The organism is Flavobacterium davisii (genome assembly GCF_042182265.1).
Taxonomy (GTDB): domain Bacteria; phylum Bacteroidota; class Bacteroidia; order Flavobacteriales; family Flavobacteriaceae; genus Flavobacterium; species Flavobacterium davisii.
Map to the genome: position 1 here is coordinate 2,764,556 of NZ_CP097869.1, position 57,671 is coordinate 2,822,226.

Annotated in this window: 54 protein-coding genes (2 of these 54 running past the window's edge); 22 read left to right on the forward strand and 32 right to left on the reverse strand. The window is 28.8% G+C overall.

All coding sequences use genetic code 11. The features are described from left to right. On the reverse strand, nt 1-679 hold the 5' portion of the coding sequence (locus NAB20_RS11795; RefSeq protein ID WP_105196959.1) for a 1,4-dihydroxy-2-naphthoyl-CoA synthase. 161 nt of this gene lie to the left of the window's left edge; only the first 679 of its 840 coding nucleotides appear in the window; its start codon is at nt 677-679; its stop codon lies beyond the left edge, outside the window. Nucleotides 680-1,021: 342 nt separating this feature from the next. Between NAB20_RS11795 and NAB20_RS11800 the strand changes: the two genes are divergently transcribed. The 3 genes from NAB20_RS11800 (at nt 1,022) to pepT (ending at nt 3,951) form a co-directional block, all read left to right on the forward strand. Further along, nucleotides 1,022-1,558, forward strand: coding sequence for a hypothetical protein (locus NAB20_RS11800; protein ID WP_088394226.1), 537 nt, complete (start codon nt 1,022-1,024; stop codon nt 1,556-1,558). Between the two features lie 90 nt (nt 1,559-1,648). Then, complete coding sequence (locus tag NAB20_RS11805; RefSeq protein WP_088394224.1) at nt 1,649-2,707, forward strand: nucleoid-associated protein; 1,059 nt, start codon at nt 1,649-1,651, stop codon at nt 2,705-2,707. 2 nt (nt 2,708-2,709) lie between these two features. Beyond that, entirely contained in the window at nt 2,710-3,951 is a 1,242-nt protein-coding gene (pepT, locus tag NAB20_RS11810; RefSeq protein ID WP_088394222.1) for a peptidase T, read from the forward strand. Between the two features lie 72 nt (nt 3,952-4,023). Here the strand turns inward: pepT and NAB20_RS11815 are convergent, their stop codons facing one another. Together NAB20_RS11815 and NAB20_RS11820 are read right to left on the reverse strand one after the other, a co-directional pair. Next, nucleotides 4,024-4,455 (reverse strand): TlpA disulfide reductase family protein, encoded by a 432-nt coding sequence (locus NAB20_RS11815; protein ID WP_105196958.1) that lies wholly within the window; start codon nt 4,453-4,455, stop codon nt 4,024-4,026. Next, nucleotides 4,434-5,168: a DUF4369 domain-containing protein gene (locus NAB20_RS11820; protein ID WP_105196957.1), complete on the reverse strand. Its 735-nt coding sequence runs from the start codon at nt 5,166-5,168 to the stop codon at nt 4,434-4,436. The genes NAB20_RS11815 and NAB20_RS11820 overlap by 22 nt, the downstream gene beginning before the upstream one ends. A gap of 114 nt (nt 5,169-5,282) precedes the next feature. Between NAB20_RS11820 and NAB20_RS11825 the strand changes: the two genes are divergently transcribed. The 3 genes from NAB20_RS11825 (at nt 5,283) to NAB20_RS11835 (ending at nt 6,827) form a co-directional block, all read left to right on the forward strand. Next, nucleotides 5,283-5,831, forward strand: coding sequence for a hypothetical protein (locus NAB20_RS11825; protein ID WP_127823019.1), 549 nt, complete (start codon nt 5,283-5,285; stop codon nt 5,829-5,831). After that, on the forward strand, nt 5,828-5,965 hold the full coding sequence (locus tag NAB20_RS11830) for a hypothetical protein (protein WP_164849072.1): 138 nt from the start codon (nt 5,828-5,830) through the stop codon (nt 5,963-5,965). The genes NAB20_RS11825 and NAB20_RS11830 overlap by 4 nt, the downstream gene beginning before the upstream one ends. Before the next feature lie 481 nt (nt 5,966-6,446). Continuing rightward, nucleotides 6,447-6,827, forward strand: coding sequence for a hypothetical protein (locus tag NAB20_RS11835; protein WP_127823018.1), 381 nt, complete (start codon nt 6,447-6,449; stop codon nt 6,825-6,827). Nucleotides 6,828-6,960: 133 nt separating this feature from the next. Here the strand turns inward: NAB20_RS11835 and NAB20_RS11840 are convergent, their stop codons facing one another. The 7 genes from NAB20_RS11840 to rsfS all read right to left on the reverse strand — a co-directional run bounded on the left by NAB20_RS11840 (nt 6,961) and on the right by rsfS (nt 12,563). Further along, nucleotides 6,961-7,824: a superoxide dismutase gene (locus NAB20_RS11840; RefSeq protein ID WP_375605175.1), complete on the reverse strand. Its 864-nt coding sequence runs from the start codon at nt 7,822-7,824 to the stop codon at nt 6,961-6,963. Further along, nucleotides 7,817-8,092, reverse strand: a complete 276-nt coding sequence (locus NAB20_RS11845) for an acyl-CoA-binding protein (protein ID WP_088393851.1) — start codon at nt 8,090-8,092, stop codon at nt 7,817-7,819. The genes NAB20_RS11840 and NAB20_RS11845 overlap by 8 nt, the downstream gene beginning before the upstream one ends. A 1-nt stretch (nt 8,093) precedes the next feature. After that, nucleotides 8,094-8,747 carry a phosphatidylserine decarboxylase family protein gene (locus tag NAB20_RS11850; protein WP_105196850.1) on the reverse strand — a complete coding sequence of 218 codons (654 nt, stop codon included), beginning with the start codon at nt 8,745-8,747 and terminating at the stop codon, nt 8,094-8,096. Beyond that, nucleotides 8,737-9,540: a phosphatidate cytidylyltransferase gene (locus tag NAB20_RS11855; protein ID WP_105196851.1), complete on the reverse strand. Its 804-nt coding sequence runs from the start codon at nt 9,538-9,540 to the stop codon at nt 8,737-8,739. The genes NAB20_RS11850 and NAB20_RS11855 overlap by 11 nt, the downstream gene beginning before the upstream one ends. A 1-nt stretch (nt 9,541) precedes the next feature. Then, nucleotides 9,542-10,147 (reverse strand): LUD domain-containing protein, encoded by a 606-nt coding sequence (locus tag NAB20_RS11860; protein ID WP_088393845.1) that lies wholly within the window; start codon nt 10,145-10,147, stop codon nt 9,542-9,544. Nucleotides 10,148-10,254: 107 nt separating this feature from the next. After that, nucleotides 10,255-12,177 carry an ATP-dependent zinc metalloprotease FtsH gene (ftsH, locus tag NAB20_RS11865; protein ID WP_105196852.1) on the reverse strand — a complete coding sequence of 641 codons (1,923 nt, stop codon included), beginning with the start codon at nt 12,175-12,177 and terminating at the stop codon, nt 10,255-10,257. 14 nt (nt 12,178-12,191) lie between these two features. Then, entirely contained in the window at nt 12,192-12,563 is a 372-nt protein-coding gene (rsfS, locus tag NAB20_RS11870) for a ribosome silencing factor (protein ID WP_014164525.1), read from the reverse strand. 100 nt (nt 12,564-12,663) lie between these two features. Between rsfS and NAB20_RS11875 the strand changes: the two genes are divergently transcribed. Then, nucleotides 12,664-13,392 carry a biotin--[acetyl-CoA-carboxylase] ligase gene (locus NAB20_RS11875; protein ID WP_105196853.1) on the forward strand — a complete coding sequence of 243 codons (729 nt, stop codon included), beginning with the start codon at nt 12,664-12,666 and terminating at the stop codon, nt 13,390-13,392. 335 nt (nt 13,393-13,727) lie between these two features. Here NAB20_RS11875 and NAB20_RS11880 read toward each other — a convergent pair whose 3' ends face one another. The 7 genes from NAB20_RS11880 to NAB20_RS11910 all read right to left on the reverse strand — a co-directional run bounded on the left by NAB20_RS11880 (nt 13,728) and on the right by NAB20_RS11910 (nt 24,477). Beyond that, nucleotides 13,728-14,117 (reverse strand): acyl-CoA thioesterase, encoded by a 390-nt coding sequence (locus tag NAB20_RS11880; RefSeq protein WP_105196854.1) that lies wholly within the window; start codon nt 14,115-14,117, stop codon nt 13,728-13,730. Between the two features lie 69 nt (nt 14,118-14,186). Continuing rightward, nucleotides 14,187-16,160: a DUF262 domain-containing protein gene (locus NAB20_RS11885; RefSeq protein WP_375605176.1), complete on the reverse strand. Its 1,974-nt coding sequence runs from the start codon at nt 16,158-16,160 to the stop codon at nt 14,187-14,189. After that, entirely contained in the window at nt 16,150-17,487 is a 1,338-nt protein-coding gene (locus tag NAB20_RS11890) for a DUF262 domain-containing protein (RefSeq protein WP_375605177.1), read from the reverse strand. Before NAB20_RS11890 ends, NAB20_RS11885 begins: the two co-directional genes overlap by 11 nt. 463 nt (nt 17,488-17,950) lie before the next feature. Next, a complete protein-coding gene (lpdA, locus tag NAB20_RS11895; protein WP_088393767.1) occupies nt 17,951-19,339 on the reverse strand; it encodes a dihydrolipoyl dehydrogenase in 1,389 nt (462 codons plus the stop codon). Nucleotides 19,340-19,671: 332 nt separating this feature from the next. Further along, nucleotides 19,672-22,059 carry an endonuclease gene (locus tag NAB20_RS11900; RefSeq protein WP_375605178.1) on the reverse strand — a complete coding sequence of 796 codons (2,388 nt, stop codon included), beginning with the start codon at nt 22,057-22,059 and terminating at the stop codon, nt 19,672-19,674. A gap of 63 nt (nt 22,060-22,122) precedes the next feature. After that, nucleotides 22,123-23,238 (reverse strand): endonuclease, encoded by a 1,116-nt coding sequence (locus NAB20_RS11905; protein WP_375605179.1) that lies wholly within the window; start codon nt 23,236-23,238, stop codon nt 22,123-22,125. Between the two features lie 18 nt (nt 23,239-23,256). After that, complete coding sequence (locus NAB20_RS11910; RefSeq protein WP_375605180.1) at nt 23,257-24,477, reverse strand: RsmB/NOP family class I SAM-dependent RNA methyltransferase; 1,221 nt, start codon at nt 24,475-24,477, stop codon at nt 23,257-23,259. A 420-nt stretch (nt 24,478-24,897) separates the two neighbouring features. Between NAB20_RS11910 and NAB20_RS11915 the strand changes: the two genes are divergently transcribed. The 5 genes from NAB20_RS11915 to kdsA all read left to right on the forward strand — a co-directional run bounded on the left by NAB20_RS11915 (nt 24,898) and on the right by kdsA (nt 30,490). Then, nucleotides 24,898-25,521 (forward strand): TetR/AcrR family transcriptional regulator, encoded by a 624-nt coding sequence (locus NAB20_RS11915; protein WP_105196860.1) that lies wholly within the window; start codon nt 24,898-24,900, stop codon nt 25,519-25,521. Next, entirely contained in the window at nt 25,518-26,837 is a 1,320-nt protein-coding gene (locus NAB20_RS11920) for a TolC family protein (RefSeq protein WP_105196861.1), read from the forward strand. Before NAB20_RS11915 ends, NAB20_RS11920 begins: the two co-directional genes overlap by 4 nt. Before the next feature lie 9 nt (nt 26,838-26,846). After that, on the forward strand, nt 26,847-27,932 hold the full coding sequence (locus tag NAB20_RS11925) for an HlyD family secretion protein (protein WP_105196862.1): 1,086 nt from the start codon (nt 26,847-26,849) through the stop codon (nt 27,930-27,932). Nucleotides 27,933-27,943: 11 nt separating this feature from the next. Continuing rightward, nucleotides 27,944-29,527, forward strand: coding sequence for a DHA2 family efflux MFS transporter permease subunit (locus tag NAB20_RS11930; protein WP_375605181.1), 1,584 nt, complete (start codon nt 27,944-27,946; stop codon nt 29,525-29,527). Nucleotides 29,528-29,671: 144 nt separating this feature from the next. Beyond that, nucleotides 29,672-30,490: a 3-deoxy-8-phosphooctulonate synthase gene (gene kdsA, locus NAB20_RS11935; protein ID WP_088393799.1), complete on the forward strand. Its 819-nt coding sequence runs from the start codon at nt 29,672-29,674 to the stop codon at nt 30,488-30,490. A gap of 438 nt (nt 30,491-30,928) precedes the next feature. Here kdsA and rluF read toward each other — a convergent pair whose 3' ends face one another. The 4 genes from rluF to NAB20_RS11955 all read right to left on the reverse strand — a co-directional run bounded on the left by rluF (nt 30,929) and on the right by NAB20_RS11955 (nt 34,590). Further along, the gene (gene rluF / locus NAB20_RS11940) at nt 30,929-31,684 is read right to left on the reverse strand and encodes a 23S rRNA pseudouridine(2604) synthase RluF (RefSeq protein ID WP_088395048.1); all 756 of its coding nucleotides are present in this window, start codon (nt 31,682-31,684) and stop codon (nt 30,929-30,931) included. 134 nt (nt 31,685-31,818) lie between these two features. Then, a complete protein-coding gene (locus NAB20_RS11945) occupies nt 31,819-32,568 on the reverse strand; it encodes an alpha/beta fold hydrolase (RefSeq protein ID WP_240668933.1) in 750 nt (249 codons plus the stop codon). Between the two features lie 125 nt (nt 32,569-32,693). Then, on the reverse strand, nt 32,694-33,470 hold the full coding sequence (locus NAB20_RS11950) for a zinc ribbon domain-containing protein (RefSeq protein WP_088394549.1): 777 nt from the start codon (nt 33,468-33,470) through the stop codon (nt 32,694-32,696). Nucleotides 33,471-33,474: 4 nt separating this feature from the next. Continuing rightward, the gene (locus NAB20_RS11955) at nt 33,475-34,590 is read right to left on the reverse strand and encodes a Nif3-like dinuclear metal center hexameric protein (RefSeq protein ID WP_105196864.1); all 1,116 of its coding nucleotides are present in this window, start codon (nt 34,588-34,590) and stop codon (nt 33,475-33,477) included. Between the two features lie 319 nt (nt 34,591-34,909). On the opposite strand from NAB20_RS11955, the gene lpxK reads away from it, so the two are divergent. Together lpxK and NAB20_RS11965 are read left to right on the forward strand one after the other, a co-directional pair. Continuing rightward, complete coding sequence (gene lpxK, locus NAB20_RS11960) at nt 34,910-35,941, forward strand: tetraacyldisaccharide 4'-kinase (protein WP_375605182.1); 1,032 nt, start codon at nt 34,910-34,912, stop codon at nt 35,939-35,941. Then, entirely contained in the window at nt 35,913-36,725 is an 813-nt protein-coding gene (locus NAB20_RS11965) for a purine-nucleoside phosphorylase (RefSeq protein WP_105196866.1), read from the forward strand. The genes lpxK and NAB20_RS11965 overlap by 29 nt, the downstream gene beginning before the upstream one ends. Before the next feature lie 600 nt (nt 36,726-37,325). Here NAB20_RS11965 and NAB20_RS11970 read toward each other — a convergent pair. The 7 genes from NAB20_RS11970 to NAB20_RS12000 all read right to left on the reverse strand — a co-directional run bounded on the left by NAB20_RS11970 (nt 37,326) and on the right by NAB20_RS12000 (nt 44,624). After that, nucleotides 37,326-38,045, reverse strand: coding sequence for a hypothetical protein (locus tag NAB20_RS11970; RefSeq protein ID WP_127823011.1), 720 nt, complete (start codon nt 38,043-38,045; stop codon nt 37,326-37,328). A gap of 8 nt (nt 38,046-38,053) precedes the next feature. Further along, nucleotides 38,054-39,373, reverse strand: a complete 1,320-nt coding sequence (locus NAB20_RS11975) for an aldehyde dehydrogenase (RefSeq protein ID WP_127823010.1) — start codon at nt 39,371-39,373, stop codon at nt 38,054-38,056. Between the two features lie 10 nt (nt 39,374-39,383). Next, nucleotides 39,384-40,076, reverse strand: a complete 693-nt coding sequence (locus NAB20_RS11980) for an RluA family pseudouridine synthase (protein WP_375605183.1) — start codon at nt 40,074-40,076, stop codon at nt 39,384-39,386. Between the two features lie 79 nt (nt 40,077-40,155). Then, on the reverse strand, nt 40,156-40,974 hold the full coding sequence (panB, locus tag NAB20_RS11985; protein WP_088393601.1) for a 3-methyl-2-oxobutanoate hydroxymethyltransferase: 819 nt from the start codon (nt 40,972-40,974) through the stop codon (nt 40,156-40,158). 136 nt (nt 40,975-41,110) lie between these two features. Next, nucleotides 41,111-41,488 carry a large conductance mechanosensitive channel protein MscL gene (gene mscL / locus NAB20_RS11990; protein WP_105196868.1) on the reverse strand — a complete coding sequence of 126 codons (378 nt, stop codon included), beginning with the start codon at nt 41,486-41,488 and terminating at the stop codon, nt 41,111-41,113. Between the two features lie 65 nt (nt 41,489-41,553). Next, nucleotides 41,554-43,998, reverse strand: coding sequence for a bifunctional UDP-N-acetylmuramoyl-tripeptide:D-alanyl-D-alanine ligase/alanine racemase (locus NAB20_RS11995; RefSeq protein WP_105196869.1), 2,445 nt, complete (start codon nt 43,996-43,998; stop codon nt 41,554-41,556). Next, nucleotides 43,998-44,624, reverse strand: a complete 627-nt coding sequence (locus NAB20_RS12000; protein ID WP_105196870.1) for a thymidine kinase — start codon at nt 44,622-44,624, stop codon at nt 43,998-44,000. The genes NAB20_RS11995 and NAB20_RS12000 overlap by 1 nt, the downstream gene beginning before the upstream one ends. Before the next feature lie 144 nt (nt 44,625-44,768). Here NAB20_RS12000 and NAB20_RS12005 point away from each other — a divergent pair, with 144 nt between their 5' ends. The 8 genes from NAB20_RS12005 to NAB20_RS12040 all read left to right on the forward strand — a co-directional run bounded on the left by NAB20_RS12005 (nt 44,769) and on the right by NAB20_RS12040 (nt 53,017). Continuing rightward, nucleotides 44,769-45,650 (forward strand): hypothetical protein, encoded by an 882-nt coding sequence (locus tag NAB20_RS12005; protein ID WP_088393593.1) that lies wholly within the window; start codon nt 44,769-44,771, stop codon nt 45,648-45,650. A gap of 249 nt (nt 45,651-45,899) precedes the next feature. Continuing rightward, nucleotides 45,900-46,574, forward strand: coding sequence for a 16S rRNA (cytidine(1402)-2'-O)-methyltransferase (gene rsmI / locus NAB20_RS12010; RefSeq protein WP_088393592.1), 675 nt, complete (start codon nt 45,900-45,902; stop codon nt 46,572-46,574). Between the two features lie 266 nt (nt 46,575-46,840). Next, the gene (locus NAB20_RS12015) at nt 46,841-47,293 is read left to right on the forward strand and encodes a DUF2750 domain-containing protein (protein WP_105196871.1); all 453 of its coding nucleotides are present in this window, start codon (nt 46,841-46,843) and stop codon (nt 47,291-47,293) included. Nucleotides 47,294-47,432: 139 nt separating this feature from the next. Continuing rightward, on the forward strand, nt 47,433-48,137 hold the full coding sequence (locus NAB20_RS12020) for a hypothetical protein (protein WP_105196872.1): 705 nt from the start codon (nt 47,433-47,435) through the stop codon (nt 48,135-48,137). Between the two features lie 69 nt (nt 48,138-48,206). Further along, the gene (locus NAB20_RS12025) at nt 48,207-48,965 is read left to right on the forward strand and encodes a DUF4184 family protein (protein ID WP_375605184.1); all 759 of its coding nucleotides are present in this window, start codon (nt 48,207-48,209) and stop codon (nt 48,963-48,965) included. Nucleotides 48,966-49,098: 133 nt separating this feature from the next. After that, the gene (locus tag NAB20_RS12030; protein ID WP_375605185.1) at nt 49,099-49,740 is read left to right on the forward strand and encodes a hypothetical protein; all 642 of its coding nucleotides are present in this window, start codon (nt 49,099-49,101) and stop codon (nt 49,738-49,740) included. Between the two features lie 264 nt (nt 49,741-50,004). Further along, the gene (locus tag NAB20_RS12035; protein WP_375605186.1) at nt 50,005-51,330 is read left to right on the forward strand and encodes an IS110 family transposase; all 1,326 of its coding nucleotides are present in this window, start codon (nt 50,005-50,007) and stop codon (nt 51,328-51,330) included. 643 nt (nt 51,331-51,973) lie between these two features. Next, nucleotides 51,974-53,017 (forward strand): S66 peptidase family protein, encoded by a 1,044-nt coding sequence (locus NAB20_RS12040; RefSeq protein ID WP_105197089.1) that lies wholly within the window; start codon nt 51,974-51,976, stop codon nt 53,015-53,017. Nucleotides 53,018-53,265: 248 nt separating this feature from the next. On the opposite strand, the gene NAB20_RS12045 is transcribed toward NAB20_RS12040, so the two are convergent. The 4 genes in view from NAB20_RS12045 to recJ are tightly spaced (at most 10 nt apart) and all read right to left on the reverse strand, a layout consistent with a single transcriptional unit that may run on beyond the window. Next, on the reverse strand, nt 53,266-54,507 hold the full coding sequence (locus NAB20_RS12045; RefSeq protein WP_375605789.1) for an MFS transporter: 1,242 nt from the start codon (nt 54,505-54,507) through the stop codon (nt 53,266-53,268). A 10-nt stretch (nt 54,508-54,517) separates the two neighbouring features. Next, complete coding sequence (locus NAB20_RS12050; RefSeq protein ID WP_088394908.1) at nt 54,518-55,198, reverse strand: ATP-binding cassette domain-containing protein; 681 nt, start codon at nt 55,196-55,198, stop codon at nt 54,518-54,520. Beyond that, on the reverse strand, nt 55,191-56,123 hold the full coding sequence (locus NAB20_RS12055) for a hypothetical protein (protein WP_127823005.1): 933 nt from the start codon (nt 56,121-56,123) through the stop codon (nt 55,191-55,193). The genes NAB20_RS12050 and NAB20_RS12055 overlap by 8 nt, the downstream gene beginning before the upstream one ends. After that, a protein-coding gene (gene recJ, locus NAB20_RS12060) for a single-stranded-DNA-specific exonuclease RecJ (RefSeq protein ID WP_105196879.1) crosses the window boundary here: on the reverse strand, nt 56,120-57,671 show its 3' portion. Its footprint extends 137 nt past the window's final position; only the last 1,552 of its 1,689 coding nucleotides appear in the window; the start codon falls outside the window, past its right edge — the gene reads right to left on this strand; the stop codon is at nt 56,120-56,122. The genes NAB20_RS12055 and recJ overlap by 4 nt, the downstream gene beginning before the upstream one ends.

The following is a 57,671-nucleotide window of genomic DNA, read 5'->3' on the forward strand; positions in this document are numbered from 1 at the left end:
ACATTTTAATGGAAATAGGTGATTTTTCTAATATTTCTTGAGCCCATTGATAAGCTGTTTCTTCTAACTCTTCATGAGGAATTACGGCATTTACCATCCCCATTTCATACGCTTCTTGAGCAGAATAATTTCTTCCTAAAAAGAAAATTTCACGAGCTTTCTTTTGTCCTACCATTTTAGCTAAATAAGCGGAACCGTATCCACCATCAAAACTAGTTACATCAGCATCTGTTTGTTTGAAAATAGCATGTTCCTTACTCGCTAATGTCAAGTCACAAACTACATGCAATGAATGCCCTCCTCCTACAGCCCAACCAGGAACTACAGCAATTACAGCTTTGGGCATAAAACGAATTAAACGTTGTACCTCTAAAATATTTAAACGATGGTATCCATCTTCACCAACATAACCTTGATGTCCTCTTGCCCGTTGATCTCCTCCACTACAAAAAGACCAAATGCCGTCCTTAGAAGAAGGTCCTTCTGCCGATAATAATACTACACCTATTGAAGTATCTTCATGAGCGTCTTTAAAAGCTACTAATAATTCTGAAGTCGTTTTGGGTCTAAAAGCATTACGAACATCTGGACGATTAAAAGCAATTCTAGCCACACCATTACATTTTTTATACGTAATATCTTCAAACTCTAGGGCTTTTTGCCATTCTATTGTACTCATAACAAAATTGCTATTTTATTAATTATTTTTTTAGATTGTGTTCTACAAAAATACTTTAATTTTATGGTATACGGTAATTCTATTTTTATAAATTCAGTTTTTATTCTAAAATTAAAAACTGAACAACCTCAGTAAAATAAAATAAAAAACTCATAATCAAATATTTAAAAAAAACACTTCAACCAATATTTAATTAATATTTTAAATAGACAAATGCTTTATCAAAATTGAATTTTATTAATAATTAAGAAAAAATTAAAAAAATATTATTAACAAAAGCTCATTCTAAATTCCGTTTTCTAAAATTATAATTACCTTTGACCCTAGCAAATAATTCGTTTTATGATTTACAAATTCAGAGTTATCCTTGATGCTGAAGAGGATGTATTTAGAGATATAGCTATTGAAGAAAATGATAGTTTAGAAGATTTACATAATACTATTGTAAATGCTTTTGGTTTTGATGGTATGGAAATGGCCGCTTTTTATACTTGTGATGATCAATGGAATCAAGATCAAGAAATTCCTTTATTTGACACAAGTGATAATCCTGGAGAAGGGTTAACAATGGCTGATCATATACTATCATCTACTTTTGATAAAAATAATACAAAAATTATCTATGTATATGATTTTTTAAATATGTGGACTTTTTTTGTAGAATTAGCTGCAATTGAAGAACCAGAACAAGGAATAGCTTACCCTGATTTATTGTTTTCACATGGTATATTACCACTAACAGCACCAGATAAAGAATTTGATGCTGAACAAAATGATTTTTACAGCGATTTTGAAGATGATTATGATGATGAAGATTTTGATATGTTTGAAGGTGATGATTCATTTAGTGATTTTGGCTTTGAAGAAAACTGGAATTAATTTTTAAAAACTCAAAAAACACTACAAAATAAAAACCAAGAATACTAGATAATAGAAATTCTATAAATCTTTATTCTTATATTATAAAATATGATTAATCTTTTTAATACCCAAATAGAAAACCTATCCATACATCGCGTAGGAAATAAAAGTAGAAATGAGGCTATCTTTTTGTCTGAACAACCTTATGGTTTAAACGATGAAATTATGCCCTTACTAAAAGAATTTTTCTTTAAACCCTTTAGAGATAAGGAAGAAAATTATTACCAATTTGCACATGATGTAGATTTGGAATATAATGAAATGTATAATTTAGCAACCGAAATTTTTACAAATCCAGCTAATATTCATGATCTTTCAAAAAAAATAACCAAACATCTTTTTGAACAATCCAACCATCCCCATATAAAGAATGGAGAAGTATATATCACTTATTTAACAAACGTTTCAATTGATAATAAACCAGTAGATGCGATAGGTGTATTTAAAAGCGAGATAAAATCAGATTTCCTTCAGTTTGAAGAAAAAGGAAGCAATCTTGAAATGATTTTACAACAAGGAATTAACTTACAAAAATTAGACAAAGGATGTTTAATTTTTAATTACAAAAAAGAAGAAGGATACAAAATACTAACTGTAGATAGTAATCGTTATGATGCCCGTTATTGGTTAGAACACTTCCTAAGTGTTGACGCATTTCAAGATGAAAATTTTATGACAAAAAAATATTTAAAGTTTTGTCAAGATTTTGCAAAAGAAGTAGTTTTACCTGCCGAAGATAAAAAAGAAGAAGTTCTTTTTATGAACCGAGCTGTAAATCATTTTGCTAAAAATGATAATTTTGAAGAATCAACCTTTCTAAATGATGTATTAGATAATCCTGATTTAATATCTGAATTTAAAAACTATAAAGTTGATAAAGGCGAAAAATATAGTGTAGAAGATTTAACTAATTTTCCAATTGCGAATCAAGCTGTAACGGATGTTCGTCGAAAAATGAAAAATGTAATTGAATTAGACACAAATATTCAAATAAAATTGGATTTTGTCAATCCCGAAAGTGCTGAAAAATTTGTAGAAAAAGGATGGGACGAAGAAAAACAAATGTATTACTATTTAGTATATTTTAATAAAGAACAAAAATCTTAATTATGCAACATATAATAGATCGCTTTATAAGCTACGTAACAATAGATACAGAAGCAGACCCTAACTCTAATACTACTCCAAGTTCTGCTAAACAATGGGATCTTGCTAACAAACTAGTAGAAGAACTAAAATCTATAGGAATGCAAGATGTAAGTATAGACGATAAGGCTTATATTCAAGCAACCTTACCTTCAAATATAGAAGAAAAAGTGCCAACCATTGGTTTTGTTTCTCATTTTGATACCACTCCAGATTTTACAGGAGCTAACATAAAACCACAAATCATAACGAACTATGATGGAGGAGATATAATTCTAAATAAAGAAAAAAATATTATTCTATCTCCTAATTATTTTGAAGATTTGTTATTATACAAAGGACAAACCCTCATAACTACTGACGGAACAACCTTATTAGGAGCTGATGATAAAGCTGGCATAACAGAAATTATGACAGCAATGGAGTATTTGATTCAAAATCCAGAAATCAAACACGGTACTATTAAAGTTGGGTTCACCCCTGATGAGGAAATAGGCCGTGGTGCAGATTTTTTTGATGTAGAAAAATTTGGGTGTGACTGGGCTTATACAATGGATGGTAGCCAAATAGGAGAATTAGAATATGAAAATTTTAATGCCGCAGGAGTTAAACTCATATTTAAAGGAAAAAGTGTACATCCTGGTTATGCAAAAGGCAAAATGATTAATTCAATGCTTTTAGCTACTAAATACATTAATAAGTTACCTAAAAAGGAAGTACCTGAAAAAACAAAAGATTATCAAGGTTTTTTTCATGTTGTAGATATCAAAGGAAGTATAGAAGAAACAACAGTTCAATTAATTATTCGTGATCACAATCGCAAAAAATTTGAAAAGCGTAAAAAATTAGCACAAAAAATAGCTGATAAGATCAACTCTAAATATAAAAAACAATTTGGAGATAATATTGTAGAAATAGAAATAAAAGATCAATATTATAATATGTGTGAAAAGGTTAAACCTATGATACATATAGTAAAAACAGCAGAAAAAGCAATGAAAAATTTAGGTATTACCCCTATCATTAAACCAATACGTGGTGGTACTGACGGATCTAGATTATCATACATGGGATTACCTTGTCCTAATATTTTTGCAGGTGGACATAATTTTCATGGAAAATATGAATATGTTCCTGTAGAAAGCATGCAAAAAGCAATTGAAGTTATTGTAGAAATTGCTCAACTAGTAGCTAAACAAAAATAAATTGTGCCTTTACAATAATAAAATAAAAAAGGGATGATAATCATCCCTTTTTTATTAATTTAAAACTAACTGTTATTTAAGTAATATTTTTTGAATTTCATTCTCTAAATCTTTACCAAAAAGATTAGTTTCTATAATATTTCCTCTTTCATCCACCAAAACTGTTGAAGGAATACTTTCTATAGTATAAGCTTTAGCAATTGGGTCTTCCCATTTCATCAAATTAGAAACATGATACCAAGTTAATTGATCTTTTTTTATTGCTTCTTTCCATTTAGTTAAATCTTCATCTAAAGATACACTTATAATATTTAATCCTTTTGGATGCCATTTTTTATAAAGAGCTACTACATTTGGGTTTTCTTGTCTACAAGGACCACACCAAGATGCCCAAAAATCAATGAGTGTTACCTTTCCTAAAACCTGTTTTAAACTCAGCGTTCTACCTTCAGGTGTTTTAGCAGTAAAATTAGGTGCTTTTTTTACTTCATTTTTTTTTTTGATCCTTCCATTGCTTTTTCAAAATCAGCTAACTGTTTTTTTATTTTTTTACCTGCTGCTGTTTCTTTTAGATCATTTTCTAAAGCATCAAACGATTTTTTAATCTTAACTACATCCGCATTTGGCGTATTAAAAAGTGTAGGTATCAATAATAAAGAAATAAATGATTTTGGATTTTCATTAATATACTTATCTCCGGAAGAAATAAACTCATCCTGAAATTTAGAAAATTCTGTATTTAATTTTTTCATAGTAACAGAATCATTTGTTTTTTGAGCGTCTTGCATTTTTGCCATATTTTCTTTTTGAAAATTCATCATACGCTTAGAAATTCCCATCATTTGAGCATTATACTTAACTAATTCCTCATTATTATAAGTACCTCCCACCTTTGCTAAAGGTATACTATCCTTGTTAATTTTTGCCGTAATGTTTCCTTTCTCTAAAATAAAAATAAAACCACCTTCTTGATTTTCAACAGAAATCATGTGAACTTGTGGTTCTTTAGCTTCTCCTTTAAAAACAAATTGCCCTTTTTCTATTTTTGCAGTATCAATAGATATCGGCATACCTGTATTTTCATCTTGCTTTTGTAAAAATACTTTCGTTCCATCTTTTAATCCATTGATTTCACCTTCAAATTTAAATCCATTACCAATTATACCATTACATGCAATAGATAAGGTTACTAAACTAATTCCTAAAATTTTTTTCATCTGTATGTATTTGTTAATAATATAAAGAACTATAAAAATAGTTTTATTACTTTTGAAGCACAAAAATAGCCTTTTTGTAGTTATATAAGTCATTTTTAAGTTTTATTTAAAGTTTTGAAGAAAACAAAATCTAAATATTATCCTCGAATAAATTCATTAAAAAAAACTTTTTGTTTGTTTGAAGAGGTTTCCTCTGCTTTTATTTCTGATTTAACACCTGATTTTGTAAGTAAATCAGGTAGTAAATATTATTATACCGAAAAAGGAATTTACAGATTATCAAATCATTGGGGACGATTTGCAAATTCAAAATGGCGATTAATAGATCATAAATTAAATTCTACTAAATATAAACTAGGTTTTGCTACTTGGGATAGTTTTTTTCCTGATAATGAAATTGAAAAATTATATTATCTTCATTGGGATCGTATCCGTAATGAAATTCATTATCTACACAAACAAACAAAAGATTATAACGGTTCTGCTATTTTAAGAACAAGTAAGGAAACTCAAAAAAAATTAAAAAATGCTCGTAATATCTTAAATTTAACCAATTGGGCAAAATATTTTGACGAAGATATTTCTTCTTTGAGAGAGAAAATAATAAATGATCTAATTTATACGGAATTAACTTTAGAGCAAATAAAAAAAAAATATTTATGAGTCGTAAAAACGAAAAAAATATTAAAAAATTTAATACTAAACTCAAAAAAGCTAAAATTAAAAATCAAGCAAAAAAAATAGAACGGAAAAATAAATTAAAAGAAATTACTAGTTTTTTTTATGCTAAAAATTAATAGATATACTATTTTTTTTAAGCTTCTAAATTAAAATTTTAAGCCTTTTCTTACATAATTTTATTTTTTTTACTAAATTTGAGAATGAGAACTAGTTAATTCATTTTATAATTCTTAAATTCTCTTGTCTTTTGTAAATGACATAATAAATGCTAAAAATAAAATTATGGAAAATTTGACTCAAAAAAAGACAATAGAGTTAATAAGTATTCTTTACTTTTCTACTGCATTGTTATTTTTAATAGATGAAATTTTTAAAATAAACAACTTATTCCATTATTTTGGATTATTACGGTTAATTCTACTACAAATACTATATATATATAGTTCATCTAAACGAAATTATCTTTTTATCACCATTTTGCTTTTTGTTATCATAAGCAATTTCTTTTTTCAAAGTAAGATTAAATCTTTTTTAGTTTATGGAATGGTTGCTTATTTAATAAATAGATTTCTAAGTCTTGTTTTAGTTTATAAAAGCATGACAAAAAAAAGAATAATTCCTTTTTTAATTGGTTCTTTTCCTTTTTTATTTTTCTATTTATATATTATATTCTTAATTGATGAATTTTATGTTTTTAACTTTTTAGTTATTTTGTTTAATGCTATTCTAATGTCCTTATTGGGAGGTATTGCCTTGTCTAATTACTATTTAGAAAATAATGATATTAGTAATAAAAATTATCTTTTACTTATAAGCATTATTATGTTTATGATGCAAAACTTAATATTTATCCTTCAAAAATATTATACTTTAGAAAAAATATTTGAACCTATTGGCATAGCACTAAATACATTATCCCTTTATATCTTTTATAGATTTATTATATTAAGTGAAAAAGAGTCGAATATTAATAAATAATTTTTATTTTAATATTTGACTCTTTTTATTCTTAAACCTAATTAAGAATTTAATCACTTCAATTATATAAATAGTATTTAATATTTTAACTTATAATTATCTAATCTTACTTAGGAAATCAGAAACTTGTCTTTTATTCTTTATCTTTTTTATTATTTTCTAAAGGTACTAAATCAGACTCAGAATCTTCTACAATTGTAGTTGAAACAGGGCTCGTTGGAGTGTAATTAGATTTTGGAAAAGCATTATATCTTTCTTCTATTTTAGACCAATTAATTATACTAAAAAAGGTATTAGCATATTCTTTTTTCTTATTTTGAAATTTTAAATAATATGCGTGTTCCCACATATCCAAGCACAACAATGGAACCCCTTTGAAACCTAATCCTTTCATTTGAGGAGCATCATTATTAGAAGTTGTAATAATTCGTAATTTGCCGTATTTATCAGAAAGTAACCAAGTCCAACCAGAACCATTTATTTTTATAGAAGCTTCAGAAAAGTTTTGTATAAATAAATCGAAAGAGCCAAAATCTCTATTAATAGCATCTAATAGCTCTCCAGTGGGTTGTCCTCCTGCTTTTGGAGCAATAGATTCAAAATAAAAATTATGATTATACACCGCACCTACATAATTACGGATATCAGTATCAGAATAGTTTAAATTTTTAAATATATTTAAATAATCTAATACTTCATATTTTGTTCCTATAACTGCTTTGTTTAAAGCATTAACGTAAGGTAATAAATACTTTGAGTAATGTAATTCTAAAGTATTGGCATCTACATAGGGCTCTAAAGCTTTGTAATCAAAAGGTAAATTATATAGCTGAAAAGCTCCTTCTATAGCTTTTAGGTCGGAAGGTTTTGTATCTTTTTTTTCAACAGCTATTATAGGAGTAGCTGGAACATCCACTACTTCTACTAAAGTATCTTTTTTACAACTTAAAAGAGATAATCCGATCCAACTTATGATAAAAAATTTTTTTTTACTCATTTATTGTAACTATTTCGTTTACTAAATCAATATAGTTTTTTTTAGCTTCTTCAATAGATAAATTACTTACTTGCATCCAAGCGTTTAGCTTAAAAGCATCTCTTACATCCAGACTGTTATAATCCATATTGGATATAGAACCATAACTAGCTTGTTTATAATAAGCATATAAACGTAACATAATATCCTGAGGAAGGGAATCCTGCTTCATTTTAGAAACTTTTATAAAAGCTTCTCTGAATTTAATATCTAATTCTTGATCAAACATTTTAAGCTTCGGCAATAACTGTGTGATTTCCAATTGCTTTTTCTTGTAGTTTCACATTAATTTTGGTACCTAATGGTAGGTATAAATCTACACGTGAACCAAATTTTATAAATCCTGCATCTGTTCCTTGGATAGCTAGATCTCCTTCTTTTGCATAATTTACAATTCTTTTTGCTAAAGCTCCTGCAATTTGACGGTATAAAATTTCTCCAAAGATTTTGTTTTCAACCACTACGGAAGTACGTTCATTTTCTGTACTGGCTTTTGGATGCCAAGCTACTAAATATTTACCTGGATGATATTTGCTATACTTAACAATTCCTGAAACAGCATAACGGGTTACATGGACATTTATTGGAGACATAAAGATAGAAACCATTAAACGCTTATCTTTAAAGTATTCTTCTTCATATACTTCTTCTATTACTACGACTTTACCATCAACAGGAGCTAATATAGTATGTTCATTAGCCTGTATTTTTCTATTAGGATTTCTGAAAAATTGTAAAATCATTACATAGAGAAACAAAATTAATATTTGCACACTTAAGCGTAACCATGCAATATCAATTAAAAACTTATCAGCTAAAAATAAGCCAATAATCATTATTATCGAAGCTACTGAAATAATTTTAATTCCTTCCTTATGAAACATATCCTACAATTTTTAATAATAAATAAATAAATGGGGCTGTAAAAATAACACTATCTAATCGGTCTAATATACCTCCATGACCTGGCATAATGCTACCACTATCTTTAACTCCTGCTGAACGTTTAAATTTTGATTCTACTAAATCTCCAATTGTACCAAAAAAACTTGTAAAAAGAGCAATTAGAATCCAATATCCAATTGGAAACAAATTTACATAATATCGGCTTATTAAAAAACTAGCTAGTATAGTAAATATGGTACCACCTAAAAAGCCTTCTATTGTTTTTTTAGGCGAAATTTTTTCAAACAATTTTCTTTTCCCGAACTTTTTCCCTACCAAATAAGCAAAGGTATCATTTATCCATATCAAAATAAAGATTCCTATTATAATATGAGGGTAATGGTTTTCTTCTATTTGACCTAATTTGGTAATTAATATGAATGGAATAATAATATAACCTATCAGTACTATCCAACTTAAAGAATTTATATTTTTAATTTTATTGTCAAACAACCAATTAAAAAGAAGAATTAATACTATTAAGCTAATAATTGTTAACATCCAATTGTTAAAATGATAATTATTAAAATAAGTAAAATTTAAGTACGAAATAGTAGCTAATGAAAAAGCTAGTATTTTATTTATTCTAACTAAATTCGTAAATTCATTTACTGCTTGTAATAAAAAAAGTCCAAAAAGAATTAAAAAGGATTCTTTTGAATATAGACTAGCAGACACTAACAGAGCAACATATATAGCACCTGATAATGCACGGACTACTGTTTCGTTCATGCTATAAATCTTCTAATAAAAGTAAATATAAATTTTTTGGAGAACTTCCGTAACGAAGAAAATCTTCTTCTTTCACTTTTTCAAAATACTTAATGGTTGTAATATTAGTGGGATAATTGGTTGTATAACGTTTTTTTATTTCACGTAGTCCATCACTTTTACCAGGAACCATCTGACTAGTAGCTGCAATAACTATTATATTGTCTGGTAATTCATTTATTTTATTTTGTTTTATTTGAGTAGAAGAAAACATAATAGAACCATCTTCTGCTATAAGTCCTTCACAAGTTGCTAATAAAAATTTTGGACTTGTGACATCCGAATAGCTTATATTATTGGAATCTAACATTCCAAATAATTTAGACTCTAAACAAATGGCTTCTGATTCGAACCAATCATTTTCTTCTAAAATATTTTCAAATTGTTCATTTAATTCTGCTAAATTTTCACAGTATAAGAATTTACCTCCATTTTTTTTAAAATTTAAAGTAAACAACTCATCTACTGGTAAATTAACATTTACTTCTTGAAAAGGGTTATATTCACTTTCATTAGCTTCTTGAGAAGCATCATTACTTGACCCAAAAATTTTCCTAAAAATACTCATATATTACTTACAAATAGAAGTAGTTTGGTTTAATAGGCAAAGTTAAAAAAAACTCAATCGAATTTTAACATAAGATTGAGTTTTTTAAAGATTTTATTAACTAAGTTTTAAACAATTTCTTCTAACAAAGGTTTGTCATACGGACGTTTACCAAAAATTTCCTCTAAATCATCCTTAAAGATTACCTCTTTTTCTATTAAAATGTCTGCTAAACGTTCTAATTTTTCTTTGTTTTCTTCTAAAATGGATATAGCACGTTGATATTGTTTTTCTATTATAGTTGATATTTCCTTATCTATTGTTAAGGCTGTTTCTTCTGAATAAGGTTTAGAAAAATTATAGTCTGACTGACCAGAAGAATCATAATAGGTTACATTGCCCAATCTTTCATTGAGTCCGTATATCGTAACCATAGCACGAGCTTGTTTGGTTACTTTTTCTAAGTCACTTAAAGCTCCTGTAGAAATCATGTCAAAAACTACTTTTTCAGCTGCACGTCCTCCCATTGTTGCGCACATTTCATCTAACATTTGATGTGGTCTAACAATTTGTCTTTCTTCTGGCAGATACCAAGCTGCTCCTAAACTTTGTCCTCTTGGTACAATAGTAACTTTTACTAGTGGTGCGGCATGCTCTAACATCCAACTTACTGTGGCGTGACCAGCCTCATGAATGGCTATTGCTCTTTTTTCTTCTGCTGTTATGATTTTATTTTTCTTTTCTAAACCGCCAATAATTCGATCTACAGCATCTAAAAAGTCTTGTTTATCTACTGCTGATTTATTATTTCTAGCAGCTATCAAAGCAGCTTCATTACATACATTAGCTATATCGGCTCCTGAAAATCCTGGTGTCTGTTTTGACAAAAAGTCAGTATCTAAATCTTCTACTTTTTTCAAAGGTTTTAAATGTACGTCAAAGATTTCTTTACGTTCGCGAATATCTGGTAAATCAACGTAAATTTGTCTATCAAAGCGTCCAGCACGCATTAGTGCTTTATCTAATACATCTGCACGGTTAGTAGCTGCTAATACGATTACACTAGTATCTGTTCCAAAACCATCCATTTCAGTTAACAACTGATTTAGTGTATTTTCGCGTTCATCATTAGATCCTGAAAAATTACTTTTCCCCCTAGCTCTACCTACTGCATCTATTTCATCAATAAAAATGATAGCAGGTGATTTTTCTTTAGCTTGTTTAAATAAATCACGAACCCTAGAAGCTCCAACTCCTACAAACATTTCTACGAAATCAGATCCTGAAAGAGAAAAGAATGGAACTTTAGCTTCTCCTGCAACAGCTTTTGCTAATAATGTTTTACCTGTACCTGGAGGCCCTACTAATAAAGCTCCTTTAGGAATCTTTCCTCCTAAATCAGTATATTTTTTAGGATTTTTTAAGAACTCTACAATTTCTTGTATTTCTTCTTTAGCTCCTTCTAATCCAGCTACATCTTTAAAGGTTACTTTTACGTCTGTTTTTTCATCAAAAAGTTTAGCTTTTGAGCGTCCAATATTAAAAATTTGACCGCCACCTCCTGAACCGCCACCTGACATACGACGCATCATAAAGACCCAAAAACCAATCAAAATAAAAATAGGAAGTAATTGAATCATAAAATCAGTCCAACCACCTGATGTTTTGTATTCGTATTGCGAAATTTTATTAGCTAACTTAGCTTCTTTTAAATCTTTAGAAAAACTTCCATCTTCACCACTTATTTCAAAAGAGTAATGAGGACCTAAATTCTTACTACCTAATAGATCTTCTTTAGGTAATTTCTTATGAGCTTCTTTAGATAAAGCATTTTCTTTTAGATAAACTGTAACAAAACGATCGTTGTCGACCTCTACTTTATCCACATCGCCTGCCTCTAAAAACTCATAAAATTTAGAAACATTTGTTTTACTAGGTTCAACCCAACGAGATTGACCTGATAAATACATCGCTATAAATACAGCTCCTATCAAGCCATATATCCACCAAGGATTAAATTTAAAATTATTTTGTTTATTTTCTTTTGACATAGATACTCTAACAATTAATATTTATTTTCGATTGATGTAATTTTAGCATCTCCCCAAAGACTTTCTATGTTGTAATATTCTCTAATATGTTTTTGGAAAACATGAACTACTATATGTACGTAGTCCATCAATACCCATTCTCCATTATCAGTTCCTTCAACATGCCAAGGTTTTTCTTTGAGCTCTTTTGAAACAGCTTTTTGAACAGAATTAACAATTGCATTAACTTGTGTATTTGAGGTACCATTACAAATAACAAAATAATCACAAACTGTATTTTCTAATTCTCTAAGATCTAAAATATCTATATCATTTCCTTTTACGTCTTCAATACCTTTAATGATATTTGCTAATAAAATATCATTTCCTACTTCTTTGTTCGCCATTTATTTTGAATAATTATTTTTCGCAAAGTTATTGTTTTTTGTCTTTATTTTGAAAGATAAAAAATAGATACTTAAATTTTACTATTTCAAATTACAGTACATGAAACTAATCAAACTCAATGCCATAGATTCTACTAATGATTTTTTAAAAAAACTTTCACAAGATCAAGTACTTGAAAATTTTACTGTAGTGACTGCTAAAAGTCAATGGAAAGGCAGAGGTCAGATGGGAAGTAACTGGAACACAGAAGACAATAAAAACCTAATAACCAGTATATTAATAAAAAATACAATCAAAAAAGACATTACTATTTTTGACCTTAATATAACTATTGCAGTAACGATAAAAGAAGCTCTGGAAGACTACCATATTCCTGACTTATATATAAAATGGCCAAACGACATTATGTCAGGTAATAAAAAAATTTCGGGTATATTGATCGAAAATAATTTTAAAGGAAATCAAGAAATAGAATCTATTGTTGGTATTGGACTTAATATAAATCAAGAAAACTTTCAAAATCTTCCTCAAGCATCTTCATTAAAATGTATTACAAGTAAAGAATATGATATAGAAGCAATATTGTTTACTATACTAACAAGGTTAAAAATTAATTTAGAAAAGCTTAAAAATGATAAAATAGATTTATGGAATAGTTATCATAATTATTTATTTAAAATTAATAAGCCTGTAGCATTTGAGGATCACAATCATCATAAGTTTATGGGAATTATAAAAAAAGTTAATCAAGATGGTTTAATTGAAATTGCGTTGGAAGATGATAGTACAAAAGTATTCGGAATCAAGGAAATAAGAATGCTTTATTAATTTTTAGGAATGTGACTAAATAATTCTTTCATTTAACTTTCTTTAGTTTTTTTACTTTAACCCGGATTACGCATTAGGCTTCGTTGTGAAATAAAGTGGAATAGATTTCTAATGCGTAATCTGGGTTTAACAATCTAACCCAAATTCCGCATTAGACTTGAACGAAGTGAATTAGAGAAGCCAACCTTCTCGTACGGAATTTGAGTTTAAATAAAAAATCTAAATCGGGGACCAAACAAATTTACTATTATGAATTACCAATTTACTCGTATTTTGAGAGAATAAACGAAATATTATTTTTTATTTTGAATTGTTTTTATTGATTTAAAAGGAAATTAAATACTTTTTTCATCTAAAGCTAAATCTGATTGTGTTTTACCATGATTAGCTGGTTGTCCAAAACTATCTAAATTAACCATTGTAATAGAATCTACTGTTATAATAGTAGCTTTTGTCATTATATTTTTAACCTCACATTTCATTGTAATAGATGTCTTCCCGAATTTAATGACATCGAGTCCTATTTCTATAATGTCACCTTGTCGAGCTGAACTCATAAAATTTATTTCAGACATAAATTTTGTAACAATCTTATTATTTTTTAGAATAACTATTGAATAAAGAGCGGCTTCATCATCTATCCATGATAACAACTTTCCTCCAAAAAGAGTTCCGTTTGCGTTTAAATCTTCTGGTCTAACCCACTTATGCGTTTTGTATCTCATGATCAATTTTATTCGAGGTAATTTTAGCTATTAATAAAAGTAATTAAAATTTTATTCTGTTTGTAAGTATTATTTTTTAAGGATTTGAATCATTTCTTGACCATGTTCTTTTATTTCATTAAGGCCATTCAATCCATTTATATCCCAATATTCATATTCCATCATAATACGTTGTTTTATACTGTCAATCGTTTTACTTCCTTTATAATAATCTTTCTTTGCAGTTGGCATAAAATTGCTTAAACGTGAATTTTTGCTACCGCTAATTAAACATAAATTCCCGAAATTATCTAACCATTCTATATCTTGTTCTTTTATTTTTAAATTTTTATCAATAGGATTTTGAGGGTAATAATGTTCTACTGAACTTCTAAAGGTATACTCAAAATCTTTTATACGATTGTCTATTAATATTTTTTCTCTTTTTACTTTAAAATATTCACGATTATCTGTTCTATAATTTTGCCATAATAAATAATCCAAATAATTAAATATAAAGTTTTCTACGGTTGTTCCTTGATGAAGTTTATTTATATCAATAGCCGTTTCTATATTTTTTTGTTTTCCTTCATTTATATAAATTATTTCAAAATAATCTTTGGGATTGATTGCTAAGAATCGATCATTCAAAAATGCTTTAGCAAGATTTTCAAGATATGATTTATAGTCATTTGCTAAATTAGTTCCAGAATATTCTAAAGTAAATTTCAAAGAGGCGTTTAACCAATGTTTGTAAACTAAAGTTGGATTTGAAACATGAAACATAGATAATAGCATTAGAATTTCTCTATTAATGCCTTCTATCATTTCCACATTATCTACATCAAAAGTATTTACATAGCCTACTTTATTTCCATCATACCATTTTAATCGTTTTAAACTCCAATGATCTGATCCTTTTGTAAATTCTCTTTTTATAATGTACTTGTCAAAATATAATTTACCTTTTAACAAATTATAACCAAATTCTTTTACAAATTCTTTTTTATCATTATTCTTTAAAAAAGGATCGAACAATTCCAATAATTGTTTGTCATCTAATGGAACATTGGATTTTGTTTGTATTCTTAAAATGTGAAGTAGAAAATTTGAAAAATTAATGATTGTATTAAATCGTTCTGGGTTTTCATCTGTAGTACTTGAATTATCTGAGGTAAAATTTATATTTTTTGCAAGAAGTTGGCTTATTGTAAAAGCTTCTTCTGTAATTTGATTATTGTTTGGAATTTTTAATTTAGAATAAACATTTTCTGGGTTAATTAAATTGTTCCAATCATTCTCACCAAATAGTTCATGTCTTTGTGTAACTGAAAAACCATATTGTACGTATTTTTCCATGTTTGAAGTTGCTTCCCAAATTAAATTGAAAGCATATTTCAAATGATCTTCTTCTAAGATTTCAAGCATTTTTGCTTTTAAAATTTCGTGTTTCTCTAATTGTTCTCCACGACTATTCATTATTTCAAAATAGTGATTTAAATTTGTATCGTCAGGAACTAAAACACGTAAGATTGTAACTTTTTCAAAAAAATAGTTGCAAAAACACTCAATAGTTAAATTGTTTTCAGCCAAAATTCTTGCCAATGATTTTTTTGCATCATAATACCCTTGTTGAAGTGTAGCATTACATTCTTTATTATCTAAACTTTCTTTATTAAAAAGATATAGAAGTGTATTGGAAGCTATTTTACGGCTATCAAAAGATAAATTGAGTTTTTTATACCAAGATAAATCAATTGTTGGATATTCTTTTTTGATTACATTTAGCAATAAGGTTAATGTGGTTAAGCGCTGTTGTCCATCAATAGTTTCATAGATTACGTTGCCTTCTAGTTTTCTTTCATAAGTGATTAAAGAACCTATATAATATTGAGATATATCGGTCGTATCTTTATTTTTAATAACATAGTCTACTATATCTTGTATTAATTGTGTTATTTGAGGTTCACTCCATTCATAATTTCTTTGATAAATTGGAATTACATAATCCTCAGAACTAAATAATTCTTGAATGCTATAATATTTAGGTTGTTTATGATTCATAATATTTTAATTTCTTGAATCGTTCTACAATTTCTTCTGTTTTACTCGATCTATTTTCTTTTAAAATTTCGAATCGTAAATTTAAAATATCATGGGGCTTTATAGTTTCTTTAATTTTTTTGAATAATTGTATTTGAGAATGCCCTAGATTAAGGGCATAATTATCAACAGAATCCAGTCCAACTGCTTGTAATTTTAGGCGTAAAGAATAAGCCCAAATAAAAATTTTATCTATTACTTTTGATAGTTCTTTATCACCAAATTTATCTAGATAATAAATTAATCCACAGTAAAATAAGTTACGAATATATTTATCTCCTGTACGAAAACTACCTTCATAAGTTTTGATAATTTTTAATAAAGGATATTTTTCCTTGATTGCTTCTGATTTTAGGTTATCTATCATAATTTGATAATGTTCAATCATTTCAAAAAATCGTTTTCCATTTATAATGGTTCCATCTATCTGAAAAGGGTAAGTCATTTTTTGTTTATCAATATTCCTGTGGTATGAGCGATTGTATTCTTCGATATAAAAGTGTGTAATTCGAAGCATTTCTAGAAAAGGATAATTTTCTTCTATATCCGAACTTACACCTTTGAAAACATCCACTTCATTTTTTGAAAAATATCGTGATGAATGTCCCCTACTCCAATTTCTAATCCTAAATAAGTATTCTGAAAATAATTGTGAAAGTTTTGTGGTATCTAAACTTTCCCACTTTTCAACTGTTTTTTTACGTTCCTCTTCTGTTGAAAAATTATTCATTTCTCGGAGATGAAATGCTTTTAATAAATCGTGAGGTTCTAGATCTTTTCCTCTTGCATTTTGGGAATCAAAAAACTGAAATGCTTCTGAAATGTTGGTTAAAACTACTTCTACCAATGTACATTTATCTAAAAAGAATTCTATTAATTTTTCATCAAATTCTGCAATTCTTCTTTCAATTTGTTTGTAGTTATTTTGAATATTTGTTTTTGAAATATTATTTGTAAAAGATAAATTTAGAAGTTTTGGATTAAAATTTTTCAATATTTTATCTTCGTCTATTGTTTTTTTGTGTTTTTGGGTTATTGCGTATGCAATTAATATTAATGTTATTGTTCTTTGTTGTCCATCGACAATGTCAAAAATAGCATCATGATTATGAATAACAAGTGTTCCTAAACGATATTCTGATTTTTCTTTATGAATTAAAAGATCATCAATTAATTGATTAACATTTTTTATAGTCCATTTATAAGGTCGTTGATAACTTGGTATTTGTACGCGATCATTTGTAAGTAGATCTCTTACTTTTATTATTTTAGGCTTGTTTTCTTCCATTTAGTATTATAATCAACTCGTTTGTTTACTTCCTTTTATTCATTTAAAAAATGTGTAAGCTACACCTATCTTAACTCTATCTTAAACTGGTTTTAGATATTAAAAAGGCGATTATCATTATAAAGATAGTGAAAGAAATGATTCTAAAAAACGAGTTAATGAATTAGAATAGATGAAATTTAAAACTAGTATAAAGTAGAATAGAAGTTGTATTTAGCTTATGATTGGGTATACGTTATTTAGAAATATAATATATACAGAAAAAGAAGAAACATCCTAAATTAGAATAGGGGTATAAAAAAGAGGCATTCAAAAAATAGTTTGATTTTATTAAGCTTTATTCTAGTTATCAAAGGGTGATACTTTAAAAAGTTTAATCAAAGAAAGGAATACTCAATTCTTAAATGAAACTTTTTTAGTAGTAGACTTAGCTTTATTTTTTGATTGCCTCTTTTATTATGTTTTATAAATGGATAACTTCTCCGTAAGCATCCGCAACGGCTTCCATTACGGCTTCACTCATAGTAGGGTGTGGATGTACAGCTTTTAGTATTTCATGTCCTGTAGTTTCTAATTTGCGGGCTACAACAGCTTCTGCTATCATATCAGTTACTCCAGCACCAATCATGTGACAACCTAACCATTCTCCATATTTAGCATCAAAAATAACTTTTACAAAACCATCTTTGGTACCTGCTGCCGATGCTTTTCCTGAAGCTGAAAAAGGGAACTTGCCTACTTTTATTTCATATCCTTTTTCTTTAGCTGCTTTTTCTGTTAAACCAACTGATGCAATTTCAGGAGTTGCATAGGTACAACCTGGAATATTTCCATAATCTAAAGGATCTACATGTAAACCAGCAATTTTTTCAACACAAATAATTCCTTCTGCTGAAGCAACGTGTGCTAAAGCTTGACCTGGAGTTATATCTCCTATTGCATAATATCCTGGAATATTGGTTTGGTAATAAGCATTAACTAAAACTTTATCGCGGTCAGTAGCAATTCCTACATCTTCTAATCCTATTCCTTCAATATTTGTTTTAATTCCTACTGCAGAAAGTACAATATCTGCTTCTAATATTTCTTCTCCTTTAGCTGTCTTAACAGTTGCTTTAACTCCTGCTCCTGTTGTATCTACTTTTTCAACTGAAGCATTGGTCATGATATTAATTCCTGCTTTTTTTAAAGATCGTTCAAATTGTTTTGATATATCTTCATCTTCAACTGGAACAATATTAGGCATAAACTCTACAATTGTTACTTCCGTTCCCATTGCATTATAAAAATGTGCGAATTCAACTCCTATAGCACCTGATCCTACTACAATCATTTTTTTAGGTTGTTCAGATAATGTCATCGCTTGACGATATCCTATTACCTTTTTACCATCTTGTGGTAAATTAGGCAACTCACGTGAACGAGCCCCTGTAGCTATAATAATATGATCGGCTGTATAATCCGTTACTTTACCTTCTTTATCTGTAACTTCAACTTTTTTTCCTGGTTTAACCTTTCCAAAACCGTCAATTACATCTATTTTATTTTTTTTCATTAAGAATTGAACTCCTTTACTCATTCCTTCAGCAACACCTCTTGAGCGAGTAATAACAGCATCAAAATCTTTATCTACATTATCTGCTTTTAGACCGTAGTCAGAAGCATGCTTTAGGTAATCAAAAACTTGAGCAGACTTTAACAAGGCTTTTGTTGGTATACATCCCCAATTTAAACAAATACCTCCCAAGTTTTCTTTTTCAATAACAGCTACTTTAAAGCCTAATTGAGATGCACGAATAGCAGTAACGTAACCACCCGGTCCACTACCTAAAACTATAATATCGTATTTCATTTTATTTTGATTTTTCAAGTTTTTCAGAGCACGAAAATAAATATAATTTATGGTATAATAAAAAAATACATCAATTATGTTTTTATGTTTAACTCAAATTACACTTTAGAAATTTATTACAGATAAAAACAACTTGGAATCTGAAAATACTCCTTTTATTATCTTCAATGTTGTAAAACTAAGTTTGCTATAAAAAATCTGAAATAAGGAGGCTTGATTCTAAAATTAATAGATTGTTTAACTTTTAGGTGATTTACTTTTTACAAATATTAATCTATAAAAAATGCTCCTAAATGTTAATTTTAGGAGCATTTTTATTTTATACAATATAATTATTCTACTACAACTCGTTTGGTAGTAGAATTTTCATTTTGATTAATTTTTACTAAATAAATACCTTTAGGTAAATCATTAATAAAAATTGATTCAGAAGTAACTTCTGTTATTTCGTAAATTTTTTGACCTAAAGTTGTATAAATTTCAACTGTATATTTTTGAGCTAAATCTTCAAAAGTTATTTGGAAATTTCCTTTTGTTGGATTAGGAAATAAATTTAAATGTATGTCTTTTTTATTTTCATTAGATTTTACCACTCTATTACCTAAACCTGAGCAGTTATCAACACTATATATATCCCAATCGTTTGTTTTGTTAAAAGTGGTACTTGGTACAATTGCTGTAGCCTTTCTTCTCATTGTTTCATCTATAGAAAAATCAGCTGTACCTCCATTAAATTTACCTATAATATCTACTAAAACGCCATTTTTAAACAAACCTATAGCATCATTTCCATTATAAGCCATCTCGCCAGCAGAAGTAGATAAATTTGCTAATGCAGTAGAATAACATGTAGAAGAAATTAAACTATTAACAATAACAAATTTTCCATTATTATCTAATGTCCCTGATAATGTTAAACCAGTACTCCACGAACCTGAACCATTTGTTTGTTTTTTTATAGCGTAAGATGATAAACTAACAGGAGATCCTGTTATATTTGTAATTTCTAAAGCTTTGTTATTAGAAGTCCCTTCTAAATATTCTGAAAAATATAGATTAGTAATAGCTGTTGTACTAGCCGTAGTAGTAACATTTAGTACATTACTTGATCCTGAAGTATTTCCAGCAGCATCTTTTGCTCTTACTGTAAATGAATAATTGGTTGAAGCAGATAGACCTGTTATTGTAGCTGTCGTTCCTATTACTGAAGTTTTTAGTAAAGTTCCTTGATATATATCGTATCCTATTACTCCTACATTATCTGTTGATGCTGCCCATGATAAAACACATCCTGTAGTTGTAATATTTGAAACAGTTAAATTGTTAGGAACTGTAGGAGCAATTATATCGGTTCCAGCAGTTGTTGTAACATTTAACGCATTACTTGAATCTGAAGTATTTCCAGCAGCATCTTTTGCTCTTACTGTAAATGAATAATTGGTTGAAGCAGATAAACCTGTTATTGTAGCTGTCGTTCCTATTACTGAAGTTTTTAGTAAAGTTCCTTGATATATATCGTATCCTATTACTCCTACATTATCTGTTGATGCTGCCCATGATAAAACACATCCTGTAGTTGTAACATTTGAAACGGTTAAATTATTAGGAACTGTAGGAGCAATTATATCGGTTCCAGCAGTTGTTGTAACATTTAACGCATTACTTGAATCTGAAGTATTTCCAGCAGCATCTTTTGCTTTTACTGTAAAAGAATAAGTCGTAGAGGCTGTTAATCCTGTTATATTGGCACTAGTCCCCGCAACCGTTATTTTTAAAGCTCCATTTAAATATATATTGTAACTGGTTACTCCAACATTATCTGTAGACGCAGTCCACGATAACGTACAACTTGTTGTTGATATTCCTGAAGAGATTAGATTAGATGGTATAGAAGGAGCTGTAGTATCCGCAATAGAACCTCCCCAAATAAGGTTCACATAATTAGGATTATCAATAAATGGGTTTCTATTACCTTGACGAGCATAGATCGCATTATTTCTAGCTATTTCTCTAGGACTTACAGGATCTTGCGCATGCCATTTTAATAGCATATCTAAAAAAGGTTTTCCAAAAACTTGATTAGATGTTCCGTTAAACATTTCATAAGAGGTATAATTAGCAACTGTATTTTCATAACGAGTAGCAAAATAAAAATACATACGAGCAATATCTCCTTTGAATTCATTAATTGGTTCAAAAACGGTACCAGTATAACCTGAAACAGCACTTGATCCTAATTTTCCTCCATTTCTTGATGTCCAACTTGCAACAGCTACCATTCCATGAGGATAATTAGAACGCATTCCATTTACTTTTCCATCAGTAGGAGGAATAAAATGAGCATCTGATACCATAGGTGCTGCATTATTAAAAACAGATTGAGGAATCATGTGTTCACGATTATAGCATCCCCCTTCTACCGAATAAGTTCCACACTGATTTGTACCGTATTGGTACACATAAGGGTCTGTTCCTGTAGGGTTTTCAGAATAAACATCAATAATAGAGTTATCATTTTCATATTCTTTATCTCTATCAGAAGTCTGATAAGTAGTCCAAAGTCCCGAATAACCATTATCCGTATGTCCTTTAATAATGTTATACAATTGTGTTTTCAAAGTATAACCAGAGCCTGTAGCGGAACTGTAATAACCAGAGGGCGCTTGTGCATGCCCTACTAATGCACAAAAAAGTGCAAACAAAGTAGTTTTTGATTTCATTTGGTTGTTTTAAATTGTTTTTGGTATATAATTAAAATAAAAAAGTGGCATATAGCCACTTTTTTATTCTACGATAATTTTTTTCGTTGTAAATTGATTTCCAGCAGTTAATTTTATTAGATATAATCCTTTTGATAAACCAATTAAATTATAACTTTCGTCTGTTCTTACTGGTTTTTTACTCTTTTGTATTAACTGTCCATTTATAGTATATACCTCAATTTCATCTAACTCTATTGCAGAATTAATTTTTATCCATTCTCCATTTGATGGATTAGGGGATAAACTGATATTTGTTTGTAATTGAAATTCTAAATTAGATAAAGCTTGGCATTGTGCAGACCATATTTGACAAACATATTCAGGATGATCTATAAAAGGATTTCTATTATGTTGTACGGCGCAAACTGCATTATTTCTATCAATTTCTTTTTGACTAACTGGATCTTGAAGATGCCAATTTATCATTAAATCCAGATACCATTTTTCATAAACTTGATCATTAGATCCATCTAAAACAGTATTTCCATCAACTGTAATATTTTGCCAATTTGAAATTTTATCTTCATAACGCGTAGCCATATAAAAATAATTTCTTGCTATATCTCCTTTATATTGATCTGCGGGTTCAAAAACAATAAGATTAACAGGAGCGTTGGGGGCTATACAAATTCCTATTTTGGAATTATTATTTGTTATATAGGTAGGGGTATTGCCCACTATTCCATAAGGCATACTTCCTCTCATTCCATTATCTTTTTTATCAGTAGGCATAACATGAAATGCGTCCGTATACATTGGCATTCCTGATGAACCTCCAAACCAACTTTTAGGAAAAGTATGTTCTCTATTATATCTTTCGCATTCTACTTTTCCTCCTTTTCCGTCGTCTTGACTACCGCCTGTTAAAAGAGGAGTACCGAAAACAAAATTACAGTTTGAATATATATCCCAAACTCTTCCATCAGAATTTACATCCGAAGTATAGTATAGGTTCCATAAACCAGGCGTATAACTAATTACCGTATGATCCTTTATAATATTAAAAAGTTGTGTTTTTAAAACATAATTCATTCCTGTTGCGGAAGAATAATATGCTCTTAAATCACTCGGACAATTTTGTCCGACTGCCCAAAAGGAACTTAAAATGAAAACAAAAAAAAGATAGTTCTTTTTCATATAGAGTAATTTATAAACCTAGATTACATTTTTTTTTTCTAACAGTGCCATATAAAAGCCATCAAAACCCGTTTGATGTGCTAATATTTTATAATCGCGAATAAACATGAAATTTTTACCATTTTCTGTTGCTAAAAACTTTTGAATTTGTTCTTGATTTTCAGATGGTAATATAGAACAAGTGGCATAAACCAACTTTCCTCCTGGTTTAAGAATTTTAGAATAATTTTCTAAAACTTCTGCTTGTACCTTACGGATATTATCTATAAATTCTGGTTGCAGTTTCCACTTGCTATCTGGATTACGTTTTAAAACTCCCAAACCACTACAAGGCGCATCAATTAATACGCGATCAGCTGTTCCATAAAGTTTTTTAATTGTTTTAGAGCTTTCGATAACACGAGTTTCAACATTATGAACTCCGTTACGACGAGCTCTTAACTTCAACTGATTTAATTTACTTTCGTATAAATCTAAAGCAATCAATTGTCCTTTATTTTGCATAATAGATGCTAAATGAAGTGTCTTGCCTCCTGCTCCTGCACAAGTGTCTACTACTCGCATACCTGGTCGGACATCTAACAATGGAGCTACTAATTGTGATGAAGCATCTTGTACTTCAAACAAACCTTCTTTAAAAGCTTGAGTTAAAAAGACATTTGCGCGTTCCTTTAAAATTAAAGCATCTACCTGGTCTTTTAAAAAATCTGTCTCTATATTCAAATCCATTAAAATAGCACGTAGTTTTTCTTTAGTAGTTTTTAAAGTATTTACTCGTAAAATTACCTTAGCTTGTTCATTCTGTGCTTTAATTTCTTTACTCCAAACATCTTCTCCTAACTCTTTTAAACAAAGAGCATCCATCCAATCAGGAATAGATTCTTTTATAGCTCTTGTTTTAGAGAATTCATTAAAACGTCCTTTAATTTTACGCTCTGGAGTACCTTGTAATTGCGTCCAATCAGGTATAGGATAACCTCTTAATACAGCCCATGCTGCAAACATACGCCATAAATTTTCACGATTATAAGGTTCTTTAACATCTCCTATTTCAGCATATAAACGTTTCCATCTCACAATTTCATAGATTGTTTCTGCTACAAACTTTCTATCTGCACTCCCCCACCTTTTATCTTTTTTTAGTGCTCTTGCTACTACTTTATCCGCATATTCTCCTTCATTAAAAATGGCATTTAAAGAGTCTATAGTAGTGTAAACAAGGTTTCTATGTAATCGCATATCATTAATTTTGAGGGCGCAAATATAAGATAAAGTTATAAGCTTATAAACACTCTAACGTATTTTATTTTTAGAAAATAAAAAATTATACTACTTTCTATAATCTTCTAATTAAACATTAATCAAAAGAGGAACGAATAAAGGAATCTAATTTATTACAAACACAACGACTTTCAATCTAAAAAATAATCATTTCACCTTATTCATTAAAAAAAATCCATGTATTTATTTATCAGCCTCTTCATTAAAAGTTTAAATATATAATTTGATATAATTCAATTTTTGAGTTATATGATAAAACAATTAAAAGTCTGTTTATGTGTTCATCAAGAAAACATAAATGTTAAAAAAAAGTTAAAATATGATTAAACATTCGATTAAATCAATCAATCATTTAGTTTTGCAAAAAATTTTACAACCATGGGAACACATCCATTTAATGATAAACAAGTTGCTATACTAGAAGTTGTTGAAAAACTCTTTGCTGAAAAAGGTTTTGATGGAACATCTGTAAGAGATATAGCCAAAGCAGCGAACATTAATGTTGCAATGATCTCTTATTACTTTGGCTCAAAAGAAAAATTATTAGAAGGAATTGTACTTTATCGTTCAGCTGGACTAAATTTTCAGATGGAAAATATTCGAAATAGTGAAACAGATCCATTTGAAAAATTAGACAATTTAGTTGAATTTTATGTTGCATTAATACATCATAATAAGTCTATCTACCAAATTATAAATGTTGAATTTAGCAATCAAAAAAGAAAGATTGATTTTGAATTGATTAATCAAGCTAAAGAAGGCAATTATATTGAGTTAAATAGAGTGATAAAAGAAGGACAAGAAAAAGGATTATTTAAAGAAAATGTAAATACTTTTTTAGTAGCACCTACTATATTAGGTACTTATTTTCATTTTTATAATAGTCGTTCTTTTTATGAAAAACTAATAGGTATAAAAGATGAAAACCAATGGGAAAGTTATATAAATATTGAACTTACTCAACATATAAAACAAGTCATTAAATCACTAGTAAAAAAATGAATGCGAATAAATTTCTCCCCCTATTAATACTGGTAAATTATAGTTGGTATGCACAAGAAAGAACCAATTTAAATTTAAAAGAAGCTTTAATACTTTTAGAAAAAAATAATAATGAAATTTTGTTAGCTCAAACAAAAGTCGATACTAAAAAATTAGAATGGCAACAGGCAAAAGATCATCAATATCCTGATATTAAAATAGGTGGACAATATTTTTATATTACAGAACCTACTGTTGATCTAAAACTAAAGTTACCATTTCATTCTTCAGTAAACCCTGCAAATATTAATCAATTTATGATAGGTCAAGCCAATGCGAATTTGCCTTTATTTGCTGGTGGAAAAATACGAAATAGTATTCAAGCAACAGAAAATTTATATTTAGCTGAAAAAGCAAAATCATCTAATACAAAAGAAGATGTTTCTTTAAAAGTAATTGAATACTATGCTCAACTATACAGAGCATTAAAATCTGTAGAATTAATAAGTGATAACATTAAAAGTACCGAGCAACGTGTAAAAGATTTTATCAATATGGAAAAAAACGGCATTATTGCTCGAAATGATTTATTAAAGTCTCAATTACAATTAGCTAAAATAAAATTAAGTTTACAAGAAGCAAATAAGAACGTAAATATTACAAACTACGCATTAACTACGTTATTAAATTTACCCGAAGGCTATAAAATAGGAATTGACGAACATCAATTTGATGGACAATCCCCTATTTCGAAAACGATTGAAGAAAAAGATGCTTTAGAAAATAGAAAAGATTTAGAAATTTTGGGCTATCTACAAAAAGCCAATGAAAACAATATAAGAGTCGCGCAGAGTAATTATTATCCTAAAATAGGCTTATCTGCTGGATATATAGCTATGAGTTTACAAAATGTCATAAATGTTACAAATGCAATAAACATAGGTGGCGGAATTTCATACGATTTGAGTTCTCTTTATAAAACTTCAAAAGAAGTAAAAACAGCTAGAAATAAAGCAGAAGAATTAAAAATTACCCAAAATTTATTAAAAGACGGTATTAAAATCCAAACGCAACAAAGTATAGAAAACTTTAATCTTGCTCAAAACCAAAATAAAGTATATCAGCAAGCTATAGAGCAAGCAACAGAAAATTACAGAATAGTTAAAGACAAACATGATAATGGTTTAGCAACAGTAACAGAACTCATTGATGCTGATGTTGAACAACTAAATGCAAAAATAAATTATGCTAATTCTAGAGCAAATGTCCTTTTAAAATATTATGAAATGTTAGCTACATCTGGTCAACTCATTACATCATTCAATTTAACAAAATAATTTCGTCTTATGGAAACTGAAAAAAAAGCAATCAATAAAAAATTCGCAATCATACTAGGGGCATTAGTAATTGGTGGTGGAAGCTATGGTATTAGTAAATATTTACATGCTCAAACACACGAAGAGACAGACGATGCACAAGTAGAGAAAAAAATAACACCAATTATCCCTAAAGTTTCTGGTTATATTTCAAAAGTATATGTTAAAGACAATGATTTTGTCAAAAAAGGCGACACATTATTTGTAATTGATAATCGAGATTATTTGGTCAAAGTAGAAGAAGCGAAAGCTTTAATGATTGCAGCAGAAAATACATTTGAAGTGGCCAAAGCTGATGTTGGTAGTGCTAACGCAAGTGTTGCCGCTTCAGATGCTAATGTAGCATCAGCATTAGGAACAATTGAAACGGCTAAAATTCGTTTAGAACGCGCAACTAATGACTATGAACGATATAATAATCTTTATAAAAATCATTCTATTACAAAACAACAATATGAACAAGCTTTAGCTACTAAACTAGAAGCTGAAAATCAAGTTAGAATTTTAACTAATCAACAAAGAGCTAGTAGTTATCAAAAAAATGTAGTAGCCTCTAAAGCAATTGTTTCTGATAAACAAACAAAAGTAGCATCTGCCAATATTAGTAGAGCGAAAGCTTCTTTAAATGCTGCTGAATTAAATTTAGAATACACCGTAGTAACAGCAACTATAGATGGCCAGGTTTCTAAAGTAAATATTCAAGCTGGACAGTTAGTTAATCAAGGACAATCTCTTTTCTATCTAGTTAATACCACAGAAACATCAGTAATAGCTAATTTTAAAGAAACCCAATTAGGAAAAATGAAAATAGGTCAAAAAGTCGTTATTAAAATAGATGCTTTTGGCGATCTTGAGTTAAAAGGGAAAATAACCTCTTTTTCGCCTGCTACAGGTTCTCAATTTTCTATACTTCCTCCTGACAATGCAACTGGAAATTTCGTAAAAACAGTACAAAGAATTCCTGTAAAAATTGAATTCACAAATGATAACGAAAAAGAAAAAATTGAATTACTACGTTCTGGGATGAATGCACATGTAGATGTATACTTAAAATAATTCAAAAAAAAATGACACAAGATACTACAAATGATCTAGTAGAATATGGCTATAGAAGGATTATGGTAACGATTGTTGCTATACTCTGTTCACTACTAGAAATAGTAGATACCACCATTGTTAATGTAGCTCTTAATGAAATGAAAGGAAGCTTAGGAGCTACTCTAAGCGATGTTTCATGGGTAATTACGGCTTATGCAATAGCCAATGTAATTATTATTCCTATGACTAATTGGCTTTCACAACAATTTGGGAGAAAAAATTATTTTACGACTTCAATTATTATTTTCACAGTTACTTCTTTTTTATGTGGAAATTCAACCAATATTTGGGAACTCGTATTTTTTAGATTTATACAAGGTTTAGGTGGAGGTGCTTTATTAGTAACAGCACAAACCATTATAACGGAAAGCTATCCTATTAAAAAAAGAGGTATGGCACAAGCTATTTATGGACTAGGTGTCATTTTAGGTCCTACTTTCGGTCCTCCTTTAGGAGGGTATATAGTTGATCATTTTTCTTGGCCTTTCATCTTTTACATTAATATTCCTTTAGGGATTATTGCAACAGTGTTAGCCATAATGTATGTAAAGAGTCCAAAATTTAGTATCAAATTAAAGGCAAATCAAGTAGACTGGTTAGGAATTATCTATTTATCTCTTTTTGTAGGCTCTCTTCAATATGTTTTAGAACATGGACAACAAGATGACTGGTTTAATAGTAATACGATTATCAATTTATGTATTATTTCCTTATTTGGTTTCATCTTTTTTATTCATAGAGAATTAACTTATGAGTTTCCAATTGTAAACTTAAAAGTTTTAAAATATAACTCATTACAAATAGGCATTCTTTTTTCTACTATTTTAGGATTTGGAGTGTATACCACAATTTTTGTTATACCCGTATATACACAGTCTATTTTAAGATGGAACGCGACTCAATCAGGGTTATTATTAATTCCTAGTTCTTTAATGACTGCTTTTGCTATGCCTTTTGTTGGAAAATTATTGCAAAAAGAAGTATCTATTAAATATTTATTAATTGTTGGATTTACTTGTTTCTCTATTTTTGCCTTTTGGTCATACACTATATTAACACCCAATACTGGTGAAGAACATTTTTGGTGGCCTTTAATTTTAAGAGGATTAGGATTAGGATTACTTTTTGTTCCTGTAACTAGCTACTCCTTAAGCGAATTAACAGGTAAAGATATAGGTGATGGGGCTGCTTTTACAGGTATGTTAAGACAATTAGGAGGTTCTTTTGGTATAGCAATAGTCACAACTTTCATTTCTAGATGGGGACAAAAACATCGAGCTAATTTAGTAAACCACTTAGATAAAACAAGTTTTCAGACTCAAAACCAAATAACCATGATACAAAAGAGTTTTATTGCAAAAGGCTATTCTTATAATGATGCTCTTAATAAAGCACACCAAATCCTAGAATTAAAAGTAATAAAACAATCTAATATATTAGCCTTTATGGATATATTCATGTATTTGGGCATTTTATTTTTAATTTGTATTCCTATTGTAATAGCTATAAAAACTAGAAAATCTAATATTAGTGCTGCTGATGTCATGCATTAAATTAGTTATGATTATGATAAGGAAAATATCGAGTCATACATGATTAAAAATACATCAAACAATAAATATAATTTATAAAATGATTTTTGCTGAAGTACCGTTTCACTCGTATATATAAATTATATTTGCAAAAATTAATTAAAAATGAACTTAGAAAATATTCCTAATATCAAGCATTTAAACAGTAATAATTTTTTTGTTCTTGCTGGACCTTGTGCCATAGAAGGTGAAGAAATGGCTATGAAAATAGCTGAACGTTTAATAAAAATTACAGATGACCTTAAAATTCCTTATGTTTTTAAAGGTTCATTTAAAAAAGCTAATCGCTCACGTGTAGATAGTTTTACAGGGATTGGTGATGAAAAAGCATTAAAAATTTTACAAAAAGTAAGTCGTGAATTTAATGTTCCAACCATTACAGATATTCATACAAACGAAGATGCAGCGATGGCTGCTGAATTTGTAGATATTTTACAAATTCCTGCTTTTTTAGTTCGTCAAACAGATTTAGTTGTAGCTGCTGCACAAACAAAAAAAACAGTAAACTTAAAGAAAGGACAATTCATGAGTCCTGAAAGTATGAAACATGCCGTTCAAAAAGTCTTAGATTCTGATAACGAAAATGTAATGGTTACGGATAGAGGTACTATGTTTGGATATCAGGATATGATTGTAGATTTTAGAGGGATACCTACTATGCGTCAAATGGCCACTACAGTATTAGATATTACGCACTCATTACAACAACCCAATCAACTACTAGGAGTAACAGGTGGTAGACCTGATATGATTGAAACTATTGCAAAAGCAGGTATAGCTGTAGGTGTTGATGGTATATTTATAGAAACCCATTTTGATCCTGCTAATGCAAAAAGTGATGGTGCTAATATGTTACATTTAGATTACTTTGAAAGTTTAATGAAAAAATTAGTAGCAATTAGACAAACCATTAATCAGTTTTGATACTTCTATAAGAGGGAAACTAAATTTTGGTAATTTTAAAGCAATTTTAATACAACTTAGTTCTTTCGTTTTAAATAAATTTTAAAAGCTAGCTATTCAAAATAAAATATATCCATAAAATCCAAGATTCAAAACCTTCTTACTTCTAAATTTACCCCATTTATTCAATAAAAGTTTCAATAAATGGGGTTATTTTATAGCTTTAGCGGATAAAAACCTCAAAAAAGTTTAACTTTTCCTTTCTTTTAAAAACTTACCTTGAAATTATTTATGATAATATAATCAAAAAAAAGGAAAATCACATAACATTGATATGTGACTTTCCCCTTCGGTCGAAGTAAAAAAATACGTATTAAATTAAGCTTTTTACACCATATTTGTAAGAAAAATTCGCATGCTTTTTCATCTTCATCACGAAATCTAATGCTCAATTTGGATTTAATTCTTTTTATTGGACTTTAAAAAACTAGCTTCTTCTGTTTTACTAGAAGGTGCAATTAATTTATTCAACTGGTTTATTTCTTTTTCTGTCAAGTCTCTATATCGACCCACTGGAATATCTAATGATATGTTTATTATACGTACTCTTTTTAATCGTACTACTTCATAACCTAAATATTCACACATGCGACGAATTTGTCTATTTAATCCTTGTGTTAATATTATTTTAAAGGTTGTAGCATTCACTTCTTCTACTTTACACTTACGCGTTACAGTTCCTAAAATAGGTACTCCATCTGCCATACGTTGTATAAAACGTTCATTTATTGGTTTATTAACAGTTACGACATATTCCTTTTCATGGTTATTACGAGCTCTTAATATCTTGTTTACAATATCTCCGTCATCTGTCATGAATATAAGACCTTCACTAGCTTTATCTAAGCGACCAATAGGAAAAATTCGTTTGGGATAATTAATAAAATCTATTATATTATTTTTTACTTTTAAATTAGTTGTACATTCAATTCCTATAGGTTTATGAAAGGCTAAGTAAATAGGTTTACTTGTTTTTTCCCGAATAAGCTTACCATCAACTCTTATTTCATCTTCTAAAGACACCTTAGTTCCTAACTCTGGTATTGATCCGTTAATAGTTATCCGTCCCTGTTCTAACAATTTATCCGCTTCACGACGGGAACAAAAACCTGTTTCAGATAAAAATTTATTAATTCTTGTCTTATTTTCTTCCATTTGCCAAAGATAGTAATAGATGTTTAAATTATATTTTTAGATGTTTCAAAAGGTCCTTTATTAAAAACATTTGATTGATTTTATTTAATAAATTCATTTTCAACTTATATTATGTAAAAGGAAATCTACATTTTTTACTCAATTAAAAATGCACTAATTTCTTTAAACACTTTTTCATCTTGTAATGAATGTCCTAATTCTTTTGTTTCGATAAAAAGACTTTCTTTCCAAGCTTGTGCTATTTTTTTTCCTTCATTTATAGCTACTGTTTTGTCTTCAATATCATGAATTATTAGCCCTTTTATTTTAGAATTTTGCACAAATAATTGGGCTGAAAAATCTTCTATTTTTTGTTTATATTCTAGTTCCCATTTTTCTTTCAATTCTTTTGTTAATTTTGAATTTAAACTCAATAAAGCAATATAGTTATTTAAAATAATTTCAAAATCACAAGGCGCTCCTAGAACAATTATTTTTTTAATTTCTGTAGGAAAAACATGTTGATAATACAAACAAGCATTTCCTCCTATTGAGTGTCCTATCAAATATTGTGGTTGGTATTTTTGAACTACTTCATGAATAAATAGACTGTACTGAGGTACACTAAATTTCTTTCCTTGCGAAAGTCCATGGGCAGGCGCATCAAGTGCTATAATTGTACTTCCTGTATTTTTTAAATATAATACTATTTTTTCCCAACGTGAAGAATTACTTTCCCAACCATGTACCAAAAGTATTTTGGTCTCATTTCCTTTCCACATATAAGTTTGAAAAGTAGCATTTTCATATTTTAATTTTTCTTTTTTAGATTCTTCTAAAAACAGAGGAAGTTTATTCTTATTTAACTTTCCTTTTCGTGGACTACTAAAAAGTGTAAATGCCAAGTCTAACGCTTTTTGGGGAAATAAAAAGCTTAAGATATTTAAATATAATCCTACCGATTTCGTAAATGTAAAGTAAAAAATTGGGTTCATAAAAAAAAATCCCGATTTCTCGGGACTTAGTGTCATTATATTTTAGCAAATAATTGTTCCATTTTTTCTCTTTCTTCATCCGCTAAAACGGCATCAACTAAAATTCTTCCACTATGCTCGTCTGTAATAACTTTCTTACGAGCAGCGATTTCCATTTGTGTTTGTGGTGGAATAGTAAAAAAAGAACCAGCAGAAGCTCCACGTTCAATAGATACTACCGCCAAACCATTACGAACATTTTCACGAATTCTTTTGTATGCTTTTAACAAACGTTCTTCTATCTGTTCTTCAAACTCTTGTGATTTAGTTAATAAAAAAGCTTCTTCTTTTTCTGTTTCAGACATAATTTCCTGCAACTCTGATTTTTTATGTTTTAAATGAGTTGCCTTTGCTTCTAACTTTTCTTTTGTTTGAGCTATTGAAACTTTTTTGTGCTCAATTGAAGCTTTCATTTCACGAATATGCTTTTCTGCCAATTGAATTTCAAGTTCTTGAAATTCAACTTCTTTTGTTAAAGAATTAAATTCACGATTGTTACGTACTTCTTTTTGTTGTGCAGTATATTTTTTAATTGCTTCTTTATGTTCTTCTATAGAACCTTTTTTGCCTTTTATTTGTTCTTCTATTGACTCTAAGTCGGTTTTTAATTTTTCAACTCTTTTAGTCAAACCAGCAACTTCATCTTCTAAATCTTCCACCTCAAGAGGTAATTCTCCTCTTACGTTTCTAATTTCGTCGATTCTTGAATCGATTAATTGTAAGTCGTATAACGCTCTTAATTTTTCTTCTACATTCAATTCTTTTGTTGCCATATTTCTACAAGTAATTAACTGGATTTGTATTTATTTCAGATAATATAATTCTGTCTTCCGACAAATAGTTTGCAAAACTACAAATTTTTTTCTTAAGAAAATCAACAATATATTTTTTTGTAAATCTTTCGCTTTCAAAATGTCCAATATCGGCTAATAAAATTTTGTTTTCAGCTTCATAAAAGTTATGGTATTTCAAATCTGCTGTTAGATAAGCATCTACTCCATTTTGAATGGCTTTTTGAATAGCAAAAGCTCCTGATCCTCCTAAAACGGCAACTTTTTCTATTTTTTTTCCTATATAATGTGTGTGTCGTATTCCCCCACACTCCATTTTTTCTTTTACAAAATGAAGAAATTCCTTTTCGTTCATTGGTTCCTTTAATTCGCCTATCATACCTAGACCTATGTTTTGATGGATATTTTCTAAATTATATATCTCATAAGCAATTTCTTCATATACATGATTTGCAAATAATGCTTTTAAAATTTTTCCTTGTCGGTATTTTTCAAATGTAACTTCAATTTTTATTTCTTCTGCTTCTACAAATTCAAAAGAGTTACCTATTACTGGATTACTTTTTTCATTTCCTATATAAGTTCCTTTCCCATTTGAATTAAAACTACAATCTTGATAATTCCCAATTTTTCCAGCTCCTGCTTCAAATAGTGCATTACGAAGTTGTTCTACATTTTCTGGAATTGTATAAGTAACCATTTTTTGGATAAAATGTTGTTTAGGAATCAAAATTTTGGTATTCTGCAATCCTAAAGCGTTACAAAAAATTTTATTAACTCCTTCTTGATGATTATCTAAGGCTGTGTGGACTGCATAAATAGCGATATCATTTTTAATAGCTTTCAAAATAGCCTGTTCTACATAATTTTTACCTGTAATTTTTTTTATTCCAGAAAATAAGATGGGATGAAAACAGACTACTAAATTACATTTTTTAATAATAGCTTCATCTATTACTGTTTCTAAAGCATCATGACAAACTAAAACGCCTGTAACTTCTTCTTTTACATCCCCCACTAGTAAACCTACATTATCAAAATCTTCTGCATAGGCTAAAGGTGCCATTTCTTCTAAAATAGAAATTATATCATTTATTACCATAAATCTTTGAATATCATATTTTCTTACAAATTTATTGATTTTATCCTAAAAGAAATAAGCTACTTTACATCAGATGGAAGGATAAATTTTATAATGAATAAAAAGCGTAAAGAAAAGAAAATAGGAGATTTTCTATCAAAACCTTATTTTTATTGTATATAAGGACAAAAACAGATCCTATTTTTTAAATTAAAAATGATTTTTCTCTGTAATAATTTCCTAAAACATAATTTGAGTTAAATTCTCTTTCTTAACTTTTTGTTCCTAACTTTTTTTTTCTAGTAGATGTATTATTATCTTTGTATAATTTGTCATTACAATGAAAATTCTTCGAAAACTACTTTTCTTTTTTTCTATAATATATGGTATAATAACCAATATTCGAAATTTTTTGTACGATAAAGCTATTTTAAAATCTTTTTGTTTTGATGTTCCAATTATTGCTGTTGGTAATTTAAGCGTAGGAGGAACCGGTAAAACTCCTCAAATTGAGTATCTAATTCGTTTACTTTCTAATCAATATAAGGTAGCAACGTTGAGCCGTGGTTATAAACGAAAATCTAAAGGTTTTGTTTTGGCTGATGAAAATTCAAATGCTGAAATTTTGGGAGATGAACCGTTTCAATTTTATCAAAAATTCCCTAAAATAAAAGTTGCTGTGGATACCGATAGACGTAACGGGATTATACAATTATTAACTTTAAATGATAAACCTGATATAATATTACTAGATGATGCTTATCAGCATCGTAAAGTAAAAGCTGGTTTTTATATAATGCTTTCTTCTTATGATGATTTATTTTTTAAGGATTATATGCTCCCTACAGGAAATTTACGGGAATATAGAAGTGGTGCTAAACGAGCCGATATGATAATTATCACTAAATGTCCCACAACTATTTCGGAACTTGCCATGAGTAAGATAAAAAGGAAGGTTTTGCGTTATGCTAAATATAATACGCCTATTTTTTTTACTTATATAGGTTATGATGATTTACTTTTTGGTGAACATACAACATTAGACTTAAAAAAAACATTAAAGGAATCTGTTTTGGCTGTAGCTGGAATTGCCAAACCTCAACCTTTTTTTAAGTATTTAAATACATGTGCTTCTGCTAGTATGGAATTTCCTGACCATCATCTTTTTTCTCAAAAGGATATTTCCTCTATTTTAGAGAAAGCGCAGGGAAGAAAAATTATAACTACAGAAAAAGATTATATGCGTTTAAAAGGAAAATTACCAAAAGAACAATTATATTATTTACCTATAAAAAGCTTATTTAATAACGAAAATAAATTATTTGAATCTGAAATTTTAAACTATGTGGGAAAAAGTGCAAGAAACCGTTAATTACATTACAAATAAAATTAATTTCGAACCTGAGTATGGTATTATATTAGGCTCTGGATTGGGTGGTTTTACGGATGATATTGAGGTTGAGTTTATATTGTCTTATAGCGAAATTCCGAACTTTCCTGTATCTACTGTACAAGGACATAAGGGAGCATTAGTTTTTGGAACTATTGGTTCTAAAAAAGTAGTCGCTATGCAAGGACGTTTTCATTATTACGAAGGATATACAATGCAGGAAGTTACTTTTCCTGTACGAGTAATGAAATATATTGGTGTTAATAAGCTAATTGTTTCTAACGCTTCTGGCGGAGTAAATCCTGACTACAATGTGGGTTCTATTGTATTATTAAAAGATCATGTAAATATGATGCCAGAGCATCCTTTACGCGGCAAAAATGACGAGCGTTTTGGTCCCCGTTTTGTCAATATGAGCGAACCATATAGCAGACAAATGTTAGCAAAGGCAAAAGAAATTGCAAATGATTTAGAAATTGAGGTAAAAGAAGGAATTTATTTAGCATTACAAGGTCCTACTTATGAAACTTTATCAGAATATAAAATGGTGAAAGCAGTGGGTTGTGATTGTGTTGGAATGAGTACGGTACCTGAAGTAATAGTAGCTAGACACATGGAACTAGAAACTTTTGGTATTTCAGTCATAACAGATATGGGAGATGCTGAAAATATAGATAGCGTAACGCATGAAGAGGTACTAGAAGCAGTAAAAAAAACAGAGCCTCATATACGCAAATTAATTAAAGAAATAATTTTACAATACTAAAGTAGGTCTATTCAGAAATAAAATTATCAATAAAATCAAGATTCAAAGTTTTTAACTTCTGATTTTAAACCAGGTTCTGTATTAGACTTCGTTGTGAAACAAAATTTTTCAATAAATCTGAATTTGGATTTAACCTCCGCTTTAAGACTTTTGCTCTAAAACGGAGGTTATTTTTTATACTAGATCATTCTAAAAAATTTATTATAAACAATAAGAACTTTGAATCTAAAAACATTTTTTTATCCTCAATTAGGTTTTCTTAAAAGTTCGTAATCTATCATTTATACAACAAGAGAAACAACATAATACTGATAATATGAATCCTCTTTGTTTCGGAGTGACAAACGGTATGTGAGGATTTAGGGTTGGAAGGGCAAACGATATTTTTCAAAAAAACATTATAGTTGATTATTTTTTTAAAATAAAAATGCCCCCAACAGTATTTAACTTTTGAGGGCGGTGTCTTTGATAATCTTTTTTATCTTTATTGGTTATACCATTTAAGGTTACAAATTTACTGTAATAACCTCGTGTAATATCTCTTAATTCGTGTATTCTGTAGTGAATTTTGGTTTAGGTAATTTCAAAACTAAAATGGTATTACTTTAATTCATCATATACTTTATATTGCACAGCAAAATAAAAAGGAAAACTAAAAAAGATTCCGATACAAAATGCAAAAATCCCTAAATAACCTAAAATAACGGATATAATAATTAATAAAAATACTTTACCAAAATTTGAACAACAATCTTTGATACTTTTTTTTATTCCTTCTATTGGTTTTAAATCACTAAAAATAACATTGGGTAATGCTGTAAAAGTAAGAATGGAGGTAGCTATAGAAACAAAAAAAGAAATAAAATTTTTAATAATATCATCTCCCATTAGTACTTCTAAACTTGTAGTAAAAAACAAGCCTAATCCACTAATTAGCAAAGTAACTAATGCTATTGAAAAGTAATAAGGACTGTTGATATAATAATAAAAAGTTTTAATACTTACTTCATTCTTTTCTTGTGTATCTTTCATCATTTTTAATATTCCTGCATTAAAAGGTGCTACTAAAACCACAATTATGGCAACTCCTAATAAATATAAGAATTTAGCTTGTATTGAAAATGTTTCAGGATTGAAATGTTTTAGATATGCTAACAAATCATCTTCTTTGTATAGTGTTTTTAGTGCTATATTAAGTAAGCTAACTAGTACGATTGTTAGTATTAAAAAAACAAATCCTACAAGGAATATATTTTTTTTATAAAGTTCTATACTTTCTTTAATAATTTTATATAAATCAATTTTTTTTGACGTTTCCATTTTTTAAATTATAACCATTTTAATATTTTTTTTACCATTTGAAATTTTCCTTTATAGGGAGCGTAACGAAATGGTAAATCAATCCAATTTGATTTTTTTACAATTGCTTTTTGATGTGAGAATGTTTCAAAGCCTAATTTGCCATGATATGCTCCAATACCACTATGTCCTACTCCTCCGAAAGGTAAATTATTATTAGAAAAATGAGATAATGTGTCATTTACACAACCTCCTCCAAAGGATATTTTAGACAGTAATTCTTTTTCAAAAGATTTGTCTTTGGTAAATAAATATAAGGCAAGAGGTTTTTCAAAACGATTAATTACTTGATATAATTCTTCTCTGGTTGTATAGGAAATAATAGGTAAAATAGGACCAAATATTTCCTCTTGCATAACGGGGCTTTCTAAACTAGGTTCATCTAATAGAGTTGGCGATATGTATAAATCGGTTTCATTTGTTTGCCCTCCAAATAATATCGTTTGGTTTTGTAACAAATGCTGTTGACGCTTCCAATTTTTCAGGTTAATAATACGAGCAAAATCTTCTGATTCTTGTATAGAATTACCTAATGCAATCTGTATTTCTTGTATTAAATAAGAAATGAGTTCTTTTTTTACATTTTTATGAACTATTAAATAATCAGGCGCAATACAGGTTTGTCCTGCATTAAATATTTTTCCCCAAATAATTCTTTTGGCAGCTAATTTTAAATCCGCTGTCTGATCTACTATGCACGGGCTTTTGCCTCCTAATTCTAAAGTAACTGGTGTAAGATGTTCAGCAGCAGCTTTAGCTACAATTTTTCCTACTGGTACGCTTCCTGTAAAAAAAATATAATCCCAACGTTTACTTAATAAATCTTGTGCAATCGTATAATCTCCTGTTATAACTACTACTTGATCTATATCAAACGTTTCTCTTATAATTTTAGATAGTATAGAAGAACTATTAGGGGTAAGTTCTGAAGGTTTTAGCGTTACTTTATTTCCAGCTGCTACGGCTGCAATTAGAGGTGAAAAAGCTAATTGGATGGGATAATTCCACGGGCTGATGATAAGAACTTTACCATAAGGTTCAGAGTATAAATAATCCTTTGAGGGAAAATTTAATAATGAGGGAAAAACTCTTTTGGGTTTAGCCCATGAATCTATTTTTCTGATGGTATATCTTAGTTCATTAATAATATATTCCGTTTCTGAAATCATACTTTCAAAACGGGGTTTTTTAAAATCTTTATACAAGGCGTCTTGCATATCGCTTTCGTATTTTACTAGATTGTCTAGTAATTTTTTTAAGACTTTTTTACGTTGAGATATAGTGTACATGGTCATGTTTTTATTCTATTGCTTTCCAAATAATATCTTCTGGTACAGGTGCTATAATCTTCATTTTTTCTTTAGAAACGGGATGAATCAGCTCTAATTTCCTTGCATGCAAATAAATTCCTCCATCTGCATTACTTCTATCAAATCCGTATTTTAAATCTCCTTTTATAGGACAACCAATAGCACTTAATTGTGATCGTATTTGATGGTGTCTACCTGTATGTAAGTTTATTTCTAAAGCAAAATAATGATTTAATTCCTTTATAATTTTATAATCTAAAATAGCTTTTTTACTATCTAAAACTTCTTTTGTATGGGCTTTAGATGTGTTTTTTTGTGGGTTTCTTTTTAAATAATGTACTAGGGTAGCCTCTGTTTGAGGCGGTTTATTTTTAACAACTGCCCAATATGTTTTTTGAGTCGCTCTATTTTTAAAAAGATCGTTTAACCTACTTAATGCTTTAGAAGTTTTAGCAAAGAGTACAATACCTGTTGTTGGCCTATCCAGACGGTGTACGACTCCTAAAAAAACTTCTCCAGGTTTATTGTATTTTTCTTTTAAATATTCCTTTACTACATCGGATAAAGGTTTATCTCCTGTTTTATCTCCTTGTACTATGTCACCTACTCGTTTGTTAACCACGATAAGATGATTATCTTCATACAGGACATTTAGGTTATTCTTATTTGAAATTATTTTCATTTTTCAATGAGAAAAAACTACACAAAAAGATTTTATTTAGTTAGCAACTAAAACATTCACTCTTCGTTCGTATATATTATTAATATTGTTCATTAGCATTGGGGAAATCTACCGCTTTCACATCCGCCACATATTGTCCTATTGCTTGTGTCATTTCTTCATATAAATTCATATATCTACGCAAAAAACGAGGACTGAACTCATGGGTCATGCCAATCATATCATGTAAAACAAGTACTTGTCCATCTACTCCGCTACCTGCTCCGATTCCTATAACGGGAATTGAAATACTTTCGGCTACTTTTTTAGCTAAATGAGCTGGTATTTTTTCAAGTACTAAAGCAAAACAACCTACTTTTTCTAACAATTTAGCGTCTTCTATAAGTTTTTCTGCTTCTGTATCTTCTTTTGCTCTTACGGTGTAAGTTCCAAATTTATAAATGGATTGTGGTGTAAGCCCTAAATGTCCCATAACAGGTATTCCTGCTTGCAATATTTTTCTTATAGAGTCTTTTATTTCTTTACCTCCTTCTAACTTAACAGCATGTCCTCCACTTTCTTTCATTACACGAATGGCTGAACGCAATGCTTCTTTAGAATCGGATTGATATGATCCAAAAGGTAAATCTACGACTACTAATGCTCTTTGGGCTGCACGTACAACCGAAGACGCATGATAAATCATCTGGTCTAATGTAATAGGAAGGGTGGTTTCATGACCTGCCATTACATTACTAGCTGAATCTCCTACAAGAATTACATCGACACCTGACGAATCCACAATTTTAGCCATGGTGTAATCGTATGCTGTGAGCATTGAAATTTTTTCACCTTTGGCTTTCATATCAAATAACGATTTTGTAGTTACTCTTTTGTAATCACTTTTAGCTGTTGACATAATTCAATAGTTTTAGAGGGTAAAAGTAATAAAAAGTATAGATGTAGCAAATATGTTATAATAGAGAATACTGGATATAAAAAAACCTTAATCATACGATTAAGGTTTAAAACTATATAAAAGAAGGTTATCTTAATTATTTTTTCAACAAATCTCTTATTTGCATTAATAATTCTTCTTGTGTAGGACCTGCTGGTGCTGCTGGTGCTGCTGCTTCTTTTTTCTTCAGTGAATTAATACTTTTTACCAAGATAAAAATAACAAAAGCAATAACCAAAAAGCTAATAATAGCTGCTAAAAACTTACCATATAAAATACCTCCATCCGTTTTTAATTCGGCTAAGTTTTCTACCTGTGCAGCTTTTAAAGCTGGATTTAACAAAGCAGGAGTAATAACATCTGCTACCAAAGAGTTTACGATAGCACTAAAAGCACCACCAATAATTACCCCTACTGCAAGATCCATTACATTTCCTTTTGCTATAAAATCTCTAAATTCAGAAATAATACTCATAATTGTAATTGTTTTTTTAGTTAATAAAAGTTACAAATCTAAGTTATAAATAGTTATGTTTAAATTTATTCTCTGTAGAAAATTCTCGACACACGACGCGAAATACCTGTTAATATTTCATACGGAATAGTATCTATAGCATTTGCAATAACAGTTACAGGTAGATCTTTTCCAAAAATAATAACTTCATTGCCTTCTGCACAGGATATATTGGTAACATCTATCATAAGCATATCCATACAAATACTTCCTAAAATGGGTGCTTTTTCTCCATTAACTAAAAGATACCCTACACCTCTACCCCATTTTCTAGATATTCCATCTGCATAACCAATTGGAATTACAGCCATACGCGTTGGCTTTTCTACAACAAAACGTCTATTGTATCCAACGGTATCGCCTATTTTTAGAGTTCGTATTTGAGAAATAACTGATTTTAAAGTACCTACCGTTTCTAAATATTTCATTTCATTTAAATCATTAGAAACGCCATACATCCCTACTCCTAAACGAACCATATCAAACTCGCCTTCAGGATAATTACTAATTCCGGAAGAATTACAAATATGACGGATCGGATTGTATTCTAATGCTTCCATAATTTGTCTAGAAAGGCGATCAAATAAGTTTATTTGATTCAAACTAAATGTTCTATCTACCTCATTATCACTTTCGGCAAAATGGGATAAAATAGTATTAACCTGAACCCATTTATTTTCTTTTAGTGTAGCTATTAATTCAGGAATTATTTCTTCATCAAAACCCAAACGATTCATCCCTGTATTTATCTTAATATGGATTGGATAGTGTTTTTGTTTTTGTTCTTCTAAAATTTTCACAAAGGCTTTCAAACCGCGTAAACTGTAAATTTCGGGTTCTAATCCATATTGAATAATTGATTTAAAGCTGGTCATTTCTGGATTCATGACCATAATAGGCACTTCAATTCCTGCTTTTTTTAACTCAATTCCTTCATCTGCAAAAGCCACCCCTAAATAATCTACTTTATGATGAGCTAATAATTTTGCTATTTCAAAACTTCCGCTTCCATAACCAAAAGCTTTTACCATACCCATTATTTTGGTTGTAGGTTTTATTTTAGATTTGTAATAGTTAAAATTATGACTTAAAGAATTTAAATTAATCTCTAAAACGGTTTCATGTTTTTTTTCTGTTAATAAAGAAACAATTTTTTCAAATTCAAAAATACGAGCTCCTTTAATCAAAATGGTTTCATCTGAAAAATCAAGACTATCAAACGTATTTATAAAAGAATTTGTTGAATCAAAAGAAATGGCATTAAAAAATTTATTTTGAAATTTTGAAATCGTATTCCCGATACAAATAACTCTCGTAATTTTATTTGCTATAATTAGCTGTGCTATTCTTGAATAAAGTTCTTGGTCTGTTAATCCTGATTGAAAAATATCCGAAATAATTAACGTTCTTTTTTTATGTTGTTTTTGATTTTGTAAAAAATCCAATGCTATTTTTAAAGATTGAAAATCAGCACTATAACTATCATCAATTATAGTACAATTATAAATACCATTTTTAATCTTCAATCGCATTTCAACAGGGTATAACTTAGCCATTCTTTCTTGAATTACTTCTTTATGATACCCTAAATGCAACATGATTAAAATACAATGTATACTATTTTCTAATGAGGCTTCGTCTATAAAAGGAATATTTATTTTAAAAGAAAGTTCTTTATAGTTAATAGTTAATTCTACATGTTGACCTATTATTTTTTTTTGAAAGAAAACATCTGCTTCTTTATCTTCTATACTCCATGTAAAGGTTTTAATAGATTTATCTAAAAATGATTCTATTGTTTTATTTTTATTCAAAATTAATATTTGAACTCCTTCAAACAGTTTTATTTTTTCCTTAATTTTTTGGCTTAGATCTACAAAACCTTCATCATGAGCAGAACCTATATTCGTTAAAATTCCAATTGTAGGTTGAATTATTTTTTGCAAATTTTGCATTTCATTTACAGTAGAAATTCCTGCTTCAAAAATACCTAAATTGTGCATTTCATTGATTCCAATTACTGAAAGAGGTACTCCAACTTGCGAGTTATAACTCTTTGGACTTCTTATAATTGTATAATCTGGGCTTAACAAAAAATTTAACCATTCTTTCACTATTGTTTTACCATTACTTCCTGTAATTCCTATTATAGGAAATGAAAACAAACTTCTATAATACGCGGCAAATGATTGTAAAGCTTGTAATGTATTGTTTACTTTTAAAAAATTAGCTTTACCTAGCCATTTTTCATCAAGAGTCTGCACAACAAACGACTCTACCCCTTGCTCTATTAGTCCTTCTATATACTGATGTGCATCATAATGAGGACCAACAAGAGCAAAAAAAAGTGTAGATTTTGTATTTTGATTTGATCGACTATCTATTGAAACGGAATCAATTACAATAGAGCTATTATAATCTATAAATTCGCAAGACAATGCTGTTACAATTTGGTTGAGTACCAGTGCCATTATTTATCTTCTTCTTTATTTATAACTTGTTCATCAATTACTTCTATGTTATTACGCATAGCATTAAAATAAGCAGCTCTGCTTAACGGTTCATATTCTTCCTTTTCTCCTAATAACACTAAATTATCATTGGCTGTTTTTCTATGACTATAGTGAGCTAAATTTCCTGTTTTAGTACATACTGCATGCACTTTTGTAATATATTCTGCTGTAGCCATTAGAGCAGGCATAGGACCAAAAGGATTTCCTTTAAAGTCCATATCTAAACCAGCTATAATGACTCTAACCCCTGTGTTTGCTAAATCATTACAGACAGAAACAATTTCCTCATCAAAAAATTGTGCTTCATCAATGCCTACTACATCACAACCTTGCGCTAGAATACGAATATTAGCGGCAGCAGGAACAGGAGTTGAACGGATTTCATTTTTGTTATGCGAAACTACCTTTTCTTCATCGTAACGTGTATCAACACTAGGTTTAAAGATTTCTACTTTTTGTTTTGCAAATTGTGCTCTTCTTAATCTTCGTATTAGCTCCTCTGTCTTTCCTGAAAACATGGATCCACAGATTACTTCAATCCAACCAAACTGTTCTTTTGGGTTTACTGTATTTTCTAAAAACATTTTTTAATTTTATAATGATAAAAATGAATAGTTTTTATTACTTTGTAACTCGCAAAATTATTAAAAAAGACTGGTTGTTTTACAGCTCGACTGATAAAGTTATCAATAAATTTTAATTCTTTCATCACTAAAAATTTAAACGCAATGAAAAAGAAATTGGAAGCCGAATTGATTAGTATTGCCCATAAAGTTTTACAATTAAAACATAAAGATGATATACGTGAATTACATCGCGAGGCACAACGATTGTATGAAAAACTTTCTGTTTTAGTATTTGTTGAGGAAAATTTTGGTGATATACAACCTACTATTGGAAGAAAACAAATAGAAGAAAAATTAGAACATGCTTTTGATTATAATGAAAAAATAGTAATAGCTCAATTAGAAGAGGAATTGGATGAAACTATTCAAAATGAATCCATTTTACCTATTGAAAGTACAGAAACTGAAACTAAGGAAATTACACCAATCGTAGAAACTATTTCAGCTATAGAAAAATCCGAAGAAGAAACAGTCGAAAAAGAAAATACACCTCAAATCATAGAAAACGAAGAAGATAATAGCCAATCTGAAAAAATTTCAATGGATGCCTTTTTCAGTCAAATACATTCTAAAACTGTTTCTGAAAAAATAAATAAAGAAACAGAAGGTAATCTGGAAGAGGTAAAAAGCATTTCCAACGAAATTCATACATCAACTGTAAAAGAAATTTTTCCTGAATTCATGTCTAATTTTAATGAAATTACCTTTGAACGTGTCATAGAAAAACCTCTAAGTAACTTAAATGACAAAATTTCTAGATCTGTTGGATTATCATTAAACGATCGCATGGCATTTGAAAAAAATTTATTTGATGGTAGTACTGAAGATTTAAATCGTGTCCTCTCCCAATTGGAAACTTTTAAAAGTTACCAAGAAGCTAAAGATTTTATTGAAGAAATGGTAAAACCTGATTATAATAATTGGTTAGGACGTGAAGATTATGAAGAACGCTTCATGGAATATATTTTAAGTAAATTTTCATAACCTTTAATTTAAAATTAATAGACAAGGCCGCTGTCCGAAAAGGTTGCAATCTTGTCATCCACCAGCGAAAAAAATCGCATAATATTGATTATAAGACTCCTCCTTACATCAGAGTAACAAACGGTGCGTTGATTTTTTAATTTTGGACAGTTTTTTTGCTTTCATTTTTATAAACTTATTGAATCAATTATTTTAAACATTTTTGTTTTTTAAATTATTAAGTCCTAATTTACAATTCAACTTCAACAAATGAGTAAATTATACATAGTCCCAACCCCTATTGGCAATTTAGAAGATATGACCTTTAGAGCTATTCGAATTCTAAAGGAAGTAGACTGTATCTTAGCAGAAGACACTCGTACTAGTGGCAAATTACTAAAGCATTTTGAAATTGCTACACACATGCAAAGCCATCACATGCACAACGAACACAAGACCGTCGATCTAATAATACAGCGTTTACAAACAGGACAAAACATTGCTCTAATTAGTGATGCTGGTACTCCTGCTATTTCAGATCCTGGATTTTTATTAACACGAGCTTGCATAGAAAACGGTATAGAAGTAGAGTGTTTACCCGGAGCTACTGCCTTTGTTCCTGCATTAGTAAATAGTGGTTTACCTAATGATAAGTTTGTTTTTGAAGGTTTTTTACCTGATAAAAAAGGAAGACAAACCCGCTTTTTGCAATTAGCAGAAGAAACTAGAACAATCATTTTGTATGTTTCTCCTCATAAATTAATCAAAACATTAGGTGAGTTTGTTCAATACTTTGGTTCTGATCGTTTAGTTAGTGTATCACGTGAGCTCTCTAAACTGCATGAAGAAACAGTAAGAGGGACTGCTGAAGAAGTTTTAAAACATTTTGAAGCAAAACCGCCAAAAGGTGAAATTGTAATTTGTTTAGCTGGAAAAGCTAAGTAATTTTTTTATTAGTATCAAACTAAATTTTACTAAGATCATTTAGGATGTCTATTTTCATCCCAATTAATCATTACAAAAATAAAAACGATGAATATAAAACGAAGTATATTTTAGATTTCGTTTATTTACCATTGCAAAACATATACGCTCTTTTAGATTTATTGATAAAAATTACCAAAATTTATAATTCCTAAAAAAAATTATTCCATAATATCCGTTATTTTTATAAAATTCAATCTATTTAAAATAAAAAATGCCCCTATTTCATGAAAAACGATATTCAAATCATCCAACGTCATCAAGAGTTTATTAAGACTATTTGTGAAACTGAAAAAGTGTATACCTTAGTAAATTCAGAGATTTACTCTTTATCTTATGCCAATAATTATCAAGACGAAGAAGGAAATCCTATAGCAATACTTTGCGTCTGGAGTCAAAAAAAATATGCTCAAATTTGTCAAAATGAAGAATGGGCTAACTATAAAGTGGAAGAAATAGATTTAGTTGATTTTATAGAAAATTGGTGTATTGGCCTTGATTCAGATGCTATGATGGCTGGCATTGAATTTGATAAAAATCTGTATGGCTATGAAGCTGATCCTTTAGAATTAATTTTAGAAATAGTTGATTATTTAAAAATTATTAAAAAAGATTTGAAACTATCTTATTATCGAAATCTGAGTGATTTGGCACAAAAAATTAAAGAGGTGCTCTATTAAATTAGTTCAAAACGATACATTTAAAATATAAAATTAGAAATCATATACAAAACTTCCCCCTACTTAACAAGCTATCTGTTAGTATAACATAAATTTTAATTTATTCAAATAAAAAACTAATATTACAATAATGCGATTTATGAATTTTTTTAACTATTTTTTCAGAAGAAATAAAAACAATAATGATGTATCGAATCAATTCGAAACAAAAAACACTCCAATAGAGCATAATAACACATTTATATCTACAGGAGACAATACTGTTTATAAAATAATTATACCATTAACAGATGAGCAAAGAAATCATATCTTAAAATCTACTATTCTTCTACAAGCAAATCAACTCTATATGCACTATTGGACTGATAATTTAGTTTGTGAAGATCCTAATGACCCTGAATGGCAGAATAAAGTTATGTTTTTTTGGAAAGCAGAAGAACCATTTCCTAAAAAATCATTACCCCCCATTTTTGAAACTTTTAAAACTAAATATTTTCTCTTTTCTGGAGATACTTCTAAAATTTCGCTACAAATTGGACAAGCTATTCCTTGGTTTGGAATGCCTGGATTGGGACAGAAACACGTTTGTGAAATAAACGGTCAAAAAATAGCAATCCCTGAATTAAACAAACAAGGTCTAGTAGAATATATTGAACTCACTGAACTTACAAACGATAATCTGCATATATTAAACGATAAAGAGAATTATTTTTTCTTAATTGACGAAAGAATTACCCCATTTCAAAATGGTAATTTTTATCTGAATAATAAAGTAATACCAATTGATATAGCGTATAGTGTTGGAGGGATACACATAGTTAAAAAAACAAGATTAGAATCATAATAACGGTAAAACGAAAAAGCAAATTAAATAGGTTCATAACTCTTTCATATAGAAAAAGAAATAATCAAAATGCCTTTAACATTCTCACATCCTGCTATTATTTTGCCTCTAACTTGTTTTTCCAAAAAACGATTTTCATTAACTGGACTGATAATAGGAAGCATGGTTCCTGATTTTGAGTATTTTTTACGGATGAAGGTTAAAAGTATTTATAGTCATTCAATTACAGGAATTTTTTGGTTTGATCTACCTTTCGCTATTTTACTTACTTTTATTTTTCATAATATTATTCGAAATAGCTTATTTAATAACCTGCCTTTATTTTTTAAATCCAGATTTTTAATTTTCAAATCATTCGATTGGAATAGTTATTTTAAGGAAAATAAAATAGTGGTCTTATTTTCTCTTTTTATTGGCATAAGTTCACATATATTGTGGGACGATTTTACACATAAAGAAGGGTATTTTGTACAAAAAATCCCTTTTCTTAAAAGTCATATTCACTTATTTAAAATTTCTATTTCTGTTTTTAAAGTACTACAACATTCAAGTACCTTATTGGGTGGACTTTTTATTCTTTTTTTTATTTACAAGCTTCCTATTAATAACATAAAATTTAGAACAATCCATTCAAAATATTGGATAATTTTTATCAGTATAACATTAACAATAATAATATCAAGAATTATATATGAATTTGATGTAAAACGATATGGTGATCTAATCACAAGTTGTATTTCTGCTTTACTAAGTTCTCTTATTTTAACTCCAATACTTCTTAATAAAATCAATATTGTTTTTAAAAAAAGTCGTGTAAAAGAATATTAATTAATCCTTTTGAAAACATTACTACAAAAAAAATCAATCTGTCTAAGCTATTTAGTTTTTAAATTTTATTGAATAAATTTTATTTTCTATATTTCTAATTAAAAACAACCAATATAATTATAACTGATTTTATATGGAAATAGATTTTAATGAATATATAAAACAAAAAATAGAATTTTATGAAAGTTTAAAAAAAATAGAAATTAATAATGAACAATTTAGCTCTATAATCAATATAGAAAATGAGATATTCAAAAAAATTAATTTAGATTTTGAAGATTTTATTTTAAGAAGAAAGCAAAAAGAAAGATTATCTGCTAAAGAAAATAACGATTTCAAAAAAAAACTTATTTCTTTATATCCTGATTTCAAAAAAATTTCTGATTGTAATAATCCTGCTATTTATTGGTTTAAAATAAGACATTTTGAAAAATCTGATAATAAAAAATTACTTAAAAAATTTGTACAAGCACGAAATACTAAAAATGGTTGGTGGTCAAAACCTACAAAAGATAATGAAAATTTAACTGAATATTTATATTTAGGAAAAGTTGAAAAAAACTTATTTAATAGATTTATACAGCATCTTGGCTTGGGACATAAAATGACATCTTCACTAAAACTTTGTCAATGGTTTAATAAACTGGATGCTGTTGATTTAGAATTTCAATTTTTAGAATTAAATAAAGAAGAAGTAGATTATTTAGAAGATATTGAAAATATTCTTTGGCGAAAATTAAAACCGTTAATTGGTGCTGAACCTAGAATTAAATAAATAGCTGTAAAATCTTTTATACTAATTTAACCCAGATTTCAAGAAAGTATTGTTCTTTGACAAATGAGAGCTAACTTGTACTTGCGAGCGAAGCCTATGTATAAAATGGTGAATTTATCCCCTCCCAGATTTTGGCTGAAATGTAAAAAGGCTTCCATTTGGAAGCCCTTTGAGACAATCAATGATGAAACACCATGTTATCTCGTATAGAATAATTTAAGCAAAGATATTACATTTCCTCGCATTTTAATAAAAAGAAAATTTATGAAAAGTTTCGAAAAAATGCGAATTGTAAATCCCAATGCTGCAGGAATTGATGTTGGGTCACGTTCTCATTTTGTAGCCATAGGACAGGATGAAAATCAAATCAGAGAATTTAATGTTTATCAATCAGGATTATGCGCTTTGGTAGCTTATCTTCAAGAGAACAAGATTCGTAGTGTTGCTTTGGAGTCCACAGGGAGTTATTGGCAATCTTTGTTTATGATCTTGCAGGGAAATGGTTTTGAAGTTCTTTTGGTTCAAGGGACTCAAACAAAAAACCTCAAAGCAAAGACAGATGTGAAAGATGCACAATGGATACAGAAACTTCATTCTTTAGGGCTATTACGAGGTTCTTTTTTGCCCTCTGAAACCACTTTGCAGATAAGAACACTTCATAGACATCGTTCTAGTTTGATTGAACAAAGTTCAAGCTTTGTAAACAAAATGCAAAAAGCATTACGTTTAATGAACTTCAGACTCGACGTTGTGATAAGTGACATCACAGGAGTTTCTGGAATAAGAGTAATTGAGATGATACTATCAGGTGAAACTTCAGGTGAAAAATTAGCTGAATATTGCGACAAACGAGTTAAAAAAAGCAAAGAAGAAATAGCCGACGCTTTACAAGGTAAAATAAACAATGAATACCTACATGAGCTTTCCGATTGTTATGATATTTACAAACTTATTCAAGATAAAATAAAAAACACCGATACTCGTATTGATCAAGTGCTGAAAAATCAAACCAGAGAAATTGTTTTATCAGAAGATATCGAATTGGTAAAGAAACAGAATAAAGGGAAAAACCAACCCAAATTTGATGTACAGAAATATAGTTTAAAACTTTTTGGAGTAGATCTCTTTGCTATAGAATCAGTTTGCTCAGGAACCGTTACTAGTTTTTTAGCCGAAATAGGCACCGATATATATAAATTCAAGACCTCCAAGCAATTTGTGAATTGGCTCAGGTTAGCTCCAAATAATAAAATTAGTGGAGGTAAGGTTTTGAGTAGCAGAACTCCAAAAGGGAAAAATAAATTTGCATTGACATTAAGAAATGCGGCAAATACAATTGAAAGAAAAAAAGAAGGTTACCTCGTTATGTTCTTTAAAAGGATTTCTTTTAAAAAAGGAAGAGGTGCTGCAATTACAGCAACAGCAAGAAAAATAGCAGTTATAATTTGGAATATGATAGTCAAAAAACAACATTATATACCAATAAATACAGACCAATATATTCAAGAAATGAAGAATAAAAAAACGATACAAATTAAAAAAATGATTAAAAAATACGGAATCGAAACTACTTCTTTATCAATTCCTTAAATTAAGTTAGATAGAATTACGCATTAGACTTGGTTGTGAAACAAAATTTTTCAATAAATTCAAGTGCTCACGGAAAATTTTAGAAGAAGAAATAGTGAACTATTTTGATGATTAAAATTTGAGTACGTGCTTGAATTTGAATAAAAATAAAGTGCAATAGATTTACTTCGTCTATTCGCTACGCTCGGGTCTAATGCGTAATCTGGGTTTAACGTGAGTTCGGCTTAAGAAAACTTTTAACTTGCTAATAAACAGTTCTTTCGTATTTCTTTGAGGAATTTATGTCATATCTATACGACGGAAAAACAAAGAAAGCACTAACGGAAGCACAAACACCCTATATAATATACTAAAAATCAATGCTTTTTATATCGAACTTATGTTAATTTAATAAATATAATATTTTTTATAAACAAAAAATAAAATATAAGCCTTATATTTATACTATCATTTATACATTTTCATTTAGCTCTTATCTCTAACTGATTTATAATACAATTATTTTGATTTTAAAATGATGATTGCTACTATTATATATAAATTATCATTCTTCTAAAATAATATCTAATCGTCTTTATTCTACAAGATTTTTTTAATCGGTAATATTATTTAGAAGTTATTTTTTTATCTAAACAGTTATAAAATGAATCTAATTAAACCTAAATTGCTAAAAAAAGGAGATAAAGTAGCTACTATTTCACTTTCTTGGGGAGGAGCTGGAGAGGTTCCTTATCGATATGAACAAGGTAAAAATCAAATTCAAGAAATATTTGGATTAGAGGTAGTTGAAACAAGAAATGCCTTAAAATCAGCAAAATGGATTTATGAAAATCCACAGGAAAGAGCAAATGATCTAATGGAAGCCTTTAAGGATAATTCTATTAAAGCCATTATTTCTAATATAGGAGGAGAAGATAGTATTCGTATTTTACGATATATAGATATTGAAGTTATTCGACAAAATCCAAAAATTTTTATAGGCTTTTCTGATTCTACAATAATACACTTTTTATGCCTAAAAGCAGGTCTTTCTTCGTTTTATGGCACTTCTACTTTAGTGGGGTTTGCAGAAAATGGAGGAATGTATCAATATCAAATAGAAGATTTAAAAAAAACTTTATTTAGTAAAAATCCTATTGGGGAAATTTTACCCAACAAGGAAGGCTGGACTTCTGAAAGACTTGAATGGTTTGATAAATCATTGTTACATACAAAACGAAAATTACAAAAACATTTAGGGTGGAATTTTTTACAAGGAAACACCATAGTACAAGGACAGCTTATTGGTGGATGTCTAGAATCTCTTGAAATGCTAAAAGGAACTAGTTATTGGCCTGAAGTAAATATATTTAAAAATGCTATTTTATTTTTAGAAACTTCAGAAGTCATGTCAAGACCTGATTATATCGGATGTTGTTTAAGAAACTATGCTGAAATGGGTATTCTTAAACTATTAAAAGGGATCATAGTTGGTAGACCTTACGATAATAAATTTACAGAAGAATATGATATTGTTATAAAAAAAATATTACTTGAAGAGAATTTAACAAATCTGCCTGTTATAACGCAAATGGACTTTGGTCATACCTGCCCAACCTTCACTCTCCCTTTTGGTGCAAAAGCAGAAATAGATTGTATAAATAAACAATTTAAAATATTAGAAAGTGGAGTAAATGGGGAAATCTAAAAACAGTAAACTAATATTTAGTTTGTTTCTTGGGTTGGAAATTCGAGAATTTTACTCAAAAAAATGAAGTAGATTATCAAATTTATTTAAGGTTTTATTATTCATTTCGAGTTTTTCTTTAGTTCAAATAACAAGATTACAGCATTTAGACTAATTCTATTATAAAATGCCCTATCAAATCCCATTTTTGAATAAAATAATCAAAAAGGGATTTGAAACTAAAGTTTAAAATCTCGTTTTAGAAAAATCTAGTTATCTATATTAAGATCTCTAAATTTTGGTGAAGCTATTGCCATACTACTCACCACTACTAACGTCATAATTCCTCCAAAAATAACGGCATTTACAGTTCCCATAAGTTTTGAAGTAAATCCACTTTCAAAAGCACCTAATTCATTAGAAGATCCTACAAATATTGAATTAACTGAAGACACTCTTCCTCTCATTGCATCAGGAGTATATAACTGCAATATTGTAGATCGGATTACAACCGAAATTCCGTCCGTAACACCACTCATAAATAATGCTACAACTGAAATCCAAAAATTTGATGATAAACCAAAAACAATAATACAGATTCCGAAACCAAAAACTGCCCATAATAATTTTTTCCCTGCTCGATAATTTAAATCAAAATGAGTTGCTAATAACATAGTAATCAACCCTCCTATTGCAGGTGCTGCTCTTAAAATACCAAATCCTTCTGAACCAACTTTTAATATATCTGTTGCAAAAATGGGTAACAATGCTACTGCACCACCAAAAAGAACGGCAAACATATCTAACGAAATAGCGTTTAAAATTGTTTTATTACTAAATACAAAAACCAATCCTTCTTTCAAACTTTCATATACAGATTCTGTTTTTTGAGTATTTAAAATAGGTTTGGGTGAAATTTGAAAAAGTGCAAATAATCCAATTAAAATACAAACTAATACAATACACATAGCACCCAAAACACCAATCCAACCTATTAAAAAACCTGCTAATGCAGGACCAATAGTTGCTGAAATTTGCCAAGTAGAACTACTCCAGGCAGCTGCATTTGATCTTTCTGAATTGGGCACTATTAATCCCAACAAGCTAAATATAGAAGGAAATATAAAAGCTCTAGCTACACCTCCTAAAAAAACTAAAGTATATATACCGTAAAGTATTTCTTTCTTTTTAAAAAAAGAAAAATAAAAGGGATTGATTAAATTCGTTAATACCAATGAGAGTATAAATAAGCCAAAATAACAACTCATTAGCATTTTCCTCTTCTCATTTTTATCTACAATATGTCCAGCAAATAATGCTAAAACAATAGCCGGAATTACTTCCATTAAACCTATAAGTCCTAATGACCAAGGATCTTTAGTAATTCTATACACTTCCCATTCTACGATTATAAACTGCATAGACCATGCTAACACAATGGCTAATCGCATAGCTAAAAACCATCTAAACTCTTTTATTTTTAATGATGAATAAGGATCTTTTTGTTTTATTCTTGACACTTTATTTTAATTCTAGATTATTAATCAATTCTTTTAAAGTTGTTTGTTTTAACTCCTTTTCGAGCTCTGAAAATTTTTCTTTTTTTATTTGCTGTTCTACACTTCCTCTCTTTAAAAGGATTATTTCATCACAAGTTTCTTTTAAAGTTGAAAAAATATGAGAAGAAATTAAAACTATTTTTTTTAAATTTCTTAATTCATGAATAATTTCTGTAATTAAGAAATTACTCTGAAAATCTACTCCATTAAAAGGCTCATCAAGAACAAAACATTCATTATCTAAAAGTAAAATAGCCGTTAAAGCTAATTTTTTTTTCATTCCAGTTGAATAATTTAAGGTATATTGATCCAAAGGTAATTCGAAAACATTTCTTTTTTGAATAGGAACTCCATATAATCTTCGAGCATTACAAAAAAACTGGAGGTATTCTTTACCTGTCATTTTATCAAAAAAGTATGGCTCTGTAGGTAAATATCCTATTTTATTTTTTAATGATAATGCTGTACTTTTAATAGTTCCTTCAAATTCTTCCAAACCACAGAAACAGTTAAAAAAAGTAGTTTTACCTGCACCATTATCACCTACAATACCATACACTTTTCCTTTTTCAAAATTTAAATTAATCGAATTTAAGACTAATTTATTTCCATATTTTTTTGAGTGAATTTGAATGTTAATCATATAAAAACTTATTAATCTTTTGATATGCTTTTTTGTAAAAGTACGGAATAAAAACCAGTAATAAAGGAGGTAAATAAATACAGAATGTAATAAGTATTATTTGAGGAAAACCTATTTTGTTTGGATAAGAGGCATACTTTATGATTATTATTAAACAAAAAAATAAAATTGCTAATCCATAAGCGAACAAAATTTTGTCTAAACTTTGATAAAAATAAAGACTAATTGATAATAATAAAATGATTGAAAGCAATAAACTATTTTTTATTGCTTGATAAATTTTATACTTTAAAAATTCTTTTGATGAAAACTGATGAATCCAAATAAAATAATCAGGTTCCATCATTAAATAATAAGAATAAGAAACTACAATAGGTCCTATTGTAGCTACAATTCCTAAATTTAGATTTCTAACTTTCATAGCCATAATTGCTAGAAAAAGAAAAAGAGGATATGTCCAAATTTTTTTTCTAAAACCAATAGAAAACTCAAACGGATTTTTAGAAAATGGTGTTGGAATGGTTGTATTATAACATTTTTTAAAACTTATAAATACAAAAAGAAAACAACTTAATAATAATATTAAAATTTCTAAATAGCAATGATTTAAAATCAATAAAATGAATATGGGTAAATTAAAAATAATATTTTCAAGTATTCTTATCTTACGATATTCTAGTTTATTAAAGGTTGTTTTTAAAAAGGAGTTTCTTTCTTTATCCGATAAATAAATACAAATACTTAAGCTATAAAAAAAACATATTAGATGAGCATAAGGTGATGTTTTAAACAAATAATGCCCCCCCAACCAAAACCCTATTATTAAAAGAGGATATGCTAATTGAAGGGATATTCCAGAGTCTTTTAATTGTCTATTAAATAATTTAAATTGAATTTTAAAATATTCTATCTCTAATTTTATCATTTTATGTCTCGTAATCTAAGTTGCAATGAAACAGCTCCATTCCACTCATTTTCTTCAATAGAATACACGGCATCAAATCTTCTCAAATTGGAAGTAAGTAATTGTTTTTTACCAATACCAAAACCTATTGCGCTATAACTTTCGCTTTTATTTTGCTTTACAAAAAGGCGAAGATGTTCTTCATTTTGTCCTACAGCTTTACCATAACCTGTGTCATGCAGTGATTTTGAGATAAAGAGGGGTGTCATATTTTCAGGTCCAAAAGGTTCAAATTGTTTTAAAATACGCATTAATTTGGGTGTAATATCAGCCAATTGAATTTCTAGATCTATATTGATTTCAGGTGTTAATAAATCTGGATGAATAGATTCTTTTACCGTTTTCTCAAAAGCGATCTTAAATTTATCATAATTTTCTTCTTTTAAAGTCATACCAGCAGCATACATGTGTCCTCCAAATTGCTCTAAATGTTCCGCACAAGCTTCTAAAGCATTATAAATATCAAAATCTTTTACAGATCGGGCGGATGCTGCTAATTGGTTACCACTTTTTGTAAAAACAATAGTTGGACGATAATAATTTTCTACCAAACGAGAGGCTACAATTCCTATAACGCCTTTATGCCAATTTTCTTTATAAACAACCGTTGAAAAGCGATCAATTTCTTGATTATGTAAAATTTGTTCTAATGCTTCTTCTGTTATTTGTTTGTCTAAATCTTTTCTATCCGAATTAAAAATTTCAATAGCAGCTGCACATTGAGAAGCTTGTAATAAATCAAACTCTGTTAATAACGATACTGCATAATTACCATGTTTTATCCTTCCAGCAGCATTTATTCGTGGTGCTATAATAAAAACAACATCTGAAATGGTTAATTCTTTTTTCTTTAAGTTTAAAATTAAGGCTTGTATTCCTGGTCTAGGACAGGTATTAATTACCTCTAATCCAAATTTAGCCAAAACCCTATTTTCTCCTGTTATAGGTACTATATCAGCACCTATAGCTGTGGCTACCAAATCCAAATAAGGAACTAAATCTTCTATTTTTTGATTTCTTTTAGATGCTAATGCCTGTATTAATTTAAATCCAACTCCACAACCGCACAATTCTTTATATGGATAAAAACAATCTTCTCTTTTGGGGTCTAAAATAGCTACTGCATTTGGTAAAGTAACTCCTGGTCTGTGATGATCACAAATAATAAAATCAATTCCTTTTTGAAAAGCATATTGCACATGATCAATAGATTTAATCCCACAATCTAAAGCAATAATTAAAGTAAAATCATTATCCTCTGCAAAATCAATTCCTTGAAAAGACACACCATAGCCTTCTTTATAACGATCTGGTATATAGGTAGCCACATTATGATAAAAGCTTTTTAAATAAGAAGAAACTAATGATACAGCTGTAGTACCATCTACATCATAATCACCAAAAACTAAAATTTTTTCATCATGTAAAATAGCTTTTTCAATTCGCTCTACTGCTTTATCCATATCCTTCATAAGATAAGGATCGTGTAAATCTGATAATGATGGTCTA

Bases quoted from the DNA above. Each gene is read 5' to 3' on its own strand.
- NAB20_RS11800 (WP_088394226.1), top strand. From the start codon at position 1,022: ATGATTTACAAATTCAGAGTTATCCTTGATGCTGAAGAGGATGTATTT.
- NAB20_RS11805 (WP_088394224.1), top strand. From the start codon at position 1,649: ATGATTAATCTTTTTAATACCCAAATAGAAAACCTATCCATACATCGC.
- pepT (WP_088394222.1), top strand. From the start codon at position 2,710: ATGCAACATATAATAGATCGCTTTATAAGCTACGTAACAATAGATACA.
- NAB20_RS11820 (WP_105196957.1), bottom strand. From the start codon at position 5,168: ATGAAAAAAATTTTAGGAATTAGTTTAGTAACCTTATCTATTGCATGT.
- NAB20_RS11830 (WP_164849072.1), top strand. From the start codon at position 5,828: ATGAGTCGTAAAAACGAAAAAAATATTAAAAAATTTAATACTAAACTC.
- NAB20_RS11835 (WP_127823018.1), top strand. From the start codon at position 6,447: ATGACAAAAAAAAGAATAATTCCTTTTTTAATTGGTTCTTTTCCTTTT.
- NAB20_RS11840 (WP_375605175.1), bottom strand. From the start codon at position 7,824: ATGAGTAAAAAAAAATTTTTTATCATAAGTTGGATCGGATTATCTCTT.
- NAB20_RS11845 (WP_088393851.1), bottom strand. From the start codon at position 8,092: ATGTTTGATCAAGAATTAGATATTAAATTCAGAGAAGCTTTTATAAAA.
- NAB20_RS11850 (WP_105196850.1), bottom strand. From the start codon at position 8,747: ATGTTTCATAAGGAAGGAATTAAAATTATTTCAGTAGCTTCGATAATA.
- NAB20_RS11855 (WP_105196851.1), bottom strand. From the start codon at position 9,540: ATGAACGAAACAGTAGTCCGTGCATTATCAGGTGCTATATATGTTGCT.
- NAB20_RS11860 (WP_088393845.1), bottom strand. From the start codon at position 10,147: ATGAGTATTTTTAGGAAAATTTTTGGGTCAAGTAATGATGCTTCTCAA.
- ftsH (WP_105196852.1), bottom strand. From the start codon at position 12,177: ATGTCAAAAGAAAATAAACAAAATAATTTTAAATTTAATCCTTGGTGG.
- rsfS (WP_014164525.1), bottom strand. From the start codon at position 12,563: ATGGCGAACAAAGAAGTAGGAAATGATATTTTATTAGCAAATATCATT.
- NAB20_RS11875 (WP_105196853.1), top strand. From the start codon at position 12,664: ATGAAACTAATCAAACTCAATGCCATAGATTCTACTAATGATTTTTTA.
- NAB20_RS11880 (WP_105196854.1), bottom strand. From the start codon at position 14,117: ATGAGATACAAAACGCATAAGTGGGTTAGACCAGAAGATTTAAACGCA.
- NAB20_RS11885 (WP_375605176.1), bottom strand. From the start codon at position 16,160: ATGAATCATAAACAACCTAAATATTATAGCATTCAAGAATTATTTAGT.
- NAB20_RS11890 (WP_375605177.1), bottom strand. From the start codon at position 17,487: ATGGAAGAAAACAAGCCTAAAATAATAAAAGTAAGAGATCTACTTACA.
- lpdA (WP_088393767.1), bottom strand. From the start codon at position 19,339: ATGAAATACGATATTATAGTTTTAGGTAGTGGACCGGGTGGTTACGTT.
- NAB20_RS11900 (WP_375605178.1), bottom strand. From the start codon at position 22,059: ATGAAATCAAAAACTACTTTGTTTGCACTTTTTTGTGCATTAGTAGGG.
- NAB20_RS11905 (WP_375605179.1), bottom strand. From the start codon at position 23,238: ATGAAAAAGAACTATCTTTTTTTTGTTTTCATTTTAAGTTCCTTTTGG.
- NAB20_RS11910 (WP_375605180.1), bottom strand. From the start codon at position 24,477: ATGCGATTACATAGAAACCTTGTTTACACTACTATAGACTCTTTAAAT.
- NAB20_RS11915 (WP_105196860.1), top strand. From the start codon at position 24,898: ATGGGAACACATCCATTTAATGATAAACAAGTTGCTATACTAGAAGTT.
- NAB20_RS11920 (WP_105196861.1), top strand. From the start codon at position 25,518: ATGAATGCGAATAAATTTCTCCCCCTATTAATACTGGTAAATTATAGT.
- NAB20_RS11925 (WP_105196862.1), top strand. From the start codon at position 26,847: ATGGAAACTGAAAAAAAAGCAATCAATAAAAAATTCGCAATCATACTA.
- NAB20_RS11930 (WP_375605181.1), top strand. From the start codon at position 27,944: ATGACACAAGATACTACAAATGATCTAGTAGAATATGGCTATAGAAGG.
- kdsA (WP_088393799.1), top strand. From the start codon at position 29,672: ATGAACTTAGAAAATATTCCTAATATCAAGCATTTAAACAGTAATAAT.
- rluF (WP_088395048.1), bottom strand. From the start codon at position 31,684: ATGGAAGAAAATAAGACAAGAATTAATAAATTTTTATCTGAAACAGGT.
- NAB20_RS11950 (WP_088394549.1), bottom strand. From the start codon at position 33,470: ATGGCAACAAAAGAATTGAATGTAGAAGAAAAATTAAGAGCGTTATAC.
- NAB20_RS11955 (WP_105196864.1), bottom strand. From the start codon at position 34,590: ATGGTAATAAATGATATAATTTCTATTTTAGAAGAAATGGCACCTTTA.
- lpxK (WP_375605182.1), top strand. From the start codon at position 34,910: ATGAAAATTCTTCGAAAACTACTTTTCTTTTTTTCTATAATATATGGT.
- NAB20_RS11965 (WP_105196866.1), top strand. From the start codon at position 35,913: ATGTGGGAAAAAGTGCAAGAAACCGTTAATTACATTACAAATAAAATT.
- NAB20_RS11970 (WP_127823011.1), bottom strand. From the start codon at position 38,045: ATGGAAACGTCAAAAAAAATTGATTTATATAAAATTATTAAAGAAAGT.
- NAB20_RS11975 (WP_127823010.1), bottom strand. From the start codon at position 39,373: ATGTACACTATATCTCAACGTAAAAAAGTCTTAAAAAAATTACTAGAC.
- NAB20_RS11980 (WP_375605183.1), bottom strand. From the start codon at position 40,076: ATGAAAATAATTTCAAATAAGAATAACCTAAATGTCCTGTATGAAGAT.
- panB (WP_088393601.1), bottom strand. From the start codon at position 40,974: ATGTCAACAGCTAAAAGTGATTACAAAAGAGTAACTACAAAATCGTTA.
- mscL (WP_105196868.1), bottom strand. From the start codon at position 41,488: ATGAGTATTATTTCTGAATTTAGAGATTTTATAGCAAAAGGAAATGTA.
- NAB20_RS11995 (WP_105196869.1), bottom strand. From the start codon at position 43,998: ATGGCACTGGTACTCAACCAAATTGTAACAGCATTGTCTTGCGAATTT.
- NAB20_RS12000 (WP_105196870.1), bottom strand. From the start codon at position 44,624: ATGTTTTTAGAAAATACAGTAAACCCAAAAGAACAGTTTGGTTGGATT.
- NAB20_RS12005 (WP_088393593.1), top strand. From the start codon at position 44,769: ATGAAAAAGAAATTGGAAGCCGAATTGATTAGTATTGCCCATAAAGTT.
- rsmI (WP_088393592.1), top strand. From the start codon at position 45,900: ATGAGTAAATTATACATAGTCCCAACCCCTATTGGCAATTTAGAAGAT.
- NAB20_RS12015 (WP_105196871.1), top strand. From the start codon at position 46,841: ATGAAAAACGATATTCAAATCATCCAACGTCATCAAGAGTTTATTAAG.
- NAB20_RS12020 (WP_105196872.1), top strand. From the start codon at position 47,433: ATGAATTTTTTTAACTATTTTTTCAGAAGAAATAAAAACAATAATGAT.
- NAB20_RS12025 (WP_375605184.1), top strand. From the start codon at position 48,207: ATGCCTTTAACATTCTCACATCCTGCTATTATTTTGCCTCTAACTTGT.
- NAB20_RS12030 (WP_375605185.1), top strand. From the start codon at position 49,099: ATGGAAATAGATTTTAATGAATATATAAAACAAAAAATAGAATTTTAT.
- NAB20_RS12035 (WP_375605186.1), top strand. From the start codon at position 50,005: ATGAAAAGTTTCGAAAAAATGCGAATTGTAAATCCCAATGCTGCAGGA.
- NAB20_RS12040 (WP_105197089.1), top strand. From the start codon at position 51,974: ATGAATCTAATTAAACCTAAATTGCTAAAAAAAGGAGATAAAGTAGCT.
- NAB20_RS12050 (WP_088394908.1), bottom strand. From the start codon at position 55,198: ATGATTAACATTCAAATTCACTCAAAAAAATATGGAAATAAATTAGTC.
- NAB20_RS12055 (WP_127823005.1), bottom strand. From the start codon at position 56,123: ATGATAAAATTAGAGATAGAATATTTTAAAATTCAATTTAAATTATTT.